This window comes from uncultured Paracoccus sp., assembly GCF_937873615.1.
In the GTDB taxonomy this organism is placed as follows: Bacteria; Pseudomonadota; Alphaproteobacteria; order Rhodobacterales; family Rhodobacteraceae; genus Paracoccus.
In genome coordinates, this window is the sequence record NZ_CALMYP010000005.1 from 1 (window position 1) to 57,671 (window position 57,671).

Consider the following 57,671-nt stretch of genomic DNA (forward strand, 5'->3'; position numbering starts at 1 on the left):
ATCACGTTGCGTGGTCCGTTTTCCGCGACATTGGCGGACGGAACCGATGTGACCCCCACAAGCAGCAAGGCCATCGCACTGCTGGCGCTGCTGGCAGACGCGCCGACGATGCGTCACGGCCGCCGCTGGCTTGAGGACAAGCTGTGGAGCGACCGCGCCCCCCAGCAGGCGCAAGGCAGCCTGCGCACCGCCCTGCTGGATATTCGCCGCAGTCTTGCCGAGGCGCGCGATGTGCTGGGCAGCGATCGCAAGCATGTCTGGCTGGACCCTGCGGCGGTGCGCACCGATCTTGCCAGCAGCACCGCCGAGGGCGAGTTTCTGGAAGGGTTGGATGTTGGCGATTCCGAGTTCAATGACTGGCTGATCGCCAAGCGCGTCGCGTTGCAGGAAAATCCGTCGTCCACATCGGCGCCAGCCGACGCCAGGCGCGCGATCCTGATCCAATGCGGATCGCCGGGGCCGACAGACGGCACCGAAAGCACCTTCGCCCGGCTTGTCGACGATCAGGTCGGCAAGACCGTCAGCGGATTCATTGCCCTGGCCCGTCGAACGCTGCGCCAGGAAAACCCCGATCTCATCATCCGAAGTTCAATCGAGCGGGGAGAGCGAGGCGCGGTGATCTTCGTTCAGGTGATCGACCCGGTCAGCGACGACCTGGTGCATACGGAACATTGCTTCGTCGACGATCTCAGCGCTTTTCTGGGCGATCAGCAGGCCTTTGGCCGGTTCTGCTGGGGCATCGCGGATACGGCGCTGGAACAGTTGCCGCAGCGCACCAACCCGGATTCCGCCATTGCCGTCAGAACCCGCCACGTCCAATCCGCCTTGCGCAACGCGTTGCAATTCGATGGCGACTCCATGGGGCGGGCACTGGAAGGACTAGGTTCGGCTTTCCTGCAACTTGAATCGGGCCTGTTCCTTGCCTTCAAGGCCTGGGTTCTGATGTCGATGGTGATGGAGGAGATTCGCCCCGAAAACGCCGCATTGCTTGCCGAGGTCCGAGAGCTTCTGAACAATGCCGAGCGGAGCTCGCCCAATGACGCCATGGTCGCCGCCATTTCGGCCAGCGTGCGCGGCAGCCTTCTGGGCGATCACCGCAGCGCGCACCGCCTGGCGGCCCAGGCCTTGCGGGAAGACGCCAACAATATCTTCGCGCTGCTGGCCATGTCCAAGGCCAACGCGGTCATGGGCGAAGCCGAGGTCGCATATCGAATGTCGCGCCATGTCTGTCAGATCGCATCGAATTCCAAGTTCGCGCCGATGTGCAACCTGCAGCACTCGATTCTGTGCATCTCGATGAAGCGCAGCGATGAGGCCATGCAGGCCGCGCTGCGCGCCGCTGCGGGCAGCGAGTTCTACCGCGCGCCGCGTCGACAGCTTCTGGCCCTGCAGACCATCAGCCGCGACACTGAAGGCGCGCGCAACTCGATCATAGACCTGTCGCGGATCGAGCCGGGCTTTTCGGTCGAGCGCTTCCTGTTCGATCAGAAATATCCCGTCGATACCTTGCGCAATGCCGGCTATCTGGATCTCGCAATGGTCGGGCTGCGCGAAATCGCCGATCTTTAGACGCATCGCGCGCCCCTGTTTTCAGTGACGCTGCGTAAGTCCCCGTAGGTGCCTTTGTAACTTATTGAAGCAGACATAACCGACATTATCTGATCGGTATCAGAAGAGTTCTCGATGAAAATCCCGGACCTTATCCTGTTGTAATTGAACATGAAAGGAACTTGAGATGACCGTCACGATTCCCACGAATATCGAATCCCGCCCCATCGCCATCATCGGTGCCGGCACCCTTGGCAGCCGCATCGCGCTGATGCTGGCGACGCAGGGCGCCGAGGTGCGGATTTCCGACCCGAACGAAGATGCCCGCGCCAAGGGCGTGGCCTTCGCCAATGACAATCTGGCCAAGCAGGTCGACGCGACCCCGAACGGCAAGGCCGGCAAAATCGTCGGCGCAGCGACACTGGAAGACGCGCTCAGCGACGCCTGGCTGGTGATCGAGGCGGTGCCGGAAAAGCTCGACCTGAAACGCGCGATCTTCGCCGATCTGGACCGCCTGGCGGCGCCGGATGCGATCCTGACCAGCAATTCCTCGTCCTTCCCGACCTCCGAATTCATCGAAAAGGTCGCTAACCCGGCCCGGGTGCTGAACACCCATTTCATGATGCCGCCGCTCGTCAATTCGGTCGAGCTGATGACCAGCGGGGCCACCGATGACCGGATCATTGCGCTGCTGATGGACACCTTCCCGAAATACGGTCTGACGCCCTATCATGTGATGCGCGAAAGCGTCGGCTTCATCTTCAACCGCATCTGGGCGGCGATCAAGCGCGAAGCACTTGCGGTCGCCGAAGAAGGCGTCGCCGCCCCCGATACCGTCGACCGCATCTTCCGGCAGAATTTCGGCACCGATCTCGGCCCGTTCCGGATGATGGATCAGGTCGGTCTGGATGTAGTGCTCAATATCGAGGAGCATTACGCCGCACTGCGCGAGGGCCTGCCCGAAGGGCCGCGCAAGCTGCTTCACCGGATGATCGACGAAGGCCGGCTTGGCGTGAAAAGCGGCAAGGGCTTCTACGACGATTACAGCAAATAATTCCAATTCGAACCGATGGAGGCTGACATGACAGCTGCAGCAGACACGACACTGGTCGTTCTCGATATTCTCGGCCAGAAAGTTTTCACCATCAATGGCGACGGCGAGGAAGTGAACGTGCTTCGCACCGGGCTCGACAAGGCGCCGGACGGTGTCTTTATCGACACCGCCAGGGGCCATGTCTATGCCACGATGATGGGCACGGTGGACATGAAGACCCAGACCTCGCATGTCGAAGACGGCGCGGTCTGGCGGATGAATCTCGACGGCTCGGACCCGGTCCGGCTGGTCGGCGGCGGGGTCACCGAGACCCCCAAGCAGATCACCGCCGACCTGCAGAACGGCAAGCTCTACTGGTGCGACCGGGAAGGGATGCGGGTGATGCGCGCGGGCCTCGACGGTTCGGACGTGGAAACGCTGGTGGTCACCGGAACGCGGCCGCGCGATACCGACGATGCCAGCCACTGGCCGGTGGGGATCGCCGTCGATCCGAAGGCGCGGCAGTTCTATTTCACGCTGAAGGGCAATTCGGATGCCGGGCAGGGCAGCATCTGCCGCGCCGGCTATGACCTGCCGGACGGAGAGACCCCGGAAACCCGCAGCGATGTCGAGGTGCTGTTTCGCAACCTGCCAGAGCCGATCGACCTGGAATTCGACGGCGAAGGCGGCTTCCTTTACTGGACCGACCGGGGCGACCTGAAAGGCGGCAATTCCTTGAGCCGGGCGGCCTTCGACAAGACCGGCAGGTTCGAGGCCGAACCGAAGCTGCTGATGCAGGATCTGGGCGAGGCCATCGGTCTGGTCGTCGATCATGCCAGCGGCCATATCTTCGTCAGTTCCCTGAACGGCGTGCTTTACCGGGCGCGGATGGACGGGTCCGATCAGACCGTGATCGGCACATTCACCGGCCTGTCGGGCATCGCCAAACTGTGAACCGCGTCAAGCGGAGGAATGGAGAATTCCAATGAGCAACCAAGCACAATCCCGTGGCACCATTGCCGTCATCGGCGGCGGCGTGATCGGCCGGTCCTGGACCGCCGCCTTCATCGCCAATGGCTATGACGTGGTCATCAGCGACCCGGCCGAAGGAATCGCCGAAAGCATCCGTGAAAAACTGCCCGCCGATCTGCACGGCATCCCCGGCAAATCCTTCAGCGATGCCGAGATCGCGGCCCTGATCGACCGCGTCAGCTTCGAGCCGGACATCGCAAAGGCGGTGCAGGGCGTGGTCGCCGTGCAGGAAAACGGCCCCGAACGGAACGATTTCAAGGCCGAGCTTTTCGCGAAGATCGAGCCCCTGGTGGGCAAGGATACGCTGCTGCTGTCGTCCAGTTCCGGCATTACCCCGGACATTATCGGCGCGAAGATGACGGATCCGCACCGGGTGGTGATCGGCCACCCGTTCAATCCGCCGCACCAACTGCCCTTGGTCGAGATCTGCGGCACGCCGGATGCGGACGAAGCCCTGATCGCACGGGTGATGGCGTTCTATCGTGGGCTGGACAAGGCGCCGGCGCGCCTGAACCGCCCGGTGCCGGGTTTCGTCGCCAACCGCTTGCAGGCCGTGCTGGTCGGCGAGGCGCTGAGCCTGGTCGACAGCGGCGTGGTCGACATGAAGACCCTGGACGAGATCATGCTGAATTCTCTCGGTCCCCGTTGGGCCAGCATCGGCCCGCTTCTGGCGCTGCATCTGGGCGGCGGAGATGGCGGTCTGCACCGGGTGCTGAGCCAGCTTTACAACCATGTCGTGCCCAGCATGGGCCTCGACCCGCTGCCGGATGACAGCATCGACCGGCTGGGCAAGATCGCCGAGGAAACCTATCCCCGCAGCGAGGCCGCCGACTATATCGCCCTGCGCGACCGGCGCACCATCGGGATGCTGGAAAGCCGCGAATAGGGTGGCCGATACCTTCAATCGGCAGAGGCCGGAGCCTCCCTCATGAGTTCACCCTGAACAAAGCGTTCGGCCTCTGGCGATGATTTGATGGCGCCGCTGTAAGCAGCGCTAGAAGGCCGGTCATGAAGGTGTAAATGCGGCTTCTCACGAAGGCGGATTTTGCTTTTCGGCAAGCGCCACGGCTCGGTCGATGTAGTCCTTGGTGATATAATTTACGAAGCCGAGCCGATTCCCGGCCACGAAACTGGCCTGATAGGATTTTAGCGTCGCCGTTTTGCCAAGCAAAGCCAATGCCGCAAGATGCCAAACTCCGGCAGCGCCCGGCGTCGACGGATCCACTGCACATAAATCTTCATACCGTTGGTTGATGTCTACGGATTGTGCCCATTCAATTGCGGCTGCACAGGTCCCTTCTATGTGGCGTCGGGTGATTTCTGTCTGCTGAATGCGCAGCTTGTTCCGAACATTCGCCTTTAGAAGATCGTTATACTCACCACGACCACCCTCAATCTCCTTGACAGCTGAGGTAAAGTCAGCGCTCTCTATTGAAAAACTCGCTTCGAACTTCTGGTAGGCACCCAGATCTTTGACTTTGAAAAGTATCTGTACGACACGATCACCGATATCTTTATCGGCATAGTGATCAACATTCTTCTTGGGCGTCCAGCCAAGTTCACAAAATGTCTCAGTGATTTCATTCGTGATCATTGGTTTACACCTTCGAAAGTACGAACCTCAACGGGAATGCCATTGGGATAGCCTTGATCCTTCAGGGGTACACCGGGGCTCAATCCCAAACGTTCGGCCACTTGGCCAGTTGGGATTGCATCACCATTTGCAACCTGCGGGTAAATTTCTGCTTGATTGGGGCTAAGGCCAGCATCACCGGTCTTAACCTCAACAACCTGGACAATACGGCCATTTTCATCACGTGCAACGACACCGCCTCGTGGTCTGACACCCTCTATGCTCTTTGGTTATTTACCAACCTTGTCGCCGCCTCATATTCCGCTCTAGCGGCAGTCCCTGCATTCCCATATTGGGAAACCCATTGATCATAGCGACCAGTTCGGTGCTGCCCCAAGTGCAAACTTACCTACGTTCTAGGGAATCTAAAACGCCCTCCACGAATTGACTTCCGAAACGCCTTTTGATCACAAAACTTGGATATCTTTTCGAAATCCTTTAGCTCGGCATTTTCAAAAATATTTACTCTCCCAATTACTTCACCACGATCACTAAACATATAGGCTATCAAGCCGAGACTTGTTTCTCCTTGAAGGCCTCCCGGGAATACGCATTTAAGCGCCCCCTTACAAGCAGGCAGAAGGTTCAAGCGTTCCAGTACGATTCGGGCACTTGACAGTTCCCAAAAGTAGTCGACGCCTTGGAATTTTTGGCCAGAAAGTGGGCCTTCTCCAAACGATAACATTACCCGCTTTCCATCATCAGAAGCGTCTAGATTTTGCGTCTCGACGACATTTCTGCTTTCGTCAAGCAGCGGAATATTGACACTGAATGCCCGCATCGACATAGCCTTGGGTTTCAGGCGCCCGAGGAACCGGCGGCGGTGTGATCGCTCAGGATAGATTATCCTGTAGCCCAAAATTATCTGGCAAGTCGCTCAGATAGCTCTTTCGAGCCGCGTTCGTTTCATCTGCTGCCGCTTCGTGGACAGCTGCGATGAAATCCGCCAGATCTTCCGCATCCAAGCCTTGCAGCTCTGCAATGATCTCTTCCATCAGAGACACGGCAAAATCACTGTTTACCTGCCCTTCTTCGGCAACCTCAAGGCGATACAACAAACCTGCAAGACAAGCCGATAGTCTTTTCAAAAATGAGTTTGTCATTCCGGTACCACTTTCACGGTTATGTTTGTTACGCCAACCTCTTCTTTGTTGCTCGATTGGCCTGAGCGGAGGCGCAGAGTTCAGACAAACTATGTGAGACGGGTCTCGGAGAAGTTATCCAGGCTGACGTATAATTCATCATCCTCCAGCTGAAGATGTAGCGTTAAGGAATTATCCAGAAGCAAGTCTATCTTTGTCTTATTTGGCATCTCATCAATCAATACATCCATAATCTGCTCGCTTCCATCCAGGGCGCCCTCGAACATCAATATGAGCGGTGCAACGCATGAATATCCTAAGCTTTTATCGAAGAATAGCTTCCCCAATGGATCTTGGCCTAGCCGCAACTCTCCAGAGCCGCCTGCTGACAGTTCGCTCAATTCACCGGAATGATCTTTGAATACCAAGGCAATCACACCATTGGCTTCCCCCCCAAGCGGCATAAAAAACGTGGCCAGGATTTGGGCAGTATTCAAGCCGATTAGTTCACGTTGAATTATACGCGTCATTGACCTATCGCATTGATGACGTTGGGATTAGTTATTCCATTTTCCATCACAGTCACGAACTCTTTAGATCGGGAGGTCGCTACGACATCACTTCCCTTAATATAGAACAGAACATCCCGCCGACCGTTTGGCCCGCCACCGGACATTGAACCGCTCACAACTCTATCAGGACTTGCGCCGATTTCTTCTACCATGTCTCGAAACTGTTGACGATGGGCTGGATTTGATACGTCTAAGCCAAAGTCTCGCATGTGTTGTGCACTCTTGGCTCCCCATTGGGAGTTGGAAATGGTCATAGCGGGCGGGTTGGCTACACTCTTTGTGGCAATAGAGGACCGTAAAAGCGCGTAGACTGCCCCACTGGTTTCCGCACCATCGAATGCGCGCAGATTGCCGGTTTGCGCAGGCGCAGTGCCGGTCGCCATCACTTTTGCGCTGGTGGGCGGTGGCGCGCGGGCGGAGTTCGTCAGATTGACCGGCTGAGCGCTCAGTTCCAGCGTCACCACGGGATAGCTGACCCGTGTCCAGTCCCCCGGCGCAGAAAACGTCGCAGCCGTCCCAAATGCCACTATAAGCAGCGCACTAAAGGTTCGGATCAGGAAGCAGAGGAGGTGCGTCATCCTGAGGCTGTCTGCTCAGCCAAGGCAACCGCACGATCAATGTAATCCTTGGTGATATAGTTTACAAAACCAAGCCGATCACCCGCCGCAAAGCTCGCCTGATAGGACTTCAGTTTTGCAACATCACCAAGCAATGCCAAGGCGGCAAGATGCCAGATCGGGCGGGCACCCGGCGCATTCGTCGGCAAAGCCGCATGTTCCCGCAGTGCCTTGTCCAAATCTTGTGCCTTGGCCCACGCAATTGCCTCATCCGACGCCTGACGGACGTGTTCCTCAAGGATTTCAGGCACACGAATGTCCGGGTTATTCCACGGTGTTACGAGAGGAGCGGATATCCCGTAACCGGGGTCAACCTTAGCGCACGCGCTAGAGAAGGCATCCGTTGAGGTTGAGCGCATAACCCATAGCTGCTGTTTGTCAGGCAATCTTTTCAAACCGTATATGATATCCGCAGTCCGATCCGACAACCTATAGGATGCAAGGCGATCACCCACCTCATCTCTCGATAACGACCAGCCCAGTGATTTCAATGCATTCGTAATTTCGACAATCTTCATTGACCCGCCCCTGGAAACTCACGAACCTCGATAGCAATACCGTTCGGATAGCCTTGATCTTTTAAAGGCACGCCCGGTCGTAGCCCAAACCTTGCGGCGACGTTCCCGCGTGGAATGGCGTTCCCATCCTTGATCTGAGGAAAGATTTCAGTTTGCCGGATGCTCAGATCGGCATTGCCAGTCTTGATCTCGATTATTCCCTTCGTTCCATCGGGAGCTTCGTAGAGAATATCGGGGCGACAACGGCCAACACCACACGCACTCCCGAACGATGCTTCACCGTCTGCAACCTTGTAACCTTGGCCCTTCAACTGGTCGATCACATCCGTGCGCATCTCATTGTGATGGGTATAGTGATCGCGGATTGTCAGGCGCGGTCCAGTATTTGTGGCATCACCCACCCGATCAATGACGTCATTGACCTCGTCTACCTTGCCGGCAGTCACTGCAGCTCGCGTGGCCTTGAAGACTGCGACACCCCCGCTGCCGATTTCTACGACCAGGAGACCTCCTTCGATCCAGGGGGTCAGTTCGTCGATCTGGGCCTCGGACATCCCGACGGCGCTCAGCCCATCGTGAATGGCGTCAGGGCTTTCCTCGCCGCTGATCAGCGTTTGTGCACCGTCATAGATCTTGTTGCTTTCACCAAGCGCCGCGCCCGCGGCAACGACGGCGCAGCCGGTGCCAACAGTTGAAACGCAGGCGACCGCAACCACCGCGACGGTTCCGACCCCGACGACAAGGTTCATCGTTCCATCGTGCTGGATCGCCTTGCTGACGACGGCGTCGTATCCGGCCTGTCCCGGATTGTCGCGCATGATGTCGACCGCAAATTCGTCAAGGCTTCCACCCCAGTCGACTTCGATGCCAAGCTCACCCGACGAAACATCAAAGTACCCGGCGCGCTGCCAACTGAACATCTCCCCAGCCCAGTCAATATAATCCTGCGCCTCGTTCAGTGCCGCCGTGCAGTCCTGACTGGGTCCAGCCCGGCAGACCTCCAGCATTTTCAGCGTATTATCGGCTGACGCACGCTGCAGTTCCTGCAGTTCCGCGCGGGCTTCCGCGCAGCGCGCGGGCCTTGGTCCGGGACCGGCCCCGCACTCATAGCTATTGACCAGGCGGATCAATTCTTCGGCACGTTCGCGCTGTTCCTTGTCCAGATAGTTGTTGTCCACCTTGCTGTTGTTGATGCCCAGATTGGTCTCGAACTGCGCGACATCGCCGCCCGATGTCAGCCCGGCCAGGATCGGGTTGACGATCCTGACCATGGTCTCGGCGGTCAGGACATAGCCGTCGGCGCCGTTCGATGCGTGCAGGACGCCGGTGACATATTCGGTCGCTGCGGCCGAGACGAAGCCGCCGGCACAATTGCTGCCCGAAGCCTCGGCGGCGGCGCAGCCGACGATGCCGTGCAGAAGCATGCCGTCCAGCGATCCCTCGTCGGATTTGACATCGCCGATCCAGCCCTGGCCCTCGGCCATGAGGATACGGATCGAGCTGGCCTGCAGGCTGTTGAGGATATTGTCCTCAAGATCGCCGCCGTAGATCACGGTCTGCAATGAGCCGGAGACCAGGCCCTCGACCATCCATTTCTGGCTGAACAGCTCGGTGCCGGCGATGCCGGCATCCGACAGGCTGCGCAGTACATCGGTCTCGTAGATGCCTTCGAACCCGCCAGACAGGTCGCCCGGCAAGCCGTTCATGGCGAAGGTGAAGGCCGCCTGCTTGATGAGATTGTCGAAATCGACCTCGCCCGAGATCACGCCATCGACGGCGGTATTGACCGCAAGCGTTGTCCAGGCGCCCCAGCCGAACTGCTGCGCCGCGATGGCGATCAGCACCTTGGTCAGCACGCCGGTCTGAACCGTCTTTTCGTAGTAATCGACCTCAAGCAGCTGGGTCGGCGTGCCATAGGTGACGCGGCCGGACTGATCGTTCTCAAGATGCCGCAGATAGTCGGTGCCCGGCCCGGTCATGTCGGCAAGCGAGATGGTGGTCAGCTGGGCGTCGCCGTCATAGGCATCGGCCATGGTCTGGGTCCAATGCGGGGCGGGATCGCCATCGCCGCCCTCACCATCCGAGCCGCCTGCAGCATAGGCCAGAATCCCCTGCGGGCCGAGCGCATCCATAAGCTGGCCACGGGTGAACTGGTCCAGGCTGGTCGCGCCATCGCCGCGCCCACCGAAGCGGATCGCCGGGCCGTCCGGGTCGAGCAGACCGTTGGTGCCACCCACGGTAATACGCGGCATCTCGGCGGTTTCGTCCAGCGTGACACGGGTCTTATCGGTGATGGTGAAGCCGTTGTTAACGTTGCTATGCTCGAACCGGTAATGGGTGTCGATGATCCCCTGCAGGTAGACCTGCGAGGTATCGAGGTTGAAATCCCCGCCAATATCGAAGGTGCCGCCCTGGATCAGCACCGAGCCGGCGACGGCGGAAAGGTCCAGATCTCCGACGGTCGTGACCTTGGCCCCTTCCATATTGGCCAGGATATCCTCGGTCGATTTCGAGGAGGAGAACAGGCCGAACACGAATTTCGTCGTCTTCTCGCGCTTGTCGCCGATGATGTTCTCGACGGCGAGGAAGTCGATATTGCCGCTCGCGGCGGTCATGGCGACATTGCCGCTGTCGATGGCGGCCTGTCCCTTCAGACCCGCCGCCGTGATCGAGGTGCCTTCCGCGACAATGCTGCCAGCCGCCCAGATGTCGATTTCGCCCGCCGCCAGGGACACGGTGTTCTGCGTACGCTCGAAATGCTGGGTCCGGGTGCGCTTCTTCTTCAGCCCGAGCCACGAGCTCTTCTTGCGGGCCTTGTCGGTGTAATATTCGTCAGCGACCGACAGCAGCAGCACATGGCCCTGCAGTGCTGCAATATCGATGCGCCCGCCGGCCTGCAGGTCGGACCCGGCAAGGGTCACATTGGCAAACCCGTCTTCGCCGGCGCGTTCGCCGGTCGACAGAAGCGCGATATCGTCGCCGGCGGTGATCGTCGTCACCAGATGGGAATTGCGGCGCTCATAATCGTAATTGCTGCCGTCCTGGTCCCCGAACTCGGATTCGCGGTTCACCGTGCCAAGGCTGATCTCTCCACCGGCGACGGCGATGAAACTGTCGCGCGCGTTGGCCCTGACGCCATCAAGCGTCAGGTCGCGCCGGGCCTGCAGGTTGACGGTTCCCTTTGCGTTGATGGCGGCACGCTTGGTGACCACATCCTGATAGCCGTCGCCGGTGGTCACGCGCCGGGTGCCAGAGCGGATGGTAATATCACGCGCAGAGATCACCACATCGCGACCGCTGACCACGCCCGAGACGCTGTTGTAATCGCCACCAGCCGACAGCACGACCGAGGCGACGCGCTCTCCTTCTTCGGTGGTGGCATTGGCGCCGCCAAGGATCAGGCCGTAATTGTTGGCGATATTGTGCGAGGCTAGGATGGCCGTCTGGCCTTTGGCCGAAACGATTGCGCCATAGCTGTTGTTCAAGCCGCCGACACTCAGCCCCAGCCCGGCATCGCCGGCGATCTGGGCCCCGGCCCTGTTGGTGCGCACCTCATCATGCGTGACCGCATCCAGCCGACCCCGCAGGCCCGAGCCGCTGAGGAAGGTGTAATCGTTCCGGGCCAGATGCGCGACCGCCCCGCCTGCGCCAGCCTGCGCCGGTTCGGTGATGGTTGCATAGCCGTTGCTACGGTTGACCAGCCGTCCCGACACCTCGCCGTAAACCGTGCCGCGCGCCTGGATCGTGGCCGCCGCATAGCTGCGATTGGCGGCATCTCCGGAATGGGCGCCGATATTGCTCAGCCGGTCGAGGTCGAGCGCGATATCGCCATTGGCCGAAATCAGGCTGTATTCGTTGCGTAGCTCTTCCCCGCGCAGGACCAGATCGCCGCCCGACAGGATCTGTGCCGGGGCGGCATCGGTGAAGCGCAATTCGCCAGCCGGGCTGTCCGCAGCGGTCCGGCGCAGGTTCTGCAGGCTGGTGACATTCAGATACATGTCGCCCGTGACGGTCTGGATGACCCCGCCGCCGCGATTGGTCAGCAGGCCTAGGGCGTTGTAATTCCCCTCCGCATCGGCGCTGCGCGCCGAGATCGCGAGACTGTTCTCGGCCAGGATCAGGCCGCCGTCATTGTCGATCCGATTATTGAAGCGCAGCGCCATATCGCCGCCGGAATAGAGCAGGCCGCTATTGTCCAGCCGGTTGCCGATCAGCTGCAACCCGTCCATGCCGGCAATGGCGCCGGCATTGTCGACACGCGCGACATGGATGATCAGCGTGCCCTCGGCGACCAGTTCCTCGCCCTTTTCCGTCACCAGTTCGTCAATCAGCCCGCCGGTCGAGCTGGCCAGTTCCAGCGTGCCCGGGGCGCTGATATGGCTGAGATCGGGCACCTGATCGGCGCGAATGTTCAGATAGCTGTCATCGCCCAGGGCAATGATGCGGCCGCTGTTGTTCAGCGCCTCATGCGCGGTGATGCGCAGCGCGCCGCCGTCGGTGACGATGCGGCCAGTGTTTTCCAGCGTGCCGGCCTCGATGGTGCTCAGCAGCGCCTGATCGTCCTCGTTGACGACCGCCGCCATGCGGATCACGCCATTGTTCAGCAGTTGATCGTCGATGCTGATCGCCATCAGGCCCGAGGACTGGATGCGGCCATCATTGGTCAGGTTCCCGGCAGAAAGCGACAGCCAGCCGGCCTTGATCACACCACCCTCGGCATTGACGATGTCATCGGCACCGGCAATCGACAGGGCGCCAACATCGATGGTCCCGCTATTGGCGGCCTGTCCGCCAGTCATCTGCAGGCTGAAACTGCCCTCGGTCAGGATCCGGCTGCGATTGTCGAAACCGCCGACGCTCAGTTCGTGATTGCCGCCGACGATCTGGCCGGTATTGCGCAGGGTGCCGCCGATCTGGCCGGAGCTGTTGCCCGAATAGGTGCCGCGATTGTTGAAATCGCCGCTGACGGCGAATTGCGCATCTGCCAGCGCCAGATCGCCGCGATTATCAAGCGCGGCGCTGCGGATCGTGGTCGCCCCCTCATAGGCCAGGATGTCACCATCGGCCCGGTTCAGGATGGTGCCGCCCGCCGCCAGCGACAGCGAGCCGTCGCTATAGATCAGCCCGCCATTGGCCAGCCCGGCCGTGGCCGCCATGACGACACGCTCGGCCCCGTAAAGGGTGCCGCTATTGTCGATGCGGTCGCCGCGCAGGTTCAGCCCGCTGGCCTGCAGGGTGCCGCTGTTGATCAGCGCCCCAACCGCCACCGCCCGGATGACCCCGCCCGCGATGATCGAGCCGCTCTGGCGCAATCCGCCACGGCTGGTCAATTCGGCATTGCCGGCCACGACATAGCTGCCGCCTGCGTCAACGCTGCCGCCGGTCATGCGCAGCGCGCCAACACCTTCGCTTTGCCCGCGATCGGTCAGCGTCCCGCCGGCCTGCATGGCAAACAGGCCGGGCGTGCCCACCGTACTGCCATGGCTCAGGTTGCCGGCTGCCGACAGCAGGATATCACCGCTCGCCGCCAGCGCACCTTCGATGCTGGCCGAAGCGGCGCTGTCCATGGCGATGCTGGCAGCCACCGCCGTTGCATCGAAATCAAGCCGTCCGACCGTCGATGCCAGGCGCAGCGCGCCCATAGCCCCAAGGTCGCTGCCCTGAACGCTCAACGTGCCGGCGCTGACATCAATATCGCCGCCAGCCCGGACCGCGCCGCCGTTCAGCGCCAGCGCGTCGCCCCTGCCCCGCAGGGTCACATCGGCAGTGCCGGACTGGATCAGGCTCAGCGCGTCGCCGCTGATCCGGCTGGCCGAGATATTCAGCGCACCCTCGGACAGCACCACGGCGGCATTGCCGGCGGCAGAGCCGCTCATCGCCAGCCGGGTGGTGTCGATCTGCAAGGTCCCGCCGGATTGAATGACCCCGCCGTCGATGCGGACCGCATCGGCCACGCCAATCACCGCCGCCCCGGTCCCCTGCTGGGCGATCAGGGCGGAATCCGCCATCGTCAGATTCTGCGCGGTCAGGGCCAGCCCGTCCTGCGCAATGATCTGCGCCGCCTGCCCCATCGACACCGCCTGCGCGATGTCCAGCGTGACGCTGCCGCCCTGAATGCCGCTGGCCGCCGCCATGTTCAGCGACGCGCTGCGAAGATCGAGCACGCTGGCCGCAAGAATGCTGGCCGCAGCCTCCAGGCTGGTCGCACCGGCAATGTTCAGAACCGTCGTCGGCCCCATCCCGGCAATCTGCGCGTTCTGCCCCAGCGAAAGTGCCGCGGCATTGACCGTCATCGTCCCGGCGCTGAGCATCGAGACACCCGCTTCCGCGCTGTCCGCCCCGGCAATCGCCAGGGCGCCGCCGATATCCGCGCTCAGCCCCCCGCCCGAGATCACATCGGCCTCGATTGCGGTATCCCCGGCAGAGCTGATCCGGGCATCGCCACCCGATTGCAGACCGGTCAGCAGCAGCGATCCGCCGCTGACAATATCCGCCGTGGTGCCGGCATAGATCACATCGCTGAAGGCAACGCTTCCACCCGCCGAGACATCGACCGCGCCCTGCGCCAGCAGGCGCGCGGCAGACAGATCACCCGCCGCGCTCAGCCAGGCATCGCCGCCCGACAGGAAATCGCCGCTGATATCCAGCGCGCCAACCAGCGTGTGCAACGCCCCGTCGCCGCCGGCGCTGAAACTGCCGACCTGCATCGTATCGGCGGTGATGGCGACGGATTTCTGACCGTAGACCGTGCCGATCCGCAGGTTGCCGGCAATCTGGGTGGCGAAGTCATTGGGCAGCAGCAGCGTGCCGATCCGGCTGTCGCCAATGCCGCTTTGCATGTTCAGATCGCGACCGACCTGCATGGTCTCGATATTCAGCAGGCCACCGGCATCGAGCGAAATGTCACGCTCCGCCATGGCGCGACCCCCGATGACGATCTTGCCGCCGGCGCTCATGTCGATATCGCGACCGGCCAGCACATCGCCGGAACCCGGCTGTGCCGCGCCCTCGGGCACGCTATCGCTTTCGGCCAGCCGGCTGTCTTCGTCGCTGTCGGTCTCGGCCTCTTCTGCCGCTGCACCTTCGCCGATCAGGATATCGCCCGCTGCCCGCGCGATGACGTCCTCGCCCGCGCTCAGCCCATCGCCACGGATCGAGCCGCCGCTGGCCAGATCGACCACACCATCGGCGATGATCGCCCCCGAGGCGGTCAGGTCGCCGGCGCTGTCGATCAGCGCATCGCCACCCGCCTGCACCTGGCCAAGCGTGGTGGCCCCGGCACTGGTCACGCGCGCATCCTGACCCGCCGCCAGCAGGCCGGTCATGACCAGATCACCCTGACGGCTGTTCAGCGAAGCAGAACCATTGCGGCTGATGACATTGGTGCCGGCCAGTGTCAGCTTGTCGCCCTGCAACTCCAGCCCGCCATCCCCGGCAATGGTGCCGGGGCCAAGATCGACACGGCCTGCATCCATGGACAGCGTGCCGCCGCTGGTGATCCCGAAATCGCTGCCCGTGGCGCTGTCGGCGCGGATCGCCATATCGCCGCCGCTGGCAAGGCTGCCGCCGTTCAGCGCCAGCCGGCCCGTGTTCAGCACCATATCGGCACCGGCCTGAACCATCGCGCTCGCCGCAAGTTCCAACCCGTCGGTTTCCAGCAGCAGACCGCCGCCGCTGGCCAGAACCGCGCCCCGGCCAAGGGCCGTATCACCCGTGGCCAGAACGCTCGCCCGCCCGCCCGCGCGAATGACCGCATCATCGCCAAGGCCCAGATCGCCGGTATTCAGCACCAGATTGCCGCCGCTCGACAGCGTGGCATTGGCACCCAGCCGGATATCCTGGCTGGCCGAGACATTGGCAGGCCCGCCCGCCTGCACCGCCGCACCCGAACCGAGCGTCACCTCGCCGGCCTGAAGCGACAGCGTATCGCCGGCGGAAATCACCGCATCCTCGCCCAGCGACACCGCCTGCCCGGCCATGCGCACGCCCTGCGATGCCGCAAGCTGGGCATCGCCCCCCAGGCTCAGCCGCCCGAAACTGGCCGAGACATCGCCATCGCGGGCAAGGGCGACGGCATCGTCCTGCAAGGACACCCCACCGCTCGCGTTCAGGTTCAGGTCGGTCGCGGCCAGCATCTGCGCGGAACCGGCGATGTTCAGATCGCCAGAACGGGCGCGCAGGTCCAGGCTTCCGGTCCGGCTGGTCACCACGCCGCCAAGCGCCAGGCGGTCGCCGCTGAAGCTCAGGTCCGATCCGGCAATCACCTGCCCATCGCCAAGCGAAACCGCGCCGGCATTGATCGTCAGCGACCCGTCGGTTGCGATCAGCTGGCCTTCGCCGCTGATCGAGCCGGCCCGCAAGCTCAGGTCGTCCTCGGTGGCGATGGTGCCATTGGCGAAGGTCAGATTGCCCACATCCAGGCTCAGCGCCTCGGGGGCCAGAACCGCGCCGCCATTCAGCGCCAGCCCGTCCACCGCGATCCGGGCCGAAGGCGCGGTAATGGCCGCATCCTGCCCCAGCACATAATTGCCGCCATCCAGCGCGATGACGCGCCCGGCCGCCAGCCGAGTCTCGGCGCTCAGCACGGCAGCACCGCCGGACAGGCGCAGGTTCAGTGCATCCGCGGCCAGAAGCGTTCCGCCCGTGGCCAGGTCCAGCCCGCCGCCGGCGATATTCAGATCTTGCGGCGCATAAAGCGAGGCGCCATCGGCAATGCGTAACGTCCCGCCGCTGGCAACCGAGACATCGGCGCCGCGCGAGGCGACGACCGCGCCCTGCCGCAGCACCGTATCGCGCCCGGCGCCCAGTTCCAGCACGCTGTCAGAGACAAGCTGACCATTGGCGGCAATGACCAGATCGCGCGCGGCCTCGATCTCTGCCTGTTCGCCGGCAAGGATGCTCTCGCGGATCTCGACATCCGAATGGGTGCTGCGCAGGGTCACCTTCGGCGCGGCGGCCCGGCCCATGACCAGACGGCCATCGGCGGTGATATGCATCTCTCCGGCATTCGCGGCCATGTTCTGCGGCGCGCGCACACCGGCCCCGCTTTCGGTCGAACGGATGATGATCCTGTCGGCATACATGCCGCCCAGCACCGTCGAATCGATGGCGATCTCGGGCGCTTCGCCGCCGCCATCGCCTTTGACCGAGACCTCGCCGGTTGCATAGATGACATTGTTGCGCCCGGCCACGACCCGGACGGACTGGCCGTTGATCGCCCCGGCGAACTTGACCGTGCGGGCCAGCAGGTCGAACTGGCTGACCCCGCGCGCATCGACGCCGCCCTGCCCGATCACCGCATGACCGCGCGAGATGTCGATGCTCTCCAACGAGCCGGTGGCGCCATATTGCGGCAGGCCGGTGGTCAGGGTGGCGTGATCGGTATTGATGAAGCCGCAACCGTCGCAGGTCAGGCCATAGGGATTGGCGATGACGACATCGGCACGCGCGCCGGCGACCTCCAGATAGCCGCGCAGGTCCGAGGGGTTATTGGCCACGACCTCGTTGACGATGACCCCGGCGGGCCGGCCCGACAGGTTGCCATTGCCCTGAACATAGCCGCCAAGACGGGTCTGCCCATAGGTCGCGTCGATATTGTTCAGGATCGCGCCGTCGCTGCCGACGCTGAAACTCTCATAGGTGTTGTGCGACACGCCGGCATCGTTGGGACGCTCGATCATCACCACGGGCGTGCCGGTGGCGGTATGGACCAGACCGGGCGCCGAAGGACCGCCGGGCGTGATGCCCTGCGCCATCAGCGGGGTGCTGAGAACGGAACTGAGCGCCACAACGCATGACGAACCGATCCCGATCACCTGCCGCACAACACGCATCATGTTTCTGTCCTCGTCACATCGTATCGGGCCGCGTCGTCACCGACGCGCAGCCCATCAAAAACTCAGTCCCACCGCAACCCGGACATGGCCGTCCGGCTTCTGAAGCCCGTCGGACACGCTGACCATGTCGGCATAGCCCAGATCGAGCGACAGCCGCCCGCCAACCAGCCGAAGCCCGGCCACCGCCCCCACCGCCGTGCCCGCGAACACGTCCAGATCGCTTTGCGAAAACACCCGCCCGGCATCCAGCCCGGCATAGACAACCGGCTGGCCGAACCATTCCGACAGCATCGTGTCAGAGGTCGCGCCGCTGAAGTAATACCACAGCTCGTTGCGCCAGAAGATGCCGGAACTGCCCTGCGCCAGCAGCACCTTGGAGGCCCGCACCGTGCTGTTGCCGCCAAGCTGGAAGCGCTGATCGCCGTAAAGCCGGTCCTTCGAATACTGAAGCTCTGCCGCCGAAATCCAGCGCAGCGCCGTGCCAGGGCCGTGGTCCAGCTGCCAGCTGCGGTCGTAATTGCCGCGCAGCGAGATCAGCGAATATTGCGCATCGGGCTGGCGGTCGGGCTGCGCGCCCGCGTCCTCGGCCCCGAACAGCTTCACCCCCTGCTCGATCCGCGCCACCCCGGTCAGTTGCCCGCCCATGAAGCGGCGCTGATGGGACAGTTCGGCACCGATCGCCGTCACCACCCGGCTCGACGCGTCGATGCGCACCCCGGCGACATTGTTGCGCTTTTCGTTGCGGGTCAGGTCAAAGCGCAGATGCGTCATCGAATCCTGATCGCGCGTCAGCAGCCGGCGCGCACCCAGCACGGTTTCCCAGGAATCCCCATCGGCATCAATCGGCGCGACGATCCCGGGCAGGACCGTGTCATAGGCCGACCAGCTCTGATTGAACGAAAACGCCCAGTTGCCATAGGGCACCGAGACGCTGAAACCCGCCTGTTCCGAGGAATTGCCCGACCGGCCAATCGCGAAAGGTGTCTGGTCGACGGCGCGCGAATAGCTGAAATCCCAGCGATCGTTGATCCCGATCAGGTTATCCCAGCCCAGGCTCAGCGTCGGGTTGAACTCGCCGTTATCGGCAAAGCCGTAATTGTCCGTCGAAACCGAAAGCCGCCACGGCTTCGGGTCGGCCACCGCCTCGACCTGCAACACCGAACTTCCGACCGCCGCCCCCGCGTCAAGCGCCATCCGGGTGCCGTAAAAGCTGGGCATGGAGCGGATATTGTCCAGCCCCTGCTCGATCTCGCGCAGGTTGGCGACCTTGCCGCGAATGCCCGGAAAGGTGAACCGCTCCCACAGCGGATCGGGGGCGCCGTTGAATTCGACACGCTCGATCCGGCCTTCGATGACGTCGATGCGCAGGATGCCGTCGCTCAGGTCCTGCTCGGGCAGATAGACCCGAGAGGTGATCAGCCCGGCTTCGACATATTGATCCGTGACCGTCTTGAGCGCCTCGTTGAACTCGGCGATCCCCAGGCAGCGACCTTCGAGCGGCGCCAGCGACTGCTCGACCGCCGCCGGCGGCAGGCTTTGCACGCCGCTCACCTGAATGTCGCGGATCGGCAGGCAGGCAACGGCCTGGGCCTGCAATTCCGACGCGCCCGCCAGAGCGGCCAGGGCCACCGCCGCCAGCCGCAGGGGGCGACCGGCACAGGCCATCGCGCCAAGGGGGTCGAGCCGCGGCATCGCGCCTTATTCCGCCGTCGCGGCGGCTTCGCCTTCCGCTGCCTCGCCCGCCGCCGCCGAAATCTCGGCCATGCGCGCCTCGGTCCAGCCTTTCGCCGCCGCCTGCGCCTCCAGCACCTGCTCAGGGGTCATCGCCGCCTCAAGCTGATCGCGCAGCACCCCGGCTTCGGCCAGACCGCGCACCGCCGCGAGCGAGGCGAATTTATAGGCCTCGACCGGGTTGGCCGGCTCGCCAGCCTCGTTCGGCGCGCCCTCAAGCGCGGCCATCTGGTAAAGCCCCAGGGCATTGCCGGCCTCGGCGGTCTTCTGGAAATAGCCGCGCGCCTTGTCCGCATCGGCGGCAATGGCCGAGGCCTCGTCACCGTTCAGCCAAAGCTGGCCGAGGAAATTCTGCGCGGCGATATTGTCCTGCTCTGCCGCCGCTTCCCAATTCGCAATGGCCTGTTCGACATTGCGCTCGGTGCCCTGGCCGTTGAACTGTGCCAGCCCGCAATTGAACTGGCCATTGGCATCGCCCGCCTCTGCCGCCTGGCAGAACAGCCGCGAGGCCTCGGCATAGTCGCGCAGCAGCACCGTGCCTTCCTGATAGAGCACGCCCAGCCGGTTCATCGCCAGCACCGAGCCGCGCTCCACACCCGCCGCATAAAGATTGGCCGCCCGGCCCGGATCGGCATCGGTGCCGGCCCCGATTTCGAACATGCGGCCAAGATAGAAGGCCCCGTCCCCGTCGCCCCCCTCATAGGCGGCCTGAAACTCCGTCGCCGCACTGGCGACATCGCCCGTCTCCAGAAAGCCTATACCTTCGGCTACGTCGGCAAGGGCGGGAATCGCGGTCAGGATTGCGGGGATGAGGGCAGCGTAAGCTGTTCTGATCATGACGTTTCCAATCACTGTTTAACGGCGCCAGACATGTTTTTGACCAGCAGGGCTTGCCCGCCGCATAGACCGACCTATCCTTTTGAACAATAAGCCCGGACGGAATATGTGCCCTCGGTGCAGGTTTTCGGCCGTTCTGGCGAGAAACCGCCGACTGGCGCGGCTGACAATGCCCGTCAGGGCGGCAGATCGCAGGTTGCTGGGCTCGGCTGCCGGCTTTCTTCGCAGCTGCGCAAAACCGATCTTCTGTCTGTCACCCCGTCGCCAGTGCCAGCCTTTCGCGCCGGCGCTCTGCCTGGATGTCGGGATCGGCATCGAGACCGGCGGCCAGAAGACGTTGGGTATAGGCCTCGCGCGGGGCGTCGAAGATCTGACGCACCGGGCCTTGCTCGACGATGCGGCCGGATTTCATCACCAGCACACGGTCGGCAAAGTCGCGAACGACCGGAAGGTCATGGGCGATGAAGATGAAGGCGATGCCCAATTCGTCGCGCAGCTTGCCAAGGAGCGCGATCACCTGCGCCTGAATGGAAACATCCAGCGCCGAGACGGCCTCGTCGCAGATGATAAGTTCCGGCTCCAGCGCGAGCGCGCGGGCGATGGCGATCCGCTGGCGCTGACCGCCGGAAAACTGGTGCGGATAGCGCTTTGCATGTTCAGGCTGAAGCCCGACCTGGGTCAGCAGTTCCGCCACCCGGTCGCGCCAGCGGTCCTTGGGCAGGATCTCGGGGTGGATGACCCAGGCTTCCGAGATGATCTCGAAGACCGACATATGCGGGTTGAGCGATTGGGTCGGATCCTGAAAGACCATCTGCAACTGACGGCGGAACCGGCCCATCTCGCGCGGGGACTTGTTCAGCAGTTCCTCGCCCTTCCACTTGACGCTGCCTGCGGTTGCATCCTCCAGCCGCAGGATCAGCCGCGCGCCGGTGGATTTGCCCGAGCCGGATTCGCCGACAATCGCCAGCGTCTCGCCGGCATGAAGGTCGTAATTCACCTGATCGAGCGCCGTATAGGCGCCATAGGTCTTTGTCAGGCCGCGCACCTCAAGGATCGGGGCCTTGTCCTCGTCCGGGCTGCGCATTTCGCCTTTGCCCGGCGCTGCCGCCAGCAGCTTCTTCGTATAGGGGTGCTGGGCGTTGTGATAGAGTTCGCGCGGGGTGCCGGTCTCGACGATGCGACCGCTTTCCATGACCACGGCACGATCCGCAGCCTCGGCCACGACGCCGAGATCATGGGTAATCAGCAACAGGCCCATGCCGGTTTCGTGCTGCAACTCCTCCAGCAGGGACAGCACCTCGGCCTGAACGGTCACATCCAGCGCGGTCGTGGGTTCGTCGGCGATCAGGATATCGGGCTTCAGCGCCAACGCCATCGCGATCATCAGCCGCTGGCGCTGCCCGCCCGAGAACTGATGCGGGTATTTCGACATCGATTCCCGGGCATTCGGAATGCCGACACGTTCCATCAGCGACAGGGCACGGGCATAGGCTTCGGTCTTGGGCTGACCATGGGCCATGGCGGTTTCGGCGATCTGCCAGCCGACCGGATAGACCGGGTTCAGATGGCCGAGCGGGTCCTGAAAGATCATCGAGATCCGCCTGCCGTTCAGATGCCGCCGCTCCTCCCCGGTAGCGTTCAGAAGATCGCGACCCTCGAACAGGATTTCGCCGCTGGTGATCTCTCCCGGCGGGATGTCGATCAGGTTCATGATCGCCGAGGCCGAGACCGACTTGCCCGATCCGCTTTCGCCAAGGATCGCAAGGGTCTCGCCCCGGTCGAGATACCAGGAGATACCGTTGACCGCATTGACGATGCCCTGCGCGGTGTGGAACCGGACCGAGAGGTCGCGCACCTCCAGAAGATGTTCAGCCATTCTTCTTCCCCCCGATTTCCAGCCGCCAGCGTTGCGTCGGGTTCAGCGCCACCCGCATCCAGCTGGACAGGAGGTTCAGCGACATGGTGGTCAGGATGATGGCCAGACCGGGCCAGAAAGCCAGCCACCAGGCATTGGTCAGATATTGCCGCCCCTGACTGACCATCAGGCCCCAGGTCACCTCGGGCGCCTGAATGCCGATGCCCAGGAAGGACAGCGCCGATTCTGCCAGCATGACGAAAGCGAAATCCAGCGTCGCGATGGTCAGCAGCGTCGGCAGAATCACCGGCAGGATATGCCGGAAGATGATCCGGAGGTTCGAGGCCCCCATCACCCGCGCGGCCTGCACGAACATGCGTTCGCGGACCTCAAGCACCTTGGCGCGGGTGGTGCGCAGGTAGATCGGGATGCGCGTGATGGCGAGCACCAGCACCAGATTGGCGATGGAAGGCTCAAGCATATAGAGCACGATCACGGCCAGAAGCAGCGAGGGGAAGGACATGATGACATCGGCCAGCCGCATGATCACCTCGCCGGTCCATTTGCCCGCATAGCCTGCGATCAGACCCAGGCAGGTGCCGACGATCAGCGATCCGGCCACCGCGCCCGCCGCGATCAGCATGGTGTTCTGTGCCGCCACGATGATCCGCGCCAGCAGCGGCCGGCCAAGCGCATCGCCGCCGAGGATGTAGAGGAACCCGCGCGCCATGTCGAAGGGCGGCGCATTGCGGGCGCGCAGGTTGGTCTTTGACGCGACACCCTCGAACAGCATCGGCCCGAAGATCGCGCAGAGCAGCACGACGATCAGGAAAATGACCGCCGCAAAGGCCATCTTGTCGGCCCAGAGCATCCGCAGCACGCGGGTCACTTTGGAAGGGCTGGGCGGGGCGGTTCCGGTGCTGTCGATCTGGCTCATCCTCGGCCCTCCTCAGTTGCGGATCCGCGGATCGAGCAGCGCATAGGCGATGTCGATCAGGATGTTCATGATGAAGATGGCAATGGCGGTGACCATGATCGCGGCAAGAATGACGTTGAAATCGCGTTGCAGGATCGAATCGATCATCAGCTTGCCGACACCGGGGAAGCCGAAGATGGTTTCAACCACCACCGCCCCGTTCAGCAGCGCCGCCGCCTGATCGCCGATCACGGTGATGACCGGCAGCATGGCATTGCGCAGCGTGTGGACAAAGATGATCCGGCGGTTCTTCACCCCCTTGGCACGCGCGGTCTTCACATAGGGCGAACCGAGCGCCGTGATCATGGAGCCGCGCACGACCTGCAGGATCAGGCCGAAGGGACGGATGAACAGCACCGCAACCGGCAGGATCCAGTGCCAGACGCTGCCCGTCCCCGAGGTCGGAAGCCAGCCGAGGCCGACGGCGAAAATCACGATCCCGACAATGGCGATCCAGAAATCCGGGGCGGATGCGCCAATCAGCGACAGGACCGATGCGAAGCGGTCGAAGGGCTTGCCGACATTGAAGGCGGCGATGGAGCCTACGGTAATGGCCGCGACCGTCACCAGGGCCATGGTGATCAGCGCCAGCCAGAGCGTCCAGACAAAGGCCTCCAGCACCACATCTATGGCGGGGCGGGCGCGGCGCAGGCTCTCGCCGAAATCGAGATGGACAAGATCGCCGATATAGCGCCCGAACTGGACCAGAAGCGGGTCGTTCAGCCCGTGGATTTCGCGGAAGTTCTGGCGCATCTCCTCGGATGCATCGACGGGCAGGTAAAGCGCCGCCGGGTCCCCGGTCAGGCGCGACAGGAAGAACACCAGCACGATCAGCACCAGCAATGAGACGAAGCTCGACAGGGCGCGCTTTCCCAGCATGGATTTCATGGCGTTCTCCGCTGACAGACAGGGGGGCCGCGCGCCATTGCGACGCGCGGCCCTTTTTGTGGCGACCTTATTTCGGGGTCACTTCGGCCAGTTGCAGCTGGCTGTTGGTCGCAATGGTCGGCGTGAACTCGACATTGGCGCCGATACGGGCATGGCCAACCATGTGGAACAGCAGCACATCGGCGATCACCTCGTCATGGATATAGCCGAACAGTTCCGACCACAGCGCCTCGCGCTCCTCTCCGGTGGCGGCAGTGGCGCGGTCGATCAGGTCATCGGCCTTCTCATCGACGATGCCGGACTGGCGGCCCTCGGAGTGATACTTGAAATAGGCCGAGAAGACCGGGTCGCCGCGCGAGTTGTCATGCTGCGCGCCCACCAGGACCGGCTGATCCTGCACATAGGGCTTGGAGTAATACTGCTCGTGCTCTGCCACCTCGACCATCTGCAGGCGGATGTTGAAGCCGACTTCGGACAGCATGGACTGGATCGCCTCGAAGGTCTCGGTTGCGCCGGGGAAGTTTCCGGTGCGGCCGACCAGCAGGATTTCCGTGTCGACCGGCACTCCATCGGCGGCGGCTTCCTCCAGCAGCGCCTTGGCGCGGTCGGGATCATAGGGCCATGCCTTGGTGTCGGGGTTCCAGCCAAGCGTGGTCGGCACGTTGATCGCGGTGGCGATTTCCGTCCCTTCGGCGAGAATCGAGCCGATGAAAGCCTCGCGGTCGATGCCGATATTCAATGCCTCGCGCACCCGCTTGTCGTTCAGCGGCGGCACCGCATGGTCGATCCGCAGATAGGTGGTTTCCGAGTTCGGATAGGACTTGTCCATCTCGGTCGTTGCGTCGATGGCGGAAATCGAGGGCGCGATATCCGCCTCTCCGGTGGCGACCATGGCGGCACGAACCGAAGGATCGGCGCGGAAGACATAGGTCGCCTTCTCGACCGCCGGTTGCTCGCCCCAGTAATCGGCGCGGCGGTCCAGCGTGATGCTTTGCCCCGGCTGCCAATCCGTCAGGGTATAGGGGCCGGTGCCGATGGGTTCGCGCGTAAACTCGATCGGGGTTTCCGAGGGCACGATGGTCAGCAGCGACAGAAGCAGCGGCAGGATCGGCTGGGCCGGTTCGGTGGCGAAGTCGATGGTGTTTTCATCGACCACGGTCGGCGTGATCTCGATCCCTTCATAGTAACGGGAAATCTCGCAGGTGATCTCGCTGCTGCCGGCGCGTTCGAAGGAATGCTTCACGTCCTCGGCGTCAAAGGCGCTGCCGTCCGAAAAGGTGACCCCCTGACGAAGGTTGAAACGCCAGGTTTTGTCGTCCACCTGTTCCCAGCTTTCGGCAAGACGGGGCTTGAGCCCTTCATCGCCGCGCACATCGAGCTCGGTCACCATGGGCGACCCCTCGGGCGTAGGGGCAGAAGTGACGGTTCGGGCGCTTGCGGGCCGCGATGCGGCGATGCGCGCCCAGACCATCGTCGTCGGCGACCGCGACACGATGCAGCGGGCGGCGAAGGTCAGCGGCGTCGATCTTCCGATCATCGCGCCCGACGCGGATGGCGACGGTATCCGCTTGGAACATGTGCCGGTGGACGGGCTGCCCGGCAGGTTCGGCGTGCTGTCCCCGGCCTGTGGCGAAGCGGCCTTCCACTATATCGAAAAGGCCGTGCAAATGACCACGGGCGGTAAGGCCGCCTGCATCGTCACCGCCCCGATCAACAAGGAGGCGCTGAATGCCGCCGGCCATCACTATGACGGCCATACCGGAATGCTGGCGCATCTGACCGGCTCGAAATCGTGCTGGATGCTGCTCGCTTCCGAGCGGTTGAACGTCGTCCATGTCTCCACCCATGTCTCGCTGCGCGATGCGATCGAGCGGGCGACGACGGCGCGGGTGCTGGAAACGATCCGCACCGGCCATCGCCACCTTCAGCGTATGGGGCTGGAACAGCCGCGACTCGCCGTGGCCGGCATCAATCCGCATTGCGGCGAAAACGGATTGTTCGGCCATGAGGATGATGACCATGTGGCGCCCGCCGTGAAGGCCGCGCAGGCCGAAGGCATTGACGTGCAGGGGCCGATCTCGGCCGATACGGTCTATCACCGCGCCTATCAGGGTGGCTTCGATCTGGTCATCGCTCAGTATCACGATCAGGGGCATATCCCGATCAAGCTGGTGGCCTTCGACACGGCGGTCAATGTCTCGCTTGGCCTGCCCATCGACCGCTGCTCGGTCGATCACGGCACTGCCTTCGACATTGCCGGCACCGGCAAGGCAAGCCATGAAAACATGCTCTGCGCGCTGGATTACGCGGCGCGGATGGCGGCGGCAAAACGAGGATGATGCAATGACCGAAGCCAAGGAAGCCTTTGTCGCCCTTGTCACCTGTTTCAACGATAACGAGACTATCAATTACGACGCCACCCGCGCCCAGGTGCGCCGCCAGCTTGCGGCGGGCAACAATATCATGTGCGCCGGCACCAATGGCGATTTCTCGGCCCTGACCTTCGACGAGAAGGTCCGGCTCTGCGGTGAGGTCGTGGACGAAGTTGCCGGTCGTGCAAAGGTGATCGTCAATGCCGGGATGCCGGCGACATTCGAGACCCGGCTTCTGGCGCGCGAATTCGACCGTATCGGTGTCGATGGCATCGCGGTGATCACGCCCTTCTTCATCGACTGCACGCAGGAAGGGCTGATCCGGCACTTCTCCGCCGTCGCCGACGCTGTCGAAACGCCGATCTATCTTTACGACATCCCGGCCCGCACCCAGAACCATATCGAGCCAGAGACCGCACGCCAACTGGCCGCACACGGCAATATCGCCGGGATCAAGGATTCCGGCGGCGCGCAGGAGACGCTGGCCGCCTATATGGCCATCGGGCGCGAGGTCGACGGCTTCGACGTCTATTCCGGCCCCGATCATCTGGTGCAATGGTCGTTGGAAAACGGCGCCAGGGGATGCATCTCGGGCCTCGGCAACTGCCTGCCCGATGTGCTGGCGCGGATCGTGTCCTGCGTGAATGCCGGCGACAGCGCAGGCGCGGCAGAGGCACAGAACACCTATACCGCTTTCCGAACCGATCTCTATAAGCTCGGCTATCCGCCTGCCTTGGTGAAGCGTGCGCTTTACCTGCAGGACGCATCGGTCGGCCGGTCCCGTCAACCGGCGCTTTTGCCCGATCCCGAACAGGACAGGGCCATTGAAGCCGTATTGGCGAAATACCTTTGACCCGGCGCAATCCCGTGGCGAACTGATCTGGTTACGCCAACCCAGTGCCGAGGCTGAGCACCCAAGAACGAGCAGCTTGACAGAGGCCGTTCACCGCTTCGGGAAAAGGAAGGTCACAATCGCCCGCGCGGCCCATCCATCCGGTCCGTTCTCCGGGGCATCGGCCCAGTAGCGCACGCCGCCGCCCAGGCTGATGGTGCGCTCGCCGATCTTCATGACCTTGGTGGCCAGAAGGTTGATCGGAACCGAGGCCTCGTTCTCGACCCAGTCATAGGTGGTTTCGGTATTCAGCGCGAAGGTGACCGCGTCGGGCGTGGTGTAATTGATGAAGGGCTGCACGAAGGTGGCGCTGATATCGGTCGGATCGCTGCCGCCGCCCACATCCCACATGTGATTGGCCAGCACGCCGAAGGTCCAGGGGCCGGTCTGCTTCAGCACCACGCCAGTCAGGCCGGCGGCGAATTGGTCGGCGCCCAGACCGTCATCGCCGGTGGGCAGAAGGAAAACCGGACCGGCGCCCCAGATCAATCCGCTTTCCGTGCGCTGGTTGGGCGAGATGAAAAAGCTCTGCACGATATCGCCGACGCCAGATTGCGAGGTTCCGGGACGGATATCGGACTGATCGATGAAGGGGACGATGGAACGCGAGATCAGGTTCCAGTCGTCATTCAGCCGGATCGGAACGACCGGTTGAAAATTGACCGTAGTGCGATGCCCGTTCCCGTCAGGGCCATAGCCGGAATCGTAATTGAACTGGAACGGCACACTGACCAGTGATGAGACTGGGTTGCTCAACTGTTTGGCGAGTTCGGTATCGTCCTCGGCAGTCGCAGGCGTGGAGGAAAAGACCAAGGCGGCTGAGAGTAAGCCAGAAAATGACAATCTGTGCATGGTGGGGCCTCCGGCAGAGGGTTTGAATCGGACAGGAAAAGAACCGGAGACCTGCTTGCCGGCCGGTCGTGGCCGGGACCCCAAGAAGGGGTTGCGCAGGTTTCGAGTGAACGAAGCAACGTCGAACCATATGGTACAGTACCGACGCCATGTTTTGAAGCCATGATTTACGCCGGACCGCCACGATTGGAGGCGGTCACAGGATCCTGCGCCAGTTGCTCGGTTGTCGCGACTGACGAAGGAGTGCGCCCAGGTGACCGAACGGAGATCAGGTGCCGCTGGCCAAGGCACTCGCGAAGCGCGCCCTCAGCCCTTGACGCCCGCCGAAATCATGACTGCTTCGGTTACACGCTTCTGGAAGATCAGGTAGCCGATGATAACCGGGGCGGCCGCCAACAGGGCCAGAGCCATCATGCGCGCATAAAAGACACCGAAACTGTCGTTCACCTGCGTGATACCGACGGGAATCGTCATCATGCTTTCGCTGGTGACCACGAGGAACGGCCAGAAGAAGTTGTTCCACGCACTGATGAAGGTGATGATCGCCAGCGCCGCCGTGATGCCCCAGTTCAACGGCAGGTAGAGCTTAAACAGCAGAGCGAACTCCCCGCCGCCATCCAGCAGCACGGCTTCGCGCATCTCTTTCGGGATCGCGTCGAAGAACTGCTTGTAGACGATCACGACGACAGGGACGATCAGCTGCGGCAGGATGATGCCCCACCACGAATTGACCAGCCCGAGATCGCTCATCAGTACGAATTGCGCGACATAGAGCGCCGGCACCGGCACCATGAAACTGGCCACGACGACAAGGTACAACAACTTTCGCCCGGGGAAGCGCAGTTGCGACAGGGCATAGGCGCACATCATGCCGGTGAGCAGGACAATGACGGTGATGATCACCGAGGTGCCGACGGAATTGAGATACCACATCGGCAGTTTCGACGTGGATAGCACCTCAATGTAGGCCGAGAAATTGAGCTCGTCGATCCAGACACCCGCATCCGAGACGATGCGGCTCTCGCTGCGCAGCGAGGTGGTCAGTGCCCAGTAGAGCGGAAAGATCCAGATTGCGGCGGCGATCAGCACCAGCGCGGCGAAGGTGATGTTGCGGCCCTGTTTGGCGGTCATCTGCGACGCCCCCCGATACGCAAGAGTTGGAACTGCAGGACCGACACGATCACGATGATTCCAAAGAGCACCATGGCGATGGCCGAGGCGTAGCCGCCGTTGTTCAACTGGAACGCTTCTCGGTACATCTGCATCAGCACCACATAGGAGGAGTTGAACGGCCCCCCGTTCGACAGCAGATAGACCTGGTCGAACAGTTTCAGTTGCAGGATCAGTTGCAGCGTCAGCACCAGTGCCGTGATCGGCCACAAGAGCGGCCATGTCACCCGCCAGAACCGCTGCCAGGCGGTCGCCCCATCAAGTGCTGCCGCCTCGTAGAGGTCGTCGGGAATATTTCGCAACCCGGCAATGAACAGCAGCACGTTGAAACCATTGGTCCACCAGACCGTCACCACGGCGATCATCGGCATGACCCAGTGGGGGTTCTTGAACACCGGCACCGGCTTGCCCGTCACAGCCTCGATCAGCGGTTGCAGGATGCCGAACTGGAAATCCAGCATCCACGCCCAGATCATCGTCACCACCGACACCGGCAAAACGTAGGGCAGGAAGAACAGCGTCAGCACCAGCGCCTGCACCCGGCCCTTCAGCTTGCCGACCGCCAGCGCGATCAAGAGTGCGATGATGGTCGTCGGGATGACCGTCAGCAGGACGAAGTAGAAGTTGTTCCAGACCGAGGTATAAAACAGCCGATCGTTGAACAGCTTGATGTAGTTGTCGAGCCCGATCCAGTTGCCCTCGCCGATCAGCGGCGCGTCGGTAAAGCTGAGCGCGATGACCTTATAGGTCGGGTACAGGAAGAAGACGCCGAAGATAATGAGGAAGGGTGCGACCAGCAGAATCGCATCCCGTACTTCCCGGCGGCGACGTGTGGCGATGGACATGGCGACCTCCCTGTGTCTTCTGGCCTGGGCTTGGGCCGGGGACGCACAGAACGCCCCCGGTCGTGTCGGATCAGTTCAACAGGCCCTGAAGCTGGTCCTTCATTTGGGCCGCCGCATCCTCGGCACTGAGGAAACCATGAACCGCGGGGGCGATCAGGTTATCCACCGCGTCATAGATCGGCGAGGCGACACCGGCGATCTTGGACCGCGGGTCGAAGGCGGCGTTGTCCGCCAGCGACACATAGGTTGCGTTGGGTTGCAGCTGGGCATATTCCTCGCTGTCAACCGTGGGCTTGTAGGCCGGGATATGGCCCGCACCGGCCCATGCCAAGGAGTGTTTCTCCATCCAGCCGATTACCGTTAGCACCGCCTCGCGCTTTTCCGGCGTCATGTCCGGATCGTTCGGGATGGCGAAGGCATGGCTGTCGGCCCATGTCGCGGGCTGGTCCAACATCTGCGGCACCTCGTTGGCGAACCATTCAAAGCCCAGCGATCCGTCCTCGGTCTGGTCCTTGAAGGTGGGCACCTCCCAAACGCCGTTGATGTGCAGCACGGACTTCTTGCCGGAAAACAGCGCGACAGAGGCCTCGTAGGCTGCCTGCTCTGGGATCAGCCCCGCCGCACGCCAGTCGGCCAGCGTCTGGATTGCAGTCACGGCCTTGTCCATATTGTCCCCGGCCAGAACTTCGCCGTCGGTCAGGATCTCACCGCCCTGCTGGCTGAACAGGGTGTAGAACATGCGCCAAGTGCCGCCGCCACCTTCGGACTGAAAGCTGAGCGGATCGGAATAGCCATTCTCCTTGGCCCATGTCAGCAGGTTGGTCATGTCCTCGATGGAGCCGATGTTCGTCAGGTTGCCGTCGCCATCCAGCCATTCGGTGCCTTCAAGAGCGGTACGATTGTAGTACACCACGACCGCGTGGATATCGAAGGGGATCGCCATGAGCTGGCCATCGTCCGTCGAGGCGGCGGTGATCGATGCCTCGAAGAAGTCGTCCCTGGAGAGACCGGCAGTTTCCAGATCCGCGTCCGAGATCGGCGAGAGCACGTCCTCCTCCAGTGCCAACGGCAGCCGCGAGAGGTGATAGGTCATGATGTCGGGCCCTTGGCCGACGGCGACCGCGGTGCGCACCTTGGTGTAGAAGGGCAGGCCCCATTCCAGCGTCGTGCCTTTGATTTGGATATCAGGGTGTTCGCCGTTGAACTCGTCGATCAGCGCCTTCATGCGGACGCCGTCGCCTCCGGCAAGGAAATCCCACCACTCGATCTCTTGCTGTGCCCATACGGGGCTGCACAGGCCGGTGATCAGGGCGGTTGTCGCCGCCAGCTTCTTCAATGCGTGTCTCATCTCAGTCCTCCTCCTTGTTGTCGGTCCTTCACCGAATGCGCTCGCCCTCGGGGGTAAACGCGAAAATGCGGTCGGTCTGCGGAGCGACGGTCTGCAATGTGCCGTGCATGTTGTGACGCACGCCGGTCTGCTGAAAGATCACCGCATCGCCGCCTTCGAGGGTGCCGTGCTGGTAGGACACGCCGCCCAGTTCCTCGGCCACGTCGACGGTGACGCGCAGGCCGTCGGCCTCCGTCACCATCAGGTGCTCGGGACGCATGCCCAGAACGAGTTTGGCGCCCACGTCGGGGGGCGAAGATAGCGGTACGTCAAGGGACAGGTCCGGCTGTCCGGTCAGCCGCGCGCGGAGGCCGGTTTCGGTCCGCGCCTCGACAGTGGCGTCGAAGAAGTTCATCGAGGGCGAGCCGATGAACCCGGCGACAAAGCGGTTGTTCGGATCGTCGTACAGGTCCAGCGGTGCGCCCGACTGCTGGACGTGGCCACCTTGCAGCACGAATATCACGTCCGCCAGCGTCATCGCCTCGACCTGATCGTGGGTGACGTAGATCATCGTCGCGCCCAGCGTCTGGTGCAGGCGGGCCAGTTCCAGCCGCATCTGCACGCGCAACTCGGCATCAAGATTCGACAGCGGTTCATCGAACAGGAACACGTCCGGCGCGCGCACGATCGCCCGGCCGATGGCAACGCGCTGTCGCTGGCCGCCGGAAAGCTGCGCGGGCTTCTTGTCCAGCTGTGCGGTCAGTTGCAGGATCTTTGCCGCCTTGTGAACCTTTTCTTCGACTTCGGCCTTGGGACGCTTGGCAAGGCGCAGGCTGAAGGCCATGTTCTCGAACACCGACAGGTGCGGGTAGAGCGCGTAGGACTGGAATACCATCGCCACGCCACGGTCTGCCGGGTCGACGTCGGTCACGTCGCGGTCCGAGATCACGATCTTGCCGCCGCTGGAGTCCTCAAGGCCTGCGATCATCCGCAACAGGGTGGACTTGCCGCAGCCCGAAGGCCCGACGAAAACCGCAAACTGCCCGCGCTCGATATCGATGTCGACGCCGCGGATGACCTTGACCGCACCAAAGTCCTTGGTCACGCTTCTCAGGTGAACACCGGTGTCCTGCATTCTGTCTCCTCCACGCGCTGCTCCGCCTACGACCCGACCGACAGGCGGATGACGTTGTAGCTAAAGGCTGGCAACCTACCCTTGATTGCCTTGTCTTCTACGCCCAACGCCTCTCCCTTGCGCGGCTTGATCCTGTCCGGGTCCTCACTGGTGTTGGCCACCCGCGCCAGAGTGTGGTCGCCGCCCATGACCTGATGATCGACAAGGGTCAGGTCGGTGAACCCGTGCAGCGCCAGATCCAAATCCATCGCCGTATCCAGGCTGCGGTTTATCGCAAACACGGTGATCGATCTGCCATCGGGGGCCAGTACCGCCGCCACGTCGAGATAGTTCACGTCCTGCGCCGCATCCGCATCATAGCGCGGCCCGTCCACCGCCACGTTCAGCGCGGTTCCCCGTCCGTAAAGGCTGGCAAACTGGTAGGGATAGTAAATCGTCGTCGCCCATGCCTTGCCGCCGCGCTCGGCACGGATCGGGGCGATCACGTTCACGAGCTGCGCGATGCAGGCGATCTTGACCCTGTCGGACCGGCGGATGAACTCGTTCAGCAGGCCGCCCACGAAGATCGCGTCTTCGAGGTTGTAATCCTCTTCGAGCAGGGCGGGGGCCTCGGGCCAGTCCCAACTGTGCCAGTTCTTCGTATCCTGCGCCCGGTTGTGGTACCAGACGTTCCATTCGTCGAAACAGATGTAGATATCGTTCTTGGCCCGCTTCTTGGCCTTAACGTAGTCAATGACTCCGGCGATGGACTGGATGTAGCGGCCGGTCTCCTCGATCTTGGCGAAGTAGTTCAGCGTGTTGTGGCTGGTATTGCCAAAATACTTGTGGAGCGAGACGTAGTCGACGTTCTCGTAGCACTCTTCCAGCACTTGCCGTTCCCAATCCGGGTAGGTCGGCATCTCATCGTTGGATGACCCGCAGACCACCGTTTCGATGCCGCTGCCGAAGGCCTTGACCGCCTTCGAGGTTTCGTCAGCAAGACGTCCGTATTCCTTGGCCTCCATGTGGCCGATCTGCCAGGGGCCGTCCATCTCGTTGCCAAGGCACCACATCTTGACCCCGTAAGGGTCGGCGACGCCGTGGCTCTGGCGCAGGTCGCTCCAGTAGGTGCCAGAAGGGTGGTTGCAGTATTCGACGAAATTGCGCGCTTCTTCGATGCCGCGTGTGCCGAGGTTGACCGCCAGCATCATCTCGATACCTGCGTCCCTGGCCCAGACTGCGAATTCGTTGATCCCCACCTGGTTGGTTTCCTTGGACCGCCAGGCCAGATCCAGACGCACGGGACGGTCTTCCTTGGGGCCGATGCCGTCTTCCCACTTGTAGGCCGAAACGAAGTTGCCTCCTGGATAGCGGATTGCGGGGATATTCAATCCCCGCACGAGATCCATCACGTCGCGGCGAAAGCCCTGCGCGTTCGACGTCGGGTGGCCGGGTTCATAAATGCCGCTGTAGATGGCGCGGCCCATATGCTCGATGAATGCCGAATACAGGCGGTCGTCAATGCGCGCGATGCTGAAATCGCGGTGGATTGTTGCGCGGACTTTCATGTCCTCTCCCCGGTGCGAGTCTTTCTTGGCAATCAGGTTATCCGCCCGGGTCATTGACGGAAATTTACATTTTCTGCTCTCGCGTTGACAGCATTGGTAACATGCAGGCGCGTCAACCCTGCGGCAGCCGCGCCCGCACCCGGTCCAGCAGGGCGCGCGCCGCACGAGACATCAGCCTGTCGCGCGGGCACAGCACATAATACGGCTCGATGGAGATCGGCTTGCGCGTCTCAAGCAGGACGAGATCGGCCTCGTAAGGCGGTGACAGCAGCAGGTCGGCCACCTCTTGGGTGATGACCGCAATCACGTCGGAGTCGCGCAAAAGCGCCATGATCGCCACAACCGATGCGGACTTGATGAGATTCCGAGGCAGGTCGATGCCCTCGTCGTGAAAGGCGATTTCCAGCGCATGCCGGATGGGGGCGCCACGGTCCTGCATGGTCCACATGGCATCCCGCAGATCGGCCAGCGCAACTGGCCCCGACCCGGCCAGGGGGTGACTGTTCCGCACCATCAACAGGACAGACTCAGTCTGCGCCGGCAGGATGTCAAAGCCACGCGAATAGTCGTCAGATCCGACCCGACTGAGGACGAAGTCGAAGTCGCCCCGCTCAAGCCCGTGCATCAGCTGCGCCGTCGAGGAGACATCGAGCGAAACGTCCACCAGCGGCGCTTCCTGTTTCATGTCCAGGATCGCCGGAATCACGATCGCCAGTGCGCCGCCCGTCACCGCGCCGACCCTGACCGCGCCGCCCTGACCGGCCAGATGCGCATCGAATTCGGTGGCCATCTGGTCAACGTCATGCATCAACTTGCTGGCGTGCCGAACAAGGACCTCGCCTGAGGGTGTGGGCACCATACCCTTCGGTCGGCGCTCGAACAGCGTTGTGGTCAGTTGGGTTTCCATTTCGGCCAGCATGCGCGAGGCGGCAGGCGTAGTCATGCCGCACAGGTCCGCGGCCAGCCGCAACTTGCCCTGTTGGGCAATTGTCGCAATCAGGCGTAGTTGCACCGGTCTGAGCGAACGAAGGTAAAGATTCACGTCAGGTGCCCTCCCGATGGTCCAGGTCTGCGGCTTCGGAGCCTGGCTGGATGTCGTGTGACCCCTGGCACACCAGACGCGCATTTCCGGCGCCAATGTACGAGGTTGCCCCGATGTGTCAGGACGGTGGACAGCGTCCAACATGACGCCCTGATTGGCAAGCAGATCGACGGCATCGGTCCGATCAGGTCCGGGTCAGGCATTCAGGAAAGATTGCCAAGCGCGTGTAGCGATTGCCTGTCATTTCTATACATAATCACGGCGACACGCGACGCGCGGCTATCGCCTCAAAGCTCAATGGACAAGTCGCATGGATTAAGCATGACTCTTCGCGATCGGGCGGTCTGCAACCCGACAAAACCGAGGTGATTACAGGGTAGCGTGGATGGCCTGTGCTGTGTCCCCGTCAATTATCAGTGTGCGAACGATTCCACTCGACAGCAGTGCCCGAGTCGCATCGGCCTTTTCAAGCCCACCCGATAGCAGGACAGTATGGGTTGCCCCAAGCGTGCGGAACCCCACGGCCAAGGTACGGTCGTTCATGGAATGGCGGACCGGTTTGCCCTCGGCATCGAAGAAGATGCCATTTGTGTCGCCGACAGCACCCCGGCTGTGAAGCTCGGCCAATTCGCGGGACGATATCATGCCGGATTGGCGCAGCAGCGATTGTTCGGTCAACTCACCGACCGAGATGATCGCGAGGTCGGGACGGCGGGCCATCTCCAGCACTGATTGCACAGTAGTCTGCGACAGCAGGATCTCGCGATCCTGGGGTGTGTTAGCGATGAAGGGGACGGGTAGGAAATAGCCGTCGCCCCCGGTCGCTCGCGCCAGTGCCTGCACGACTTCGAACGGATTGAAGGCGCTGTTGGCGGTTAACGATCCCATCAGGCTGACGAACCGTGCGCCGGGTGCGAAAGTGCCGGCCATGTTGCGGGTGATCTGGTCGAGTGTGCGCCCCCAACCGGTGCCGATGATCGAATCGGGGTGACGGGCCAGATGATCACGCAGCAGCGTTGCCGCCAGTGTCCCAACTGCGCGACGCGGATATTCCGCCAGATCGCCCGGCAGTTTCTGACCGCGTGTCAGCCCGAAGGCGGGCGAGCAGATGACGCGCTCCAGCCTGAAACGACTGCGCAACTCGTCTTCGATCTGCAGCATTCCGCTGCTGCGGGTGTCGATCGAGATCGACACCATGCCCGCGTCTTTTGCCAATTGTAACAATTTGTTAATCCGCGCCCGGGTGGTGCCCAGCCGGTTCGCGGTCTCTTCCTGATTTAACCCGCCGACATAATATAGCCATGCCGCTTGGCCCATCAGTTCCTGGTCGTCTGCATCTCTCATGGCATGATTCTAACTGCTGTCATGCAGGCTTACAATTGTCCCCATCGCTGCAATTACATATGTATTATGTCTTGACAAAAGTAATCTCGACTTGCAGGGTTGGCTCCGTTGCGGCGTGGAGGAGCGTGGCGCAGCATCCAGTTCAGGGAGGGAGTAATGAATAGATTTTCGGCAAGGCTTGCCGCCTATACGACCGCAGTCGCGTTAGCAGCAGGCGCCGGGACGGCGGTCAACGCGCAGGAGGCGCTGGATATCGCCTGGGTCCATTCCAATGCCGCAGCACAATCCGAACAGCGCGTGAAAGCCGGGTTCGAGGCTTGGCTGAGCGAGAAGGGCTATGGCTGGAATGTCAGTTTCCTCGACAGCCAGGGTTCGGGTGAGGCGACGGCGTCGAACCTGCAGGATGCAGTCTCGCGCGGGGTCGATGCGATCATTATCACCATGTCCGATCTGCGTGCCTCGAAAGCGGCCATCGACGTGGCGCTTCAGGCCGGCATCCCGGTCTTTTCGGTCGACAGCGGCTATGTCGACGGAATCCAGGTCGATATCACCACCAACAACTGGGCGATGTCGGCGGATGTTTCGCCCTATCTGCTGGACCAGATGGGCGGGCAGGGAAACGTGATCTTCCTACGCATGGCTGAGCATCACGGCACCCGCAAGCGCGGCGACGTGATGGCGGTGGTGCTACAGGAATACGGCGATGTGAAGGTGCTGGCCGAGCACAATATCGACTACACCGCCTTCTTCGAAGACACGACCTCGACCATGCAGGATTTCGTCGCCCGCTTCGGCGAGGATATCGATGCCGTCTGGGCGCCCTGGGACGAGCCGGCGCAGGCCGCGATCAATGTCATGCAGGCAGCGGGGCTGAGTGATGTAAAGGTGATCGGCATTGATGGCCATCCCCAGGCCGTGGCCGAGGTCTGCAAGCCCGACAGCATGATGATCGCCACCGTCAGCCAGCCGTTCGAGGGTATGGGCGCGCAGGTCGGCGACTGGATCGAGCAGATCGTCGGTGAGGGCAAGCCCCGCGACGAAGTGATCCCCAGCAATATCGTCTATATGGACGCCCCGCTGGTCACCAAGCAGAACTGCCAGGACTTCATGTAACGCTTGTTCCCCGGCCGGCGGGCTGCCAGCACTGGGTGGCCCGCCGCTTTCGTCACCGTTCTCGCAACTATTTGGGAGGTCACGCATGTCCGTGCATCTCTGCGATATCCTCATGGAGTTTCCAGGAACCCGCGCGCTTGACGGGGTCGATGTGACCTTCCGCTTTGACGAGGTCCACGGGTTGGTCGGTGAAAACGGGGCTGGCAAAAGCACCTTCGTCAATGTCCTTGGCGGCTCGTTGCAGCCGACCGCAGGACATATCGAAATGGAGGGTCAGAAGGTCGCCTTCGCAACTCCGCGCGAGGCCTTGCAGCATGGCATCGCGCATGTCAGCCAGGAGGGCAGTCTTGTGCCGTCGCTGACGGGGGCCGAGAATATCATGCTGGGGGCCGAGCCGCGCAGCGCGCTTGGCGTCATGCGCAGGGGCCGGTTACGGCAGGTGGCCTGGGCCCTATTGGCGCAGTGGTTTCCATCGGTTCAGATCGACCTCGATCGTCCGGTGATCGATTTGCCCATGGCCGAGCGCAAAGTGGTCGAGATCGTCCGTGCGCTTCGTGGCGAGATTAGCCTGCTGATCCTCGACGAACCGACTGCAACACTGGAAGCGCCAGAAAAGAAACAACTTTGGGACATCATCAGGACTCTGCCGGCCAAGGGGGTCGGCGTGGTGCTGATCTCGCATTTCCTGACCGAAGTTGTGGCCCTGTCCGACCGTATCACTGTGTTGCGCGACGGCCGCCATGTTGGCACCCTGAACCGCGCAGAGGCAAGCGAGGCAGTGCTGACCGACCTGATGCTGCGCCGCGAGGGCGAGACCGGACAGGACCGCCCGGCCGATGCGGCAGATGCGGGGTCCACGACGACCGGCCCGGTTGTCCTGTCGGTCGAGGACTGGCGTGCAGGTGCCATCAGCATGGAATCCTTTGAACTGCGCGCGGGCGAGATTGTCGGGCTGATCGGACTGACCGGCGCGGGGCATTTCGGCTTCGCCCGCTCGCTCTATACCCGTCAAGGGGTGCAGTCGGGCCGAATCGCTGTCGCCGGCACCACGATCACGCGGCCAGGCGTGCGGGCCATGCAACGTGCGGGTGTGGCGCTCGTCCCCGATCACCGCATGGAAAACGCCCTGTCCGGTGAAGGCACCGTGGTCGAGAATCTGACCATGGTGCATCCAGAATTCGCGGCGAATAGCGGCGTGCTCAGCCGCCGGAAAGAACGCGACGAGGCCGAGCGCGTGATCCGGCTTTTGAACGTCAAGACCCCGAACCAGCGCCAGTTGATCCGCAACCTTTCGGGCGGCAACAAGCAAAAGGTATCGATCGGCAAATGGCTTTACGGGGCGGGTGATGCCTACAAGGTGCTGATCTTCATCGAGCCGACGGAGGGTGTCGATATAGGCGCCAAGATGGAAATCTACGCCCATATGCGCCGCCTCGCCAATGCCGGGGCGGCGGTGTTGATCGCCTCGTCCGATCTGGGCGAGATCGCGCAGGTCTGCGACCGCGCCATTCCCTTCATTCATGGCCTTCCCGGCGCCGAGATCCCGGCTGCCGAATTTTCCGAAGGCCGCTTCATCCAGGCTATATCCGGAGAGGCCGCATGACATCCCAGACCGCAACGCCGTCGGTGACGGCCAGACCGATCCGCTCCGACCTGGTGCAGCGCTATTCGACACTCGGGGTGCTGATCCTGATGTTCGTGGGCTTCTCGCTGTTCGTGGATCGGTTCCTGACGCCCTTCAACCTTATGAATATCCTACAGCAGATCGCTATCCTGACCATCGTCGGATCGGGACTGACCTTCGGCTTCGCGGCGAAGGAAATCGACCTTTCCGTCGGCTACACGGTCGGCCTGTCGGGCATTCTGGTGCCCTTCCTTCTGACCACTGGCACGCCCTTGGTGCTTGCTTTGCTGGCCGGGCTGGCAGCAGGAATCGTGGTTGGGCTGATCAATGGCGTGCTGATCACTCGGATCGGCATCCCTTCGCTGATCGCGACGCTGGCCATGGGCTCGATCCTCTTCGGGGTCAACTTTCTGCTGACCGGCGGGCGCGCCATCTATGGCGGTCTGCCCGACACCTATCTGGCGCTTGGACAGGGCTGGTTCCTGGGCATCCCGAACCTAGCCTATTTCATGGTCATCTCGGTCGCCATCGCCTGGTTCGTGATGGAGCGCACGGTCTTTGGCCGCTACGTCTATGCCGTCGGTGGCAACCAGAAGGCGGCCGAGCTTTCGGGCGTGCGCATCACCTATTACCGCATGGCCGCCCTCGTGCTTGTTTCGGTTTTCGCGGTGATCGCCGGCGCACTTCTCGCCTCGCGGTTGGGTTCCGGCCAGCCCAATGTCGGCGAGCGCTACCTGCTGGACGGCCTCGCCACGGTCTTCATCGGCATGACCATGTTTCGCCCTGGCACGGCGACGGTGCTGGGCACCTTCTGTGGCGCGCTGTTTATCGGGGTGATCAATAACGGCCTGAACCTCATTGGAATGGACACCTATATCCAGAACATCGTGAAGGGCGTCATCATCCTGATCGCGGTGGCGATCGTGTCGCGCACCACCAAGCTCAATCTGCTCTGAGGACGCCATCATGACCACCACCAAACCGAGCTCGAATACCGAACTTCTGGAACTCTACCGCGCCATGCGCCGCGTCCGCACTTTCGAGGAGCGAGTGGGAGAGTTGTTCGTGCGCGGTCAATCAGCCGGCTCGATGCTGCATCTTTCCATCGGCGAGGAAAGTGCGGCGGTGGGTTTCGCCTCGCTCATGCAGGATGGCGATACTTTCACCACGCATCATCGCGGCCATGGCATTTTCCTGGCCCGCGGGGCCGATCCGAACCGGATGATGGCCGAGATCGGTGGCAAGGAGGCAGGCTATTGCAGGGGTAAAGGCGGCTCGATGCACATCGCAGATATGGGGCTGGGGCATCTTGGCGCCAATGCCATCGTCGGCGGTGGGATCCCCGCTGTCGTCGGTGCGGGGCTGGCGTCGAAAAGGCAAGGTGCGGGCGCGATCTCGGCGGCCTTTTTCGGCGATGGAGCGATGCAACAAGGCATTCTTTACGAAAGTATGAACATGGCGGCGCTTTGGGATCTGCCGGTGATCTTCGTTTGCATCAACAACCAATATGGCATGGGCACCCGCATCGAGCAGGCGACGAAGGGCCGGGCGCTGCATGAACGTGCGCGCGCCTTCGGACTGAATGCCGAAACAGTGGACGGGCTGGACGTGCGTGACGTGCGTGCGGCATCGGCCCGGCTGATTGACGCCGCGCGGGGCGGCAAACCGGGCTTTCTGGCCATCGAATGTTATCGCTTCTTCGGACATGCCCGCATGGACAAAAGCCCCTACCGCTCGGAACAGGATGAACGCGAAGGTCGCGCCCGTGACCCGGTTCTGTTCGCACGGCAGGCGCTTCAGGAGGGCGGACAGGCTGACGCGAAGGCACTGGACGCCATGGATGCCGAAATTGCAGCTGAAATGGATGCAACCATAGATTTTGCCGTCGCTGCGAAGGAACCGATGCTCGGCACCATGTTCCGCGATGTTTATGCCCCCGGCGAACCGGAGCCGGAAGCCGTCGTCGCCCGCATTGACCGTATTCTGGCAAGGGAGTGAGACCATGGTCGAGATGACCTATCGCGACGCGCTGAAACAAGCCCTGCGCGATGCCATGACCGAAGATGACAACGTCATGGTGATCGGAGAGGAGGTTGGTCGCTATGGTGGTGCTTATGGTGTTACCAAGGGACTTTACGAGGAATTCGGCGCGGAACGAATGATCGACACTCCGATCTCGGAGCCAGCCATCATCGGCGCAGCCGTGGGTGCTGCCATGTCCGGCCTGCGACCGGTCGCAGAGTTGATGTATGTCGATTTCATCGGTATGACCATGGATCAGCTGGGCAATCAGGCGGCCAAGATCCGCTACATGTTCGGTGGCCAGATCGGTGTGCCCATGGTCCTGCGCACCCAGGGCGGCACAGGGCGTTCGGCCGGCGCTCAGCATTCGCAATCTCTTGAGGCCTATGTCATGCATACGCCGGGTCTGCGGCTGGTGATGCCCGCCACCGTCGCTGATGCCTATCACCTGCTGCGCCAGTCGCTGAAACAGCCCGATCCGGTCGTTTTCATCGAGCATAAGGCGCTGTATACGCTGAAGGAGGATGTGGATCTGTCCGCGCCCGCCCCCGAATGGGGCAAGGCGGTCGTGCGTCGGACGGGCGACGATCTGATCATCGTCACCTATTCCCGTCAGGTTCATAACACGCTGGCCGCCGCCGAGGCGCTGTCGAAGCAGGGCATCGAGGCGACGGTGATCGATTTGCGCAGCCTAAACCCGCTGGATTTCGACACGGTACGAGAGCAGGTCGAACGCGTCGGTCGAGTCATGGTTGTTTCAGAGGGGGTGATGACAGCCGGTGTCGGCGCCGAACTGTCGGCGCGCATTCATGAGGAGTGCTTCGACTTCCTCGCCGATCCCGTCATCCGCGTCTGCGGCGAGGATATTCCGATCTCGGTATCGGTCGAGCTGGAGAAGAACTCGGTCCCGACCGTATCCCTGATCCGCGAGACGGCCGAACGGCTTATCGCCCTGAGGAGCGCGGCATGAGCACGGTCACACTACGGATGCCCCGTCTCGGCGAGACGATGGAGGAGGGGACCGTGGCAGGCTGGCTGCTGGCGGAAGGTGACAGCTTCGAACGCGGCACGCCGCTGATCGAGTTCGAGACCGACAAGACGGCGGTCGAATATCCCGCACTCGGTCCGGGGCGGCTTGTGACGCTGCTGGTCGCGAAAGGCGACCTGGTGAAGCTGGGCGCGCCGATTGCCGAAATCGACCTGATGGGTGCCGAGGATTGGACCGCCACCGGCGAGGATGAGCCAGAGTCGGAAGCCGCCGTTGCAGAGACAGGCGAAACTGTGGTGATCGATCTGCTGATGCCGCGCCTGGGCGAGACGATGGAGGAAGGCCGGATCATCGGCTGGATGGTCGAGCCTGGCGCCGAATACGCGCGCGGCGAGGCGATCCTGGAGGTAGAGACCGACAAGACCGTCGCCGAATTCCCCGCGCTCGTGGCCGGGCGCCTGGTCGAGTTGCTGGTGGCGCCAGGTGATATGGTCAAGGTCGATACGCCGATCGCGCGAATCGAGGTCGCCCGCAGCGATGCTCCGGCGGACAACAAGCCGCCGCCGAAGGCTGTGCCGACCCTGAAAACTGCTCCCGCCCAGATGACTGCAACCGAAGTTGCGCCCGTGGCCGACACGGCGGGTCCGGTTCGGGCAACTCCCCTTGCCCGGCGGGCCGCGCGTCTGGCTGGGCTGGATCTGCGGAATCTGCGCGGCAGCGGTCGACGTGGCCGGATCGAGCTGGCCGATGTTACACGCGCGACTGAGGGTGGCGCGCTCGCGGCCTCGAACTGGGGTCCGGCAGATGGCGCGCCGGTGCTTATGCTGCACGGCTTTGCCGGTGATCGGGGGACCTTTGAACAGCTTGGACGAGCGTTAGGTCGTGCCGGGCTTTCGGTGCGGGCCGTTGACCTTCCCGGCCATGGCGAGTCCAGGGCCGAGGTGCAGGGCTTCGATGATATCGTCACGGCTATCGCGGCAGAGCTGAACCCGTCGCGCCCCGTACATCTCGTCGGCCATTCGCTGGGGGCCGCGGCAGGCGTCGTCGCAGCGTCGCGGCGGGGTGGCGTGTCGTCGCTGACACTGATTGCGCCCGCCGGGCTGGGCCTGTCCATCGACGCGGCGTTCATCGAAGGCATGGCGCTCGCGGAAAGCCAAGGTGCCATTGGGCATCTGCTGCGCCGCCTCTCGGACCGGACGGCGGACTTCTCGGCCGAGATCATCGCCGACATCCATGCCGATCTGTCGCGGGGCCGGCTGCACATGCTTGGCGCCGAGATCAGCCGGGGCGGTCGGCAGGCGGTGAATATCCGCGGTGATCTGGCGCGGCTGGCCGAGGCGGTTCCGGTGCGGATCATCTTCGGGCAGCAGGACCGCATCGTCGATTGGCACGAGGCGCTGGATGTTTCACCGGCCATCGCGCTTCATCTTTTACCGGGCGCTGGGCATATGCCGCAATGGGACGCCCCAGCCGAGGTGGCGGCCATTATCATCAGGGGAGGGGCGTATGTCTGAGGCAGATAGTCCCACCTTGCCGCAGGGCTTTGCACCGCTGCCCCATCGCTGCCGCGCATGGAGGGTCGTTCGCGCCCTTTGAACGAGTTTGCCCATGATACGAGGAGGAGATCATGGCCTATTTCCTGACGGCTGACGGCGGTACCGAAAGCCTGCGCGCCCGGGTCTACGACCTGGACGGTAATTGCCTCGGCACTGCGGCTGTACCTTACAAGACCAATTTCCGGCCCGGCCGGGTCGAACAGGACCCTGAGGATTGGTGGCGAAATTTCGTAACCGCCGCGCGCGGCGCCATGGCCGGGGCCGGCATCGATCCGGCTCAGGTCGAGGCGATCTGTTATGCCACCACTTGCTGCACCGTGGTGGCGCTGGATCGCGAAGGCCGCGCGCTCAGACCTGCGATCATGTGGATGGACGTGCGCGCCCATGACGAGGCGCAGGCGGTGCTGGAGACCGGCGATCCCGCGCTGGCACTGAACGGCGACGGGCAGGGGCCGGTCTCGGCGGAATGGATGATCCCGAAATCGCTCTGGCTGAAGCGCAACGAGCCTCAAATTTTCGCCCGCGCCCATCGAATCTGCGAATATCAGGATTTTATCACCCATCGCCTGACCGGCGAATGGGCGGCCAGCCTCGATAATGCTGGGTTGCGCTGGCATTATCGATCCCGTCAGGGCGGCTGGGCCTCCAGCTTGCTGGCGGCTCTGGATCTGTCCGAACTGGAAGGAAAATGGCCGGACCGCGTGGTCGCGCCGGGCGAAGTGATCGGCACGTTGACGGCGACCGCTGCGGCCGAACTGGGCCTGCCGCCCTCGGTCAAGGTGGTGCAGGGCGGCGCCGATGCGCTGATCGGGATGATCGGGCTTGGCGTCAGCCAGCCGGGACAATTGGCGATGATCACCGGTTCCTCGCATCTGCAATTCGGTGTGACCGAGGGCCCGGTCCATGCGCCGGGCGTCTGGGGCAGCTATGCCGATATCGTCTATCCCGACCGCTGGATCGTCGAAGGCGGGCAGACCTCTACCGGTTCGATCATCAACTGGCTGTCGCGCCTGACCGGCGGGCCGCTGGATTTCGATGCGCTGAACCGCAAGGCCGCCGCCCTGCCGCCGGGCAGCGAGGGACTGCTGGTGCAGGATCATTTTCAGGGCAACCGCACACCCCATACCGATCCATTGTCGCGTGGCGCGCTTGTCGGCCTGACGCTGGGGCATGAATTGCACCATATCTTTCGCGCCGTGATGGAGGGGATCGGTTTCGGCACCCGCGCCATCCTCGATGCCTTTCGTGCGGCAGGCTATGCCGGACAGGAGATGACCGTCGGTGGCGGGGCCACAGCATCGGACCTATGGCTGCAGATCCATGCCGATACGGCGGGCATCCCGGTCCGGGTGCCAGCCTCGCCCGATGCGCCCTCGACCGGATCGGCGGTGCTGGCGGGCGTTGGTGCCGGACATTTCGCCACGATAGACGACGGCATCGCGCAGATGGTCCATCCCGGTCGCCTGATCGAGCCGATCCCCGCGAACATGGCCCAATATGACGCGATTTATGCCCGTTACGTCGCCCTTTACCCCGCCTTGAAGGAGGTGTTGGCATGAGACTTGCCGACCGCTTCTCGCTGGCTGGCAGAACAGCGCTTGTCACCGGCGGCGCGAAGGGGATTGGAGCTGCCATTTGCGAGGTGCTGGCCGAGGCTGGTGCGACGTTGATCGTGGCCGATCTGGATGCGGCTGCGGCCGAAGCTCTCGCCGCAAGCATCGGCGGCAAGGCCGCACCGCTCGCCGTGACCGATTTCGGCGCCTGCGCGGAGCTTGCTGCCCGGCACACGCCCGATGTGCTGATCGCCAATGCCGGCATCGTCCACAACGCCCCCACGGTTGAGATCGACCCTGCCGATTGGTGTCGCGTGATTGATGTGAACCTGTCAGGCGTCTTCAACGTCCTGCGCGCCTTTGGCCCCGGCATGGTTGCGCGCGGGTCAGGCGCCTGCGTCTGCACCTCGTCCATCTGCGGCGAGGTCGCGGTCTGGCCGCAACCGCAGGCTGCCTATAACGCCGCCAAGGCGGGGGTGAACCTGCTGGTCAAGTCTACGGCGCTGGAATGGGCGCGGTCGGGGGTGCGCGTGAATGCCGTGGCACCAGGCTATACCGCGACCGAGCTGACGCTGGCCGGGCGTTCCAAACCGGAATGGTTCGAGACCTGGATGGACCGCACGCCGATGGGTCGGCTGGGCGAGCCGCGCGAGATCGCCGATGCGGTGCTGTTCCTCGCCTCGGATGCGGCCAGCTTCGTGACCGGCACCGTCCTGACCGTCGATGGCGGTTATACTGCAGCATAAGAGGAGAGTTGAGATGACAACAACCAGAACGGCGCTGGTGACCGGTGCCAGCCGTGGTATCGGCGCAGCTATCGCGGTGGGATTTGCGCGGCGCGGCTATGACGTGGCGCTGAACGATATCGAGCGGCAGAAAGGCGATCTTGAGAAGGTCGCGGCCGAGATCCGCGCCTTGGGCCGGCGGGCCGAGATCTGCCTGGCCGATGTCAGCGACAAGGCCCAGGTCGAGGCCATGGCCGCGCAGGCGCTGGCGGCTCTGGGTCATGTCGACGCGGTGGTGAACAATGCCGGCATCCTGATCGCTGGCGAGGTCGACGGCCTGCCCGAGGGCATATGGGACGTGGTCATGGATGTGAATGCAAAGGGCGCTTTCATGGTGATCCAAGCGCTCCTCCCCTCGATGAAAACGCGGGGTTATGGGCGGATCGTCAATATTGCCTCTATCGGCGGCAAACATGGGGCACCGGAGCAGGCACATTACTCGGCCTCGAAGGCGGCGGTGATGGGGTTTTCGCGCGTCCTTGCGCAGGAAGTCGGGCCGCTGGGGATCACGGTGAACTGTGTCTGTCCGGGCATCATCCTGACCGATATGGGCCGTGTGAACCTGGATGACCCTGCGATACGCGGCGCCTGGCAGGCAAAGACGGCCATGGCGCGGATCGGCGACCCGGAAGATGTTGTCGGTCCGGTCGCGTTCTTCGCTTCGGACGATGCGGCATTCGTGACCGGCCAGACGCTGAATGTCGACGGTGGGATCGTCTTTTCCTGATCGTGAAGCAGCCAGATTGGGATTGTTGTAAGCAGCCTGAACGGCATTGCCGTGTAATTGAGAAGAGCACTCGCCGGGTACTCAAGCGGCCATTTCTGCAGCATAGGTATTCCAGAGGTCGAAAGCTTCGGCACTGGCGTGGCGATAAGAGATTGTTAACCTTTCAGGCGGGGCAGGCTGTATGTTGTCCTCGTCAAAAATGTTTAGCCAGACACGAGACCCCAAAAAGTTGGCAATGCCAACTGTGATGCTAGGCCAACGCATACCTTGCAAGCTCGATCCCCATAGCTGCCTCACAAGGCGGGTAGACAGCGGGATCGAGAACGCCCGCGCCCAGCGGAATGATCGACTTGGAGACCAGCAACACATGCATGTGCATCCCCTCATGCAGCTGACCGACCGACAAAGGTTCCGCATCGGTCGACAGCGTCGTGATCACATCGGGGAAGCTGGCAAGGCGGCGACCACCTGCATCCTCGACGGCCATGTATTCGTTCATCACATGCAACGTGATCGCCTTGTCGCCCTCCCCGAGCGTTACAGTGCCGATATCGAAGGCTTCATTCGTATACTGCACTTTCTTGCGGGTGATGACCCCCTCGGCGATCAGGCTGCCGCCTGTCTTTTCAACGATGGCATCCAGAACTGCCGACGCCCCTCGCGGTTCCGCAGCCAGAATGGCATGACCCAGATCCAGTGCCATTGAAATCCCGCCAAGTGCAGCGTTGCGGGCAACATAAGAGGCCCGCAGCGGATTGCGGGCCGAGGCGATGAAGCCGCCGGACATGTCCGACGCCGTGCGCAGCACCGGCGAAACCCTGGCCGTGGCGCCGCGCGTCACAAGCTCGATATAACGGTTCTCGTCGCGGTTACCGCCGACGGCGGTCTGGATCATCTGTTCGGCGCTGCCAGCCATGCCGATTGATCCCATGTCGCCGGTCGGATGCGCGCGGATATCGCCGACCGCATCGACGACCTTGCACCCCAGCATCGCCGACGGAAGCCAGGCATTCAGGGTGGAGGATTTCCCGTTTTGCCCGACCATCAGCCCGGCCACTGGCGTGCCCAGGGCGTCGTTCAGCAACTGGACGGCGCGGATGTAGTCGACGCCGCGCATTTCCCATGGGGTGGTAGAGGCCGGGGCGCCGATGGCCGCCGCCGTCGCCACCCAGTCCTGTTCATCGAGTTCGTCGATACTCACGAGTTCGGGCTTGCCGACCCCCATCGCCGCCCGGCCCAGCATCCGCCCGTGATCGGCCCAGCCCCCGCCACCGGCGGCATAGACCGACCCGCCACGAACCGCCGGCTCGATATCCCTCTCGGTCAGAATACGTCGCATCGTCGCTCCTTTTCTTTTACCGGGCGCGGATATCCTCCAGCCACAATGATTGGTTCAGACGAACAGTTTCCCCGGGTTCATCCGTCCGTCCGGATCGAAAACTGCCTTGATCTGCCGCATCAGCGCCAGGTCGAGCGGAGGTTTCAGCCGCGCCAGTTCAGCCGCGCGCAACTGGCCGACGCCATGTTCGGCGCTGATCGAGCCGCCATGGCCAAGGACCAGATCATGCACCGCCCCGGCCAGCACCGCATGGCGGGCGTAAAAGGCTTCGTCTGCGGTGAAGTTCGGCCCGATCACGTTGTAATGCAGGTTGCCATCGCCAAGATGCCCGAAAACGATGGACTGCGCCCCCGGAACCGTCAGCGCCACCCGGTCGCCGGCCCGCGTGACGAATTCGGCCAGCCGGTCGATCGGCAGGGAGATATCGTGCTTGGCCGTCTTGCCGACGCGCACCAGCGCCTGCGAGATGCTCTCGCGCATCAGCCAGAACGCCTCGCGCTGCGCCTCATTGGCCGCGATCAGCGCATCTTCGGCCAGCCCGCTTTCGATGGCCTCGCCAAGTGCGACATCGCAAAGGTCACGAAGCTGTCCGGCATCCATCGTGTCGGTGCATTCCAGAAGGACGAGGGCCGGAGGCAGGTCGGCAAATGGCAGGCGCACATCCGGCACGAAGCGGGCGATCAGGTCCAGCGCTGGCCGTTCGAGATATTCGAAGGCGCTCAGCCGGTCGCCGCAATGCTGGCGCATCCGTTGCAGCAGCGTCAGCGCCGCACCGATATCAGCCAGCGCGACCACCGCCGTATAGCGCGAGGTCGGGCGCGGTACGAGGCGCAGTACCGCTCCGGTGATGACCCCGAGCGTGCCTTCCGACCCGATGAACAGGTCGCGCAGGTCCAGCCCGGTATTGTCCTTGCGCAGCGCTGTCGTGCCTTCCCAGATCCGGCCATCGGGCAACGCGACCTCCAGCCCCAGAACAAGTGAGCGCATCGGTCCGTAGCGCAGGACCGAAATGCCGCCGGCATTGGTGGCGATCACCCCGCCGATCATCGCGCTACCCTGCGACGACATCGCCAGCGGGAACAGCAGGCCGTTTTCCTCGGCTGCCTCATGCACCTGCTGCAACGTGACACCGGCCGAAACCCGCGCAGTCATCCCCAGCGGATCGACAGACAGGCTTCCCGCCATCCTGCGCAGCGAAAGGACGACCGCCCGGCCCGACGCATCCGGCGTCGCCCCGCCGGACAGCGAGGTATGGCCGCCCTGCGGCACCACAGGACACCCGTATTCGGCACAGACCTTCAGCACCGCCGCGACCTCGTTGGTCGATCCCGGCAGGACGACAGCGCAGGCGCTGCCCGTGTATTTCCCTGTCCAATCGGTAACGAAGGGCGCCATGTCCTTCGGCTCGGCAAGAAGATTACGGGGCCCGACAACACGGGACAGGGCATCGCGGATCGCATCTGCGCTCATTCGATCCGCTCCTCAGATCGAACGGATCAGGCCGCCATCGACCCGGATCCGGCTACCCGTGACATAGGAGGCCCGCGACGAGGCGAGGAAGGCCACGACATCGGCGAATTCCTCGGGCCGGCCATAGCGCCCGGCCGGGATCGTCGCGGCCGAGGCGGCAGCCACATCGGCAACCGCCTTGCTGCTGCGCTTCGCCGCCTCGCCGTCCAGTTCGTCAACCCGTGCGGTGTGGATGCGTCCCGGAAGGACAATGTTCACCGTCACCCCGTCGCCCGCAACCTCGGAGGCAAGCGTTTTGGACCAACCGACGATAGACGCGCGAATGCCATTCGACAGCGCGAGGTTCGGAATCGGCTGCTCCACCCCCGATGAAGTCAGGGTGATGACCCGTCCCCATTTCGCGGCGCGCATCGCCGGCAGCAGCGCACCGGTGATCCGGAACAGGCTGGCGGCCATGGCGGCGAATTGCGTGGTCCACTGTTCGTAGGTGGCATCGGCGGCAAGGCCCGGCGGCGGGCCGCCGGAATTGTTCACCAGAATATCGACGCCGCCCTTCGCCATGACCGCCCCTATCAGCGCAGTGACACTTTCCGGCTGCGACAGGTCGAGCGGAAGTGCCTTGATGTCGCCCTTTGCGTCTTTCGCCCAGGCCTCGATCGCCGACGGATCGCGCGAGGCGGCAAGGACCGTCGCGCCTTCGGCCGCGAGTGTCCGGGCGATGGCCTGGCCAAGACCCCGGCTGGCCCCGAGGACAAGCGCCCTCCGCTTGGAAAGTCCGAAATCCATCAGTGCAGCTCCTTCAGCCGTTTTTCCTGCCGTGCGATCAGTGTCTCGATCTCGGCCACCGCCGCAGGCGAGAGTTTTACCCCCGGACGCCGCTGCGCGTCATGTCGGATGGCACCCCGACGCGCCAGAACGTATTTGCGCACGGCCAACCCCATTCCGGGCTGCTGTTCCACACGGGCCATGGGAAGGTAGGCGTCGAACAGGTCGCGCGCACGATCATACTCCCCCTTCCGCCAAAGCGTCGTCACATCCGAAAGCATCTCGGGATAGGCGAAGCCGGTCATCGCGCCGTCGGCACCGCGGCCCATTTCCTCGGGCAGGAAGATGCCGCCATTTCCGCAAAGGATCGAGATCCGCTGTTTCAACCGCCCTGCCTCGCGCAGGGCGCTGATCTTTTCCAGCCCCGGCCAGTCTTCATGCTTCAAGCAGACGGCACTGTCGATCTCGTTGAAGATGCGGGTCAGCACGGGAACCGACATCTGGACACCGGTCGCGAGCGGGAAGTCCTGAACGACGAGAGGGGTGCCGTCGGTAAATTCGGCAACCTGCCGGTAATATCCCAGGATCTGGTCGTCGGTTCGCAGCGAAGCGGGCGGCGCGACCATGACCCCTCCCGCGCCATCGGCCATCACCGCGCGCGTCAGTTCCGCCATCTGCGCGAAGCCGGGTGCCGAGACGCCGACAACCACCGGCATCCGACCGTCTACCCGCGCAGTCACCCGCCGGGCAACCGCACAGCTTTCGGACAGCGTCAGCTTGGGTGCCTCGCCCATCATGCCCAGCAGGGTCAGACCGGTCGCCCCGCGCTCGACATAGAATTCGACCATCCGGTCGATGCTCTCGAAATCGATATCGCCTTCGGGCGTGAAGGGCGTAACCGCAATCACATAGACGCCATTTGCGGAAGTGGTCAGCGCAGACATTCTGTCTCCTTGTCAGGCCCGGGACATGGCCACGCGGCCGATGGCTATCGCCACCGCCGCCTGGTTGGGGTCGATCACCGGACAGCCCAGTTCGAGTTCAAGCCGCCGGCGAAACCCCGCCATGCCGGAGCAGCCAAAGAGAATAACCTCCGCCCCATCGTCGTCACGAAGCTTGCGACCGATGGTGCACATCCGTTCAAAGGTCCGCGCCTCGTCGGACAGCTCGGCCACGCCAAGCTCCAGCGCGCGGTCGCCGGCAAGGCGGCTGTTCAGCCCCATGGCACCGATCATGCGCAGGTGGCGCGGGATGGAGCGACCGAGAATCGAAATCACACCGAACCGCTGGCCCATGGTCAACGCGGTCAAGATCCCGGATTCCGCGATGCCGAACACCGGCCGGTCCGATTGTTCACGCAACGCGGCCAGGCCGGGGTCGGAATAGCAGGCAACCACGAAGGCAGAGGCACTTTCCTCAAGCTCGGCGGCAAGGCGCAGCAGCGGCCCGACGATCAGATCGACATCAGCCTGAGTCTCAATCCCCGGGGGGCCTTCGTGCAGGGTATGGGTCATGATTGGCGTCACGACAGCAGCGCGCATCGGATCGATGGCCCGGTCGATTGCCCCAGTTACCTTTTCAAGACTGTTGGGGTTGATCACATGGATCGTCATGGAGCGTCCCCTTCGGCTGGCGGACCGGTTTCTTCCTGATTTAAGCTGTCTACCAATCCCCCGGGCAGTTGTCCTATGCTGAGCCTGACTCGGCTATAACATCTGATCATAGGCGCGCGATGAATCTGAGGCAGATTGAGGTTTTCCGGGCAGTCATGAACACCGGCTCGACCAGCGGCGCCGCACAGTTTCTGTCGATTTCACAACCCGCTGTCAGTCGGATGCTGACCCATACCGAGGAAAGTCTGGGCTTTCCCCTGTTTGAACGACGGCGCGGCAAGCTCTTCCCCACTGACGAGGCCCGGCAGTTGCATCTTGATGTCGAACCGCTGTTCCTCGCGGTCGAGGCGGCCGAGGCGCGGATCGACGATCTGCGCAATGGCCGCACGGGCCGGGTGCGGGTGGTGGCAATCCCGACCATCGCGAACACGATCCTTCCGCAGGCAATGCGAATCCTTATGGCGACCACGCCGAATGTCGAGATCTCGGTCGATGTCCGACGGTGGGAGCAGGTCGCGGCGCAGGTGGAATCCAACACTGCCGATGTGGGCTTTGCCATGATGTCGGACGACCGGCCCAACCTTCGGCGGATCCCGATGCATGCCGGCCGGCTGGTCTGCATCCTGCCACGCGATCACATGCTTGCCACGCGACCGACGATCTATCCCTCGGACCTGATCAATCAACCCTTCGTTCGGCTGACCCCCGACAGCCCGCTCGGCAGGCTGACGCGCGATTGTCTGGGAGACGTGAACCACCTGATCCGCACGGTCGTCGAGACAAGGTATAACAACACCGCCTGCGCCTTCGTAAACGCCGGAATCGGGGTCGGCCTGGTAGATGAATTCGTATTAAGCGCCGGGGGCTATCCCGAACTCGTCTCGCGCCCCTTCATCCCCGAAGGCAAGGTGACCGCCTATGCGATCGTGTCCGAGCACAGGCCGGTTTCACGGCTGGTGCGACGGGTCATGCGCGGCGTCCAGAAACAGCTTCAGGCGCGAGGCGTCCCTTCTTGATCGAGCCGCAGAACTGCATCGAGCAGGACCTGCGCCGCAATGGCACAATCTCCGGGTTCCGCCCATTCCTCGGGCGTATGGCTGAGGCCCGCGCGGCAGGGCAGGAAGATCATTCCGACGGGCCCGGTGCGGGACACGAACACCCCGTCGTGACCGGCACCGCTGGGCATCAGCGGGGCTTCGATCCCACGCAGCCGGGCGGCCTCCTGCAGTACCGATATCACCCCCGCATCGCAGCGCGTGGCGCGGGCAAAGCTGATCGGCTTGCGGACCAGCCCGAAGCCACCCGCCTCGATCTGCGCGAAAGCGGGCGCAAGGTCATTGTTCACGAAGGCCTGAAGCCTCGCCTCATCCTCGCTGCGCGCCTCCAGCACCAGTTCCACCGTGCCCGGAACGGCATTGGCAGCATTGGGGTGAACATCGAAGGCGCCGATTGTCGCGACCAGTTCGGTTCCCTTGCCATTCGCTGCCCGCGCCAGCCTGTCCACCGCCGTCACCAAACTGGCGGCGGCCACGAGCGCGTCACGCCGCAGGGCCATCGGTGTGGCTCCGGCATGATCCGTCTGTCCGCAGATGGTGATCTTTTCCCGCAGGATCGCGACAATCCCGGTGACGACGCCCACAGGCAGGCCGGCGCTTTCGAGAACGCGCGCCTGTTCGATATGCGCCTCCAGATAGACATGGGTCGATCCGGCCGGTCGTCGCGCCGAGGCCAGCCGCTCGGGGTCGCCACCGACATAGCGCAGCCCCTCAGCCAGCGTCATGCCGTCCGGACGAGTCATCGCCAGCGTCTCGTCGTCCAGCGCCCCGGCCCAGGCCCGGCTTCCGATGCAGGACAGGCCGAATTCGCTGGGCTCCTCGGCCAGAAAGTCCACCACTTCCAGCGCATGGTTCAGTTCGACCTGCGCCTCGTTCAGGCTGCGCGCCACCTCCAGCGCCGAAAGCACGCCCAGAACCCCGTCGAACCGCCCGCCCGAAGGCACCGTATCGCTATGGGAACCGAGCACAACGGGCGGAAGGTTGTTGTTACGCCCCGGCCGCCGACCGACCAGATTACCTCCGGCATCGGTCGACACCTCCAGCCCCGCGACCCGAAACGCTTCGGCCAGCCAGGCCCGTCCCTTCAGGAACATCGGCGTGAAGGACCGCCGCGTCCATGGGCGATCAGGCTCCGTCAGGGCGGCGAGTGCCTCCAGATCGCCCCAGAGGCGTCCGCCGTCGATCTGCGGGCCGGTCACGCGGCGGCGCCGAGACATGGGCGGATGAAGCGATCATGCCCGCCCGCCGCATTGACAATCCTTTGGCCATCCCAGACGGCCTCGCCACGGCACCAGGTTCCCGCAACACGTGCATGGAAGGTCCGCCCCTCGAACGACGACCATTGCACCGCCGACTGGCTGTTCGACGGATCGAAGGCATAGGTCTCGGGCTTTAGCACCACGATATCGGCATCCTTGCCCACGTCGATCGATCCCTTGCGGTCGTCGATCAGGAAATGCCGCGCGGGCCCCTCGCTCAAAAGCTTGGCCACGGTCAGAGGCGACAGGCCATGTTCGGCACATCCAGACCAGAAGGCGGGCAGCAGCGTCTCCAGCCCCGGACCGCCCGACTTGTTGGCGAAGATGTCCGGATCGTCCTTGCGATCGAGCCCCCAGCTCACATGGTCGGAGGAAACGAAGGTGCAGTTGCCCGCCGCGATATGGGTCCAGAGCTTCTCCATTTCGGCGCGGGGGCGAATCGGCGGATAGTGCTTGATCCGCGCGCCGAAGCGCTTGGCATGGTCCTCGTGGTTGAGCATCAGATACTGGACGCAGGTTTCCAACGAAACATCATGCCCCGCGTTCCGATACATCCGGTGGATCTCAAAGCCCCGGTCGGTGGAAACGTGGACGACATGGGCCCGGGCGCCGGTACGCGCGCCAAGCTCATAGACCTGCGTCGTCGCCATATCCTCGATCAGCGGCGTATGCGCCCGCATGAAGGCGTCCCAACCGGTATCGCCCGCCTCACGCATGCGGGTGACGTTCTTCGTGGTCAGATACTGGATCTGGTTATGCACCCCGCAGGCCAGACCCGAAGGACGGATCAGTGCGAAGGCCTTTTCCAGAACGTCGTCATCCACGCGCGGGAAGCGGCCCGGCGCCGCCTCGAAGGTCGAGAACTTGAAGGCGCAGGCCCCGGCCTCGATCAGGCCGGCGGCCTCGGGCAGATTGTCCTCATCCAGCAGCGTCGCATAAAGCGCGACATCCACATGGCAATCGCGCCGCGCCTCGGCCACCTTCGCGTCAAAGGCTGCGCGGGTGGAAATCGCGGCGGGATCGTCATAGGGCATGTCGATCGTCGTAGTGATACCGCCCGCCGCCGCGGCGCGTGAGGCCATGCCCAGCCCCTCCTGGTTCAACTGGCTTGCCGCATGGACCTGCCCGTCGATCACCCCGGGCATGATCCAGCAGCCACGGAAGTCCTGCACCTCCTTTGCGGAAGGTGCGGCCCCCTGGCCAACCCTGGCGATCTTGCCACCTGAAATGGCGACATAGGCATCGCTGAGAATTTCGTCGGGGCGAACGACATTGCCTTTGATCACGAGGTCGAATTCGGACATTTGCTTCTCTCTTGCTATTCTGGGTTCAGGGGCGCAGCGATGCCACGCGGTCATTTGGCAATCAGATTGGGCAGCCAGAGCGTGATTCCCGGCATCAGGACCAGCAGCAACAGCACCACGAGGTCACAGAGCAGGAACGGCATGCAGCCCTTGTAGATCTGTTCGGTCGATACGTTCATGTCTTTCGGAATGACGCCCTTCATCGCAAAGACGTTCAATCCGACCGGTGGCGTAACCGACCCGATCTCGGTCAGCTTCAGGGCGATCACGCCGAACCAGACCGGATCGTAGCCCAGCTTCATCAGCACCGGGAACACGATGGGAAGCGTCAGCGCATAGATGCCGACGGGAACCATGATCATCCCGAGGAAGAACATCAGCGCCATGATTGCCCAGAGGATCACCCATGACGGGACGTCGAGGCTTGTCAGCGCCGCGGTCAGTTCCGTCGGAAGCCCGGTAATGGCCAGCACCCGGCTGTAGAACAACGCACCGATATTGATGAGAAACAGCATCGCCGTGATATTCGCGGATTCGCGCATGGCATCGGTGACTTCGCCCATCTTGCGGAAGGCGCGCAGATACCAGCTGAGGCCTAGCGTCAACAGCGAGCCGACCGCCGCCGCCTCGGTCGGGGTGAAGGCCCCCGAATATATCCCGCCGAGGATAACGATGGCGATCAGTGCGACGGGCCACATCTCTACCGCGCTGGTGCGCGATCCCATGGAGTCGATATGCGCGCGGATCTTCCTCTCGTCGTCGGGACTGGGGGCAAGTTTCGGATTGCGGCGCACCAGCAGGTTGATCATCACCGCATAAACCGTCGCGGTCATCAGGCCGGGCACGATGCCGGCGGCGAAAAGCCGGCCGATGGATTGCTGGGTGAACAGGGCGTAGATGATCATCATCATGCTGGGCGGGATCATCGAGGCGAAGGTTCCCGCCGAGGCGATGACGCCGACCGACAGCACGCTGTCATATTTCAGCCGCTGCATCTCGGGTAGCGCCATCCGGCCGAAAATCGCCGTGGTCGCGATGGACGACCCGGAAACCGCCCCGAACAGCCCGCAACTGAAGCAGGTCGCGATCAGCAACGACCCCTTGACGTTGCGCATCAGGGCATGCACCCCGTCATAGGCCCGCCGCGCCAGACCGCCGTTCGAGGCGAAGGCCCCCATCAGGATGAACAACGGAATGGCCGTCCAGGTGGGCGAGGCGATCGAGAAATAGGAGGCCTGCCCCAGCAGGCTGACCGACTTGCCGAATCCGAGGATCAGCGAGGAGGTTATGATGCCGCTCAGGATGAACGACAGGCCGATCTGCATGCCAAGGGCCATCAGCACCAGCAACAGGGCGATGCAGGCCACGCCGGCGATCAGGAAATCCATCTGTGGTCCTTTCGGGCGCGGGAATTCAGAATTCGCCGCTGGAGGTTCGGGGGGGCGCGGCATCCTGGCCTGGCCCGGAGAAAAGCTCGGTGACGATCTGCAACAGGTAGACCGTCATGCCCGCGACCATGATGAACTTCGTCGGCCAGAGCGGCAGGCTGATGGCCCCTTCCAGCGAGTCATTGGTCACATAGGCCTTGGACGCATCCCGAAAGACCGCCATGTAGAAGATCACCACCGTGATCACCGCAAGGACCTGAACGACCTTGCGCAGGATATGCGCGGCCCGCGGCGGCAGCATGTTTTCGAGGATTTCAAGCCGGACATGCTGCTTGTGCTCCTCACAGCCGGCAAAGCCGAGATAGACGACGGCCATCATCACGAATACGGACATTTCGGCCAATCCCAGCAAGGGCTTGCCAAAGA

General features: G+C 62.9%; 45 protein-coding genes and 1 pseudogene (1 of these 46 running past the window's edge). 16 read left to right on the forward strand and 30 right to left on the reverse strand.

Annotation, left to right across the window (positions count from 1 at the left end; translation table 11 throughout):
• The 4 genes and pseudogenes from Q0330_RS01650 to Q0330_RS01665 form a co-directional block, all read left to right on the forward strand.
• A pseudogene (locus Q0330_RS01650) lies at window positions 1-1,569 on the forward strand (hypothetical protein); the annotation flags it as partial.
• 166 nt (window positions 1,570-1,735) lie between these two features.
• Window positions 1,736-2,602 (forward strand): 3-hydroxyacyl-CoA dehydrogenase family protein, encoded by an 867-nt coding sequence (locus Q0330_RS01655; RefSeq protein ID WP_299473396.1) that lies wholly within the window; start codon window positions 1,736-1,738, stop codon window positions 2,600-2,602.
• Window positions 2,603-2,629: 27 nt separating this feature from the next.
• Window positions 2,630-3,535 (forward strand): hypothetical protein, encoded by a 906-nt coding sequence (locus Q0330_RS01660; RefSeq protein WP_299473399.1) that lies wholly within the window; start codon window positions 2,630-2,632, stop codon window positions 3,533-3,535.
• Between the two features lie 31 nt (window positions 3,536-3,566).
• Entirely contained in the window at window positions 3,567-4,499 is a 933-nt protein-coding gene (locus Q0330_RS01665) for a 3-hydroxyacyl-CoA dehydrogenase NAD-binding domain-containing protein (protein ID WP_299473402.1), read from the forward strand.
• Window positions 4,500-4,643: 144 nt separating this feature from the next.
• Here Q0330_RS01665 and Q0330_RS01670 read toward each other — a convergent pair whose 3' ends face one another.
• From Q0330_RS01670 to Q0330_RS01730, 13 genes are all read right to left on the reverse strand, one after another.
• Complete coding sequence (locus Q0330_RS01670) at window positions 4,644-5,207, reverse strand: hypothetical protein (RefSeq protein ID WP_299473405.1); 564 nt, start codon at window positions 5,205-5,207, stop codon at window positions 4,644-4,646.
• Window positions 5,208-5,595: 388 nt separating this feature from the next.
• Complete coding sequence (locus Q0330_RS01675; protein WP_299473407.1) at window positions 5,596-6,027, reverse strand: hypothetical protein; 432 nt, start codon at window positions 6,025-6,027, stop codon at window positions 5,596-5,598.
• Between the two features lie 52 nt (window positions 6,028-6,079).
• Window positions 6,080-6,349, reverse strand: coding sequence for a hypothetical protein (locus tag Q0330_RS01680; protein WP_299473410.1), 270 nt, complete (start codon window positions 6,347-6,349; stop codon window positions 6,080-6,082).
• Between the two features lie 89 nt (window positions 6,350-6,438).
• Window positions 6,439-6,858: a hypothetical protein gene (locus Q0330_RS01685; RefSeq protein WP_299473413.1), complete on the reverse strand. Its 420-nt coding sequence runs from the start codon at window positions 6,856-6,858 to the stop codon at window positions 6,439-6,441.
• Entirely contained in the window at window positions 6,855-7,478 is a 624-nt protein-coding gene (locus tag Q0330_RS01690) for a hypothetical protein (protein ID WP_299473416.1), read from the reverse strand. The genes Q0330_RS01685 and Q0330_RS01690 overlap by 4 nt, the downstream gene beginning before the upstream one ends.
• Window positions 7,475-8,035 (reverse strand): hypothetical protein, encoded by a 561-nt coding sequence (locus Q0330_RS01695; RefSeq protein WP_299473419.1) that lies wholly within the window; start codon window positions 8,033-8,035, stop codon window positions 7,475-7,477. Before Q0330_RS01695 ends, Q0330_RS01690 begins: the two co-directional genes overlap by 4 nt.
• A complete protein-coding gene (locus Q0330_RS01700) occupies window positions 8,032-17,871 on the reverse strand; it encodes a filamentous hemagglutinin N-terminal domain-containing protein (protein ID WP_299473422.1) in 9,840 nt (3,279 codons plus the stop codon). The genes Q0330_RS01695 and Q0330_RS01700 overlap by 4 nt, the downstream gene beginning before the upstream one ends.
• A gap of 54 nt (window positions 17,872-17,925) precedes the next feature.
• The gene (locus tag Q0330_RS01705; RefSeq protein ID WP_299473425.1) at window positions 17,926-19,563 is read right to left on the reverse strand and encodes a ShlB/FhaC/HecB family hemolysin secretion/activation protein; all 1,638 of its coding nucleotides are present in this window, start codon (window positions 19,561-19,563) and stop codon (window positions 17,926-17,928) included.
• Window positions 19,564-19,569: 6 nt separating this feature from the next.
• Window positions 19,570-20,439 (reverse strand): tetratricopeptide repeat protein, encoded by an 870-nt coding sequence (locus Q0330_RS01710; protein WP_299473428.1) that lies wholly within the window; start codon window positions 20,437-20,439, stop codon window positions 19,570-19,572.
• Between the two features lie 253 nt (window positions 20,440-20,692).
• The gene (locus Q0330_RS01715; protein ID WP_299473431.1) at window positions 20,693-22,315 is read right to left on the reverse strand and encodes an ABC transporter ATP-binding protein; all 1,623 of its coding nucleotides are present in this window, start codon (window positions 22,313-22,315) and stop codon (window positions 20,693-20,695) included.
• Window positions 22,308-23,231 carry an ABC transporter permease gene (locus Q0330_RS01720; RefSeq protein ID WP_299473433.1) on the reverse strand — a complete coding sequence of 308 codons (924 nt, stop codon included), beginning with the start codon at window positions 23,229-23,231 and terminating at the stop codon, window positions 22,308-22,310. The genes Q0330_RS01715 and Q0330_RS01720 overlap by 8 nt, the downstream gene beginning before the upstream one ends.
• A 12-nt stretch (window positions 23,232-23,243) precedes the next feature.
• Complete coding sequence (locus tag Q0330_RS01725) at window positions 23,244-24,158, reverse strand: ABC transporter permease (RefSeq protein WP_299473436.1); 915 nt, start codon at window positions 24,156-24,158, stop codon at window positions 23,244-23,246.
• 67 nt (window positions 24,159-24,225) lie between these two features.
• Complete coding sequence (locus tag Q0330_RS01730) at window positions 24,226-25,548, reverse strand: ABC transporter substrate-binding protein (RefSeq protein WP_299473439.1); 1,323 nt, start codon at window positions 25,546-25,548, stop codon at window positions 24,226-24,228.
• On the opposite strand from Q0330_RS01730, the gene pdxA reads away from it, so the two are divergent.
• Both pdxA and Q0330_RS01740 read left to right on the forward strand, forming a co-directional pair.
• Window positions 25,508-26,497 (forward strand): 4-hydroxythreonine-4-phosphate dehydrogenase PdxA, encoded by a 990-nt coding sequence (pdxA, locus tag Q0330_RS01735; RefSeq protein WP_299473442.1) that lies wholly within the window; start codon window positions 25,508-25,510, stop codon window positions 26,495-26,497. The genes Q0330_RS01730 and pdxA overlap by 41 nt on opposite strands.
• Before the next feature lie 4 nt (window positions 26,498-26,501).
• On the forward strand, window positions 26,502-27,383 hold the full coding sequence (locus Q0330_RS01740; RefSeq protein ID WP_299473445.1) for a dihydrodipicolinate synthase family protein: 882 nt from the start codon (window positions 26,502-26,504) through the stop codon (window positions 27,381-27,383).
• A gap of 90 nt (window positions 27,384-27,473) precedes the next feature.
• On the opposite strand, the gene Q0330_RS01745 is transcribed toward Q0330_RS01740, so the two are convergent.
• The 8 genes from Q0330_RS01745 to Q0330_RS01780 form a co-directional block, all read right to left on the reverse strand.
• Window positions 27,474-28,235 (reverse strand): transporter, encoded by a 762-nt coding sequence (locus Q0330_RS01745; protein WP_299473448.1) that lies wholly within the window; start codon window positions 28,233-28,235, stop codon window positions 27,474-27,476.
• A gap of 345 nt (window positions 28,236-28,580) precedes the next feature.
• Window positions 28,581-29,405: a carbohydrate ABC transporter permease gene (locus tag Q0330_RS01750; protein ID WP_299473451.1), complete on the reverse strand. Its 825-nt coding sequence runs from the start codon at window positions 29,403-29,405 to the stop codon at window positions 28,581-28,583.
• Window positions 29,402-30,289: a sugar ABC transporter permease gene (locus tag Q0330_RS01755; protein WP_299473454.1), complete on the reverse strand. Its 888-nt coding sequence runs from the start codon at window positions 30,287-30,289 to the stop codon at window positions 29,402-29,404. The genes Q0330_RS01750 and Q0330_RS01755 overlap by 4 nt, the downstream gene beginning before the upstream one ends.
• A gap of 70 nt (window positions 30,290-30,359) precedes the next feature.
• Window positions 30,360-31,637: an extracellular solute-binding protein gene (locus Q0330_RS01760; protein WP_299473456.1), complete on the reverse strand. Its 1,278-nt coding sequence runs from the start codon at window positions 31,635-31,637 to the stop codon at window positions 30,360-30,362.
• 28 nt (window positions 31,638-31,665) lie between these two features.
• Window positions 31,666-32,751 carry a sn-glycerol-3-phosphate ABC transporter ATP-binding protein UgpC gene (gene ugpC / locus Q0330_RS01765; RefSeq protein WP_299473459.1) on the reverse strand — a complete coding sequence of 362 codons (1,086 nt, stop codon included), beginning with the start codon at window positions 32,749-32,751 and terminating at the stop codon, window positions 31,666-31,668.
• A gap of 26 nt (window positions 32,752-32,777) precedes the next feature.
• Window positions 32,778-34,352 (reverse strand): alpha-N-arabinofuranosidase, encoded by a 1,575-nt coding sequence (locus tag Q0330_RS01770; RefSeq protein ID WP_366518283.1) that lies wholly within the window; start codon window positions 34,350-34,352, stop codon window positions 32,778-32,780.
• Between the two features lie 58 nt (window positions 34,353-34,410).
• On the reverse strand, window positions 34,411-35,310 hold the full coding sequence (locus Q0330_RS01775) for a LysR family transcriptional regulator (protein ID WP_299473462.1): 900 nt from the start codon (window positions 35,308-35,310) through the stop codon (window positions 34,411-34,413).
• A 399-nt stretch (window positions 35,311-35,709) separates the two neighbouring features.
• A complete protein-coding gene (locus tag Q0330_RS01780) occupies window positions 35,710-36,684 on the reverse strand; it encodes a sugar-binding transcriptional regulator (RefSeq protein ID WP_299473465.1) in 975 nt (324 codons plus the stop codon).
• A 156-nt stretch (window positions 36,685-36,840) separates the two neighbouring features.
• Here Q0330_RS01780 and Q0330_RS01785 point away from each other — a divergent pair, with 156 nt between their 5' ends.
• The 9 genes from Q0330_RS01785 to Q0330_RS01825 all read left to right on the forward strand — a co-directional run bounded on the left by Q0330_RS01785 (window position 36,841) and on the right by Q0330_RS01825 (window position 47,052).
• Window positions 36,841-37,797: a substrate-binding domain-containing protein gene (locus Q0330_RS01785; protein WP_299473470.1), complete on the forward strand. Its 957-nt coding sequence runs from the start codon at window positions 36,841-36,843 to the stop codon at window positions 37,795-37,797.
• An 85-nt stretch (window positions 37,798-37,882) separates the two neighbouring features.
• The gene (locus Q0330_RS01790) at window positions 37,883-39,400 is read left to right on the forward strand and encodes a sugar ABC transporter ATP-binding protein (RefSeq protein ID WP_299473473.1); all 1,518 of its coding nucleotides are present in this window, start codon (window positions 37,883-37,885) and stop codon (window positions 39,398-39,400) included.
• Window positions 39,397-40,377 (forward strand): ABC transporter permease, encoded by a 981-nt coding sequence (locus Q0330_RS01795; RefSeq protein WP_299473476.1) that lies wholly within the window; start codon window positions 39,397-39,399, stop codon window positions 40,375-40,377. Before Q0330_RS01790 ends, Q0330_RS01795 begins: the two co-directional genes overlap by 4 nt.
• A 10-nt stretch (window positions 40,378-40,387) precedes the next feature.
• Window positions 40,388-41,419 carry a thiamine pyrophosphate-dependent enzyme gene (locus Q0330_RS01800; RefSeq protein ID WP_299473479.1) on the forward strand — a complete coding sequence of 344 codons (1,032 nt, stop codon included), beginning with the start codon at window positions 40,388-40,390 and terminating at the stop codon, window positions 41,417-41,419.
• Between the two features lie 4 nt (window positions 41,420-41,423).
• Window positions 41,424-42,413, forward strand: a complete 990-nt coding sequence (locus Q0330_RS01805; RefSeq protein WP_299473481.1) for an alpha-ketoacid dehydrogenase subunit beta — start codon at window positions 41,424-41,426, stop codon at window positions 42,411-42,413.
• Window positions 42,410-43,945, forward strand: coding sequence for an acetoin dehydrogenase dihydrolipoyllysine-residue acetyltransferase subunit (locus tag Q0330_RS01810; RefSeq protein ID WP_299473484.1), 1,536 nt, complete (start codon window positions 42,410-42,412; stop codon window positions 43,943-43,945). Before Q0330_RS01805 ends, Q0330_RS01810 begins: the two co-directional genes overlap by 4 nt.
• 113 nt (window positions 43,946-44,058) lie before the next feature.
• Complete coding sequence (locus tag Q0330_RS01815) at window positions 44,059-45,546, forward strand: FGGY-family carbohydrate kinase (protein WP_299473487.1); 1,488 nt, start codon at window positions 44,059-44,061, stop codon at window positions 45,544-45,546.
• Window positions 45,543-46,286 (forward strand): SDR family oxidoreductase, encoded by a 744-nt coding sequence (locus tag Q0330_RS01820; RefSeq protein ID WP_299473490.1) that lies wholly within the window; start codon window positions 45,543-45,545, stop codon window positions 46,284-46,286. The genes Q0330_RS01815 and Q0330_RS01820 overlap by 4 nt, the downstream gene beginning before the upstream one ends.
• 13 nt (window positions 46,287-46,299) lie before the next feature.
• Complete coding sequence (locus Q0330_RS01825) at window positions 46,300-47,052, forward strand: SDR family NAD(P)-dependent oxidoreductase (protein ID WP_299473495.1); 753 nt, start codon at window positions 46,300-46,302, stop codon at window positions 47,050-47,052.
• Window positions 47,053-47,302: 250 nt separating this feature from the next.
• Here the strand turns inward: Q0330_RS01825 and Q0330_RS01830 are convergent, their stop codons facing one another.
• From Q0330_RS01830 to Q0330_RS01850, 5 genes are read right to left on the reverse strand one after another with little or no spacing between them, the layout of a single operon-like run.
• Window positions 47,303-48,391, reverse strand: a complete 1,089-nt coding sequence (locus tag Q0330_RS01830) for a DUF917 family protein (protein WP_299473498.1) — start codon at window positions 48,389-48,391, stop codon at window positions 47,303-47,305.
• A 54-nt stretch (window positions 48,392-48,445) separates the two neighbouring features.
• Window positions 48,446-49,861, reverse strand: a complete 1,416-nt coding sequence (locus tag Q0330_RS01835; RefSeq protein WP_299473501.1) for an FAD-binding oxidoreductase — start codon at window positions 49,859-49,861, stop codon at window positions 48,446-48,448.
• A 12-nt stretch (window positions 49,862-49,873) separates the two neighbouring features.
• Window positions 49,874-50,647 carry an SDR family oxidoreductase gene (locus Q0330_RS01840; RefSeq protein ID WP_299473504.1) on the reverse strand — a complete coding sequence of 258 codons (774 nt, stop codon included), beginning with the start codon at window positions 50,645-50,647 and terminating at the stop codon, window positions 49,874-49,876.
• Window positions 50,647-51,570 carry a dihydrodipicolinate synthase family protein gene (locus Q0330_RS01845; protein WP_299473507.1) on the reverse strand — a complete coding sequence of 308 codons (924 nt, stop codon included), beginning with the start codon at window positions 51,568-51,570 and terminating at the stop codon, window positions 50,647-50,649. The genes Q0330_RS01840 and Q0330_RS01845 overlap by 1 nt, the downstream gene beginning before the upstream one ends.
• Window positions 51,571-51,582: 12 nt before the next feature.
• Complete coding sequence (locus Q0330_RS01850) at window positions 51,583-52,239, reverse strand: aspartate/glutamate racemase family protein (RefSeq protein WP_299473510.1); 657 nt, start codon at window positions 52,237-52,239, stop codon at window positions 51,583-51,585.
• A gap of 119 nt (window positions 52,240-52,358) precedes the next feature.
• Here Q0330_RS01850 and Q0330_RS01855 point away from each other — a divergent pair, with 119 nt between their 5' ends.
• Window positions 52,359-53,255: a LysR family transcriptional regulator gene (locus Q0330_RS01855; RefSeq protein WP_299473513.1), complete on the forward strand. Its 897-nt coding sequence runs from the start codon at window positions 52,359-52,361 to the stop codon at window positions 53,253-53,255.
• On the opposite strand, the gene Q0330_RS01860 is transcribed toward Q0330_RS01855, so the two are convergent.
• The 4 genes in view from Q0330_RS01860 to Q0330_RS01875 are tightly spaced (at most 50 nt apart) and all read right to left on the reverse strand, a layout consistent with a single transcriptional unit that may run on beyond the window.
• Window positions 53,231-54,511, reverse strand: coding sequence for a Zn-dependent hydrolase (locus Q0330_RS01860; protein ID WP_299473516.1), 1,281 nt, complete (start codon window positions 54,509-54,511; stop codon window positions 53,231-53,233). The two genes, Q0330_RS01855 and Q0330_RS01860, sit on opposite strands and share 25 nt — an antisense overlap.
• Window positions 54,490-55,857 carry an amidohydrolase family protein gene (locus tag Q0330_RS01865; protein WP_299473518.1) on the reverse strand — a complete coding sequence of 456 codons (1,368 nt, stop codon included), beginning with the start codon at window positions 55,855-55,857 and terminating at the stop codon, window positions 54,490-54,492. Before Q0330_RS01865 ends, Q0330_RS01860 begins: the two co-directional genes overlap by 22 nt.
• 50 nt (window positions 55,858-55,907) lie before the next feature.
• On the reverse strand, window positions 55,908-57,245 hold the full coding sequence (locus Q0330_RS01870; RefSeq protein ID WP_299473521.1) for a TRAP transporter large permease: 1,338 nt from the start codon (window positions 57,243-57,245) through the stop codon (window positions 55,908-55,910).
• Between the two features lie 25 nt (window positions 57,246-57,270).
• A protein-coding gene (locus Q0330_RS01875) for a TRAP transporter small permease (RefSeq protein ID WP_299473524.1) crosses the window boundary here: on the reverse strand, window positions 57,271-57,671 show its 3' portion. Its footprint extends 103 nt past the window's final position; the window shows 401 of its 504 coding nt (coding positions 104-504); the start codon falls outside the window, past its right edge; its stop codon occupies window positions 57,271-57,273.

Excerpts from the sequence above, each read along its gene's own strand:
- Q0330_RS01855 (WP_299473513.1), top strand. The coding sequence starts at position 52,359 with ATGAATCTGAGGCAGATTGAGGTTTTCCGGGCAGTCATGAACACCGGC.
- Q0330_RS01695 (WP_299473419.1), bottom strand. The coding sequence starts at position 8,035 with ATGAAGATTGTCGAAATTACGAATGCATTGAAATCACTGGGCTGGTCG.
- Q0330_RS01785 (WP_299473470.1), top strand. The coding sequence starts at position 36,841 with ATGAATAGATTTTCGGCAAGGCTTGCCGCCTATACGACCGCAGTCGCG.
- Q0330_RS01665 (WP_299473402.1), top strand. The coding sequence starts at position 3,567 with ATGAGCAACCAAGCACAATCCCGTGGCACCATTGCCGTCATCGGCGGC.
- Q0330_RS01860 (WP_299473516.1), bottom strand. The coding sequence starts at position 54,511 with ATGTCTCGGCGCCGCCGCGTGACCGGCCCGCAGATCGACGGCGGACGC.
- Q0330_RS01750 (WP_299473451.1), bottom strand. The coding sequence starts at position 29,405 with ATGACCGCCAAACAGGGCCGCAACATCACCTTCGCCGCGCTGGTGCTG.
- Q0330_RS01830 (WP_299473498.1), bottom strand. The coding sequence starts at position 48,391 with ATGCGACGTATTCTGACCGAGAGGGATATCGAGCCGGCGGTTCGTGGC.
- Q0330_RS01725 (WP_299473436.1), bottom strand. The coding sequence starts at position 24,158 with ATGAAATCCATGCTGGGAAAGCGCGCCCTGTCGAGCTTCGTCTCATTG.
- Q0330_RS01710 (WP_299473428.1), bottom strand. The coding sequence starts at position 20,439 with ATGATCAGAACAGCTTACGCTGCCCTCATCCCCGCAATCCTGACCGCG.
- Q0330_RS01845 (WP_299473507.1), bottom strand. The coding sequence starts at position 51,570 with ATGTCTGCGCTGACCACTTCCGCAAATGGCGTCTATGTGATTGCGGTT.
- Q0330_RS01740 (WP_299473445.1), top strand. The coding sequence starts at position 26,502 with ATGACCGAAGCCAAGGAAGCCTTTGTCGCCCTTGTCACCTGTTTCAAC.
- Q0330_RS01805 (WP_299473481.1), top strand. The coding sequence starts at position 41,424 with ATGGTCGAGATGACCTATCGCGACGCGCTGAAACAAGCCCTGCGCGAT.
- Q0330_RS01790 (WP_299473473.1), top strand. The coding sequence starts at position 37,883 with ATGTCCGTGCATCTCTGCGATATCCTCATGGAGTTTCCAGGAACCCGC.
- Q0330_RS01720 (WP_299473433.1), bottom strand. The coding sequence starts at position 23,231 with ATGAGCCAGATCGACAGCACCGGAACCGCCCCGCCCAGCCCTTCCAAA.
- Q0330_RS01675 (WP_299473407.1), bottom strand. The coding sequence starts at position 6,027 with ATGCGGGCATTCAGTGTCAATATTCCGCTGCTTGACGAAAGCAGAAAT.
- Q0330_RS01870 (WP_299473521.1), bottom strand. The coding sequence starts at position 57,245 with ATGGATTTCCTGATCGCCGGCGTGGCCTGCATCGCCCTGTTGCTGGTG.
- Q0330_RS01670 (WP_299473405.1), bottom strand. The coding sequence starts at position 5,207 with ATGATCACGAATGAAATCACTGAGACATTTTGTGAACTTGGCTGGACG.
- Q0330_RS01850 (WP_299473510.1), bottom strand. The coding sequence starts at position 52,239 with ATGACGATCCATGTGATCAACCCCAACAGTCTTGAAAAGGTAACTGGG.
- Q0330_RS01685 (WP_299473413.1), bottom strand. The coding sequence starts at position 6,858 with ATGACGCGTATAATTCAACGTGAACTAATCGGCTTGAATACTGCCCAA.
- Q0330_RS01780 (WP_299473465.1), bottom strand. The coding sequence starts at position 36,684 with ATGAGAGATGCAGACGACCAGGAACTGATGGGCCAAGCGGCATGGCTA.
- Q0330_RS01655 (WP_299473396.1), top strand. The coding sequence starts at position 1,736 with ATGACCGTCACGATTCCCACGAATATCGAATCCCGCCCCATCGCCATC.
- ugpC (WP_299473459.1), bottom strand. The coding sequence starts at position 32,751 with ATGCAGGACACCGGTGTTCACCTGAGAAGCGTGACCAAGGACTTTGGT.
- Q0330_RS01810 (WP_299473484.1), top strand. The coding sequence starts at position 42,410 with ATGAGCACGGTCACACTACGGATGCCCCGTCTCGGCGAGACGATGGAG.
- Q0330_RS01705 (WP_299473425.1), bottom strand. The coding sequence starts at position 19,563 with ATGCCGCGGCTCGACCCCCTTGGCGCGATGGCCTGTGCCGGTCGCCCC.
- Q0330_RS01715 (WP_299473431.1), bottom strand. The coding sequence starts at position 22,315 with ATGGCTGAACATCTTCTGGAGGTGCGCGACCTCTCGGTCCGGTTCCAC.
- Q0330_RS01680 (WP_299473410.1), bottom strand. The coding sequence starts at position 6,349 with ATGACAAACTCATTTTTGAAAAGACTATCGGCTTGTCTTGCAGGTTTG.
- Q0330_RS01690 (WP_299473416.1), bottom strand. The coding sequence starts at position 7,478 with ATGACGCACCTCCTCTGCTTCCTGATCCGAACCTTTAGTGCGCTGCTT.
- Q0330_RS01760 (WP_299473456.1), bottom strand. The coding sequence starts at position 31,637 with ATGAGACACGCATTGAAGAAGCTGGCGGCGACAACCGCCCTGATCACC.
- Q0330_RS01660 (WP_299473399.1), top strand. The coding sequence starts at position 2,630 with ATGACAGCTGCAGCAGACACGACACTGGTCGTTCTCGATATTCTCGGC.
- Q0330_RS01730 (WP_299473439.1), bottom strand. The coding sequence starts at position 25,548 with ATGGTGACCGAGCTCGATGTGCGCGGCGATGAAGGGCTCAAGCCCCGT.
- Q0330_RS01770 (WP_366518283.1), bottom strand. The coding sequence starts at position 34,352 with ATGACCCGGGCGGATAACCTGATTGCCAAGAAAGACTCGCACCGGGGA.
- Q0330_RS01815 (WP_299473487.1), top strand. The coding sequence starts at position 44,059 with ATGGCCTATTTCCTGACGGCTGACGGCGGTACCGAAAGCCTGCGCGCC.
- Q0330_RS01840 (WP_299473504.1), bottom strand. The coding sequence starts at position 50,647 with ATGGATTTCGGACTTTCCAAGCGGAGGGCGCTTGTCCTCGGGGCCAGC.
- Q0330_RS01755 (WP_299473454.1), bottom strand. The coding sequence starts at position 30,289 with ATGTCCATCGCCACACGTCGCCGCCGGGAAGTACGGGATGCGATTCTG.
- Q0330_RS01820 (WP_299473490.1), top strand. The coding sequence starts at position 45,543 with ATGAGACTTGCCGACCGCTTCTCGCTGGCTGGCAGAACAGCGCTTGTC.
- Q0330_RS01865 (WP_299473518.1), bottom strand. The coding sequence starts at position 55,857 with ATGTCCGAATTCGACCTCGTGATCAAAGGCAATGTCGTTCGCCCCGAC.
- Q0330_RS01825 (WP_299473495.1), top strand. The coding sequence starts at position 46,300 with ATGACAACAACCAGAACGGCGCTGGTGACCGGTGCCAGCCGTGGTATC.
- Q0330_RS01800 (WP_299473479.1), top strand. The coding sequence starts at position 40,388 with ATGACCACCACCAAACCGAGCTCGAATACCGAACTTCTGGAACTCTAC.
- Q0330_RS01700 (WP_299473422.1), bottom strand. The coding sequence starts at position 17,871 with ATGATGCGTGTTGTGCGGCAGGTGATCGGGATCGGTTCGTCATGCGTT.
- Q0330_RS01835 (WP_299473501.1), bottom strand. The coding sequence starts at position 49,861 with ATGAGCGCAGATGCGATCCGCGATGCCCTGTCCCGTGTTGTCGGGCCC.
- Q0330_RS01795 (WP_299473476.1), top strand. The coding sequence starts at position 39,397 with ATGACATCCCAGACCGCAACGCCGTCGGTGACGGCCAGACCGATCCGC.